This is a genomic window from Acinetobacter lactucae (assembly GCF_001605885.1).
Lineage (GTDB): Bacteria > Pseudomonadota > Gammaproteobacteria > Pseudomonadales > Moraxellaceae > Acinetobacter > Acinetobacter lactucae.
Genome location: NZ_LRPE01000003.1, coordinates 1 through 50,437, shown reverse-complemented (window position 1 = coordinate 50,437; position 50,437 = coordinate 1). Strand labels below are relative to the sequence as shown.

General features: G+C 38.9%; 44 protein-coding genes and 1 pseudogene. 27 read left to right on the top strand and 18 right to left on the bottom strand.

Going from position 1 to position 50,437, the window contains the following annotated elements; translation table 11 throughout:
* Positions 1 to 91: 91 nt before the first annotated feature.
* From AWW73_RS01175 to AWW73_RS01165, 3 genes are all read left to right on the top strand, one after another.
* A complete protein-coding gene (locus AWW73_RS01175; RefSeq protein WP_031947789.1) occupies positions 92 to 319 on the top strand; it encodes a hypothetical protein in 228 nt (75 codons plus the stop codon).
* A gap of 321 nt (positions 320 to 640) precedes the next feature.
* Complete coding sequence (locus AWW73_RS01170) at positions 641 to 1,960, top strand: NCS2 family permease (protein WP_057106222.1); 1,320 nt, start codon at positions 641 to 643, stop codon at positions 1,958 to 1,960.
* 116 nt (positions 1,961 to 2,076) lie between these two features.
* Positions 2,077 to 3,075, top strand: a complete 999-nt coding sequence (locus tag AWW73_RS01165; RefSeq protein WP_062848509.1) for an adenosine deaminase — start codon at positions 2,077 to 2,079, stop codon at positions 3,073 to 3,075.
* A gap of 44 nt (positions 3,076 to 3,119) precedes the next feature.
* Here the strand turns inward: AWW73_RS01165 and AWW73_RS01160 are convergent, their stop codons facing one another.
* Positions 3,120 to 3,677, bottom strand: coding sequence for a cytochrome b (locus AWW73_RS01160; protein WP_057106218.1), 558 nt, complete (start codon positions 3,675 to 3,677; stop codon positions 3,120 to 3,122).
* A gap of 238 nt (positions 3,678 to 3,915) precedes the next feature.
* Between AWW73_RS01160 and AWW73_RS01155 the strand changes: the two genes are divergently transcribed.
* Together AWW73_RS01155 and rnhB are read left to right on the top strand one after the other, a co-directional pair.
* A complete protein-coding gene (locus tag AWW73_RS01155; protein WP_016143289.1) occupies positions 3,916 to 4,302 on the top strand; it encodes a hypothetical protein in 387 nt (128 codons plus the stop codon).
* Between the two features lie 71 nt (positions 4,303 to 4,373).
* On the top strand, positions 4,374 to 4,940 hold the full coding sequence (rnhB, locus tag AWW73_RS01150) for a ribonuclease HII (RefSeq protein WP_002163155.1): 567 nt from the start codon (positions 4,374 to 4,376) through the stop codon (positions 4,938 to 4,940).
* 67 nt (positions 4,941 to 5,007) lie between these two features.
* On the opposite strand, the gene csrA is transcribed toward rnhB, so the two are convergent.
* The 3 genes from csrA to alaS all read right to left on the bottom strand — a co-directional run bounded on the left by csrA (position 5,008) and on the right by alaS (position 9,490).
* The gene (gene csrA / locus AWW73_RS01145) at positions 5,008 to 5,262 is read right to left on the bottom strand and encodes a carbon storage regulator CsrA (RefSeq protein WP_000906487.1); all 255 of its coding nucleotides are present in this window, start codon (positions 5,260 to 5,262) and stop codon (positions 5,008 to 5,010) included.
* A 245-nt stretch (positions 5,263 to 5,507) separates the two neighbouring features.
* A complete protein-coding gene (locus AWW73_RS01140) occupies positions 5,508 to 6,788 on the bottom strand; it encodes an aspartate kinase (protein ID WP_002115333.1) in 1,281 nt (426 codons plus the stop codon).
* Between the two features lie 65 nt (positions 6,789 to 6,853).
* Positions 6,854 to 9,490: an alanine--tRNA ligase gene (gene alaS, locus AWW73_RS01135; protein ID WP_016143291.1), complete on the bottom strand. Its 2,637-nt coding sequence runs from the start codon at positions 9,488 to 9,490 to the stop codon at positions 6,854 to 6,856.
* 270 nt (positions 9,491 to 9,760) lie between these two features.
* Between alaS and gap the strand changes: the two genes are divergently transcribed.
* The 6 genes from gap to AWW73_RS01105 all read left to right on the top strand — a co-directional run bounded on the left by gap (position 9,761) and on the right by AWW73_RS01105 (position 16,095).
* Positions 9,761 to 10,780, top strand: coding sequence for a type I glyceraldehyde-3-phosphate dehydrogenase (gap, locus tag AWW73_RS01130; protein ID WP_062848508.1), 1,020 nt, complete (start codon positions 9,761 to 9,763; stop codon positions 10,778 to 10,780).
* A gap of 160 nt (positions 10,781 to 10,940) precedes the next feature.
* The gene (locus AWW73_RS01125) at positions 10,941 to 12,029 is read left to right on the top strand and encodes a hypothetical protein (protein WP_062848507.1); all 1,089 of its coding nucleotides are present in this window, start codon (positions 10,941 to 10,943) and stop codon (positions 12,027 to 12,029) included.
* Between the two features lie 183 nt (positions 12,030 to 12,212).
* Positions 12,213 to 13,379, top strand: a complete 1,167-nt coding sequence (locus AWW73_RS01120) for an ATP phosphoribosyltransferase regulatory subunit (protein WP_016143294.1) — start codon at positions 12,213 to 12,215, stop codon at positions 13,377 to 13,379.
* Between the two features lie 62 nt (positions 13,380 to 13,441).
* Positions 13,442 to 14,761, top strand: coding sequence for an adenylosuccinate synthase (locus AWW73_RS01115; RefSeq protein WP_002121613.1), 1,320 nt, complete (start codon positions 13,442 to 13,444; stop codon positions 14,759 to 14,761).
* Between the two features lie 121 nt (positions 14,762 to 14,882).
* Entirely contained in the window at positions 14,883 to 15,200 is a 318-nt protein-coding gene (locus AWW73_RS01110) for a hypothetical protein (protein WP_031947796.1), read from the top strand.
* Between the two features lie 115 nt (positions 15,201 to 15,315).
* The gene (locus AWW73_RS01105; protein WP_016143296.1) at positions 15,316 to 16,095 is read left to right on the top strand and encodes a M48 family metallopeptidase; all 780 of its coding nucleotides are present in this window, start codon (positions 15,316 to 15,318) and stop codon (positions 16,093 to 16,095) included.
* A 55-nt stretch (positions 16,096 to 16,150) separates the two neighbouring features.
* Here AWW73_RS01105 and AWW73_RS01100 read toward each other — a convergent pair whose 3' ends face one another.
* Both AWW73_RS01100 and crp read right to left on the bottom strand, forming a co-directional pair.
* Entirely contained in the window at positions 16,151 to 17,200 is a 1,050-nt protein-coding gene (locus AWW73_RS01100) for an NADP(H)-dependent aldo-keto reductase (protein ID WP_062848506.1), read from the bottom strand.
* 159 nt (positions 17,201 to 17,359) lie between these two features.
* Positions 17,360 to 18,067: a cAMP-activated global transcriptional regulator CRP gene (gene crp / locus AWW73_RS01095; protein ID WP_016141682.1), complete on the bottom strand. Its 708-nt coding sequence runs from the start codon at positions 18,065 to 18,067 to the stop codon at positions 17,360 to 17,362.
* Between the two features lie 240 nt (positions 18,068 to 18,307).
* Between crp and AWW73_RS18300 the strand changes: the two genes are divergently transcribed.
* The 3 genes and pseudogenes from AWW73_RS18300 to AWW73_RS18295 all read left to right on the top strand — a co-directional run bounded on the left by AWW73_RS18300 (position 18,308) and on the right by AWW73_RS18295 (position 19,228).
* Entirely contained in the window at positions 18,308 to 18,427 is a 120-nt protein-coding gene (locus AWW73_RS18300; protein ID WP_078224862.1) for a hypothetical protein, read from the top strand.
* A 78-nt stretch (positions 18,428 to 18,505) separates the two neighbouring features.
* A complete protein-coding gene (locus AWW73_RS01090; RefSeq protein ID WP_016143298.1) occupies positions 18,506 to 18,928 on the top strand; it encodes an OsmC family protein in 423 nt (140 codons plus the stop codon).
* A 94-nt stretch (positions 18,929 to 19,022) separates the two neighbouring features.
* Positions 19,023 to 19,228, top strand: a pseudogene (locus tag AWW73_RS18295) (hypothetical protein).
* Here AWW73_RS18295 and AWW73_RS01085 read toward each other — a convergent pair.
* Positions 19,225 to 20,034, bottom strand: a complete 810-nt coding sequence (locus AWW73_RS01085; protein ID WP_062848505.1) for a peptidoglycan DD-metalloendopeptidase family protein — start codon at positions 20,032 to 20,034, stop codon at positions 19,225 to 19,227. The pseudogene AWW73_RS18295 and the gene AWW73_RS01085 overlap by 4 nt on opposite strands.
* Before the next feature lie 299 nt (positions 20,035 to 20,333).
* On the opposite strand from AWW73_RS01085, the gene clpB reads away from it, so the two are divergent.
* Complete coding sequence (gene clpB / locus AWW73_RS01080; RefSeq protein ID WP_005070314.1) at positions 20,334 to 22,913, top strand: ATP-dependent chaperone ClpB; 2,580 nt, start codon at positions 20,334 to 20,336, stop codon at positions 22,911 to 22,913.
* A 50-nt stretch (positions 22,914 to 22,963) separates the two neighbouring features.
* Here the strand turns inward: clpB and AWW73_RS01075 are convergent, their stop codons facing one another.
* A complete protein-coding gene (locus tag AWW73_RS01075; RefSeq protein ID WP_062848504.1) occupies positions 22,964 to 23,458 on the bottom strand; it encodes a CinA family protein in 495 nt (164 codons plus the stop codon).
* A 268-nt stretch (positions 23,459 to 23,726) separates the two neighbouring features.
* On the opposite strand from AWW73_RS01075, the gene AWW73_RS01070 reads away from it, so the two are divergent.
* Positions 23,727 to 24,140 carry a hypothetical protein gene (locus AWW73_RS01070; protein WP_062848503.1) on the top strand — a complete coding sequence of 138 codons (414 nt, stop codon included), beginning with the start codon at positions 23,727 to 23,729 and terminating at the stop codon, positions 24,138 to 24,140.
* Between the two features lie 18 nt (positions 24,141 to 24,158).
* Here AWW73_RS01070 and rlmKL read toward each other — a convergent pair whose 3' ends face one another.
* The gene (gene rlmKL / locus AWW73_RS01065) at positions 24,159 to 26,369 is read right to left on the bottom strand and encodes a bifunctional 23S rRNA (guanine(2069)-N(7))-methyltransferase RlmK/23S rRNA (guanine(2445)-N(2))-methyltransferase RlmL (RefSeq protein ID WP_062848502.1); all 2,211 of its coding nucleotides are present in this window, start codon (positions 26,367 to 26,369) and stop codon (positions 24,159 to 24,161) included.
* 239 nt (positions 26,370 to 26,608) lie between these two features.
* On the opposite strand from rlmKL, the gene AWW73_RS01060 reads away from it, so the two are divergent.
* The 5 genes from AWW73_RS01060 to AWW73_RS01040 all read left to right on the top strand — a co-directional run bounded on the left by AWW73_RS01060 (position 26,609) and on the right by AWW73_RS01040 (position 31,856).
* Positions 26,609 to 26,953, top strand: a complete 345-nt coding sequence (locus AWW73_RS01060) for a hypothetical protein (protein WP_062848501.1) — start codon at positions 26,609 to 26,611, stop codon at positions 26,951 to 26,953.
* Positions 26,954 to 27,077: 124 nt separating this feature from the next.
* A complete protein-coding gene (locus tag AWW73_RS01055; RefSeq protein ID WP_002121555.1) occupies positions 27,078 to 28,094 on the top strand; it encodes an aspartate carbamoyltransferase catalytic subunit in 1,017 nt (338 codons plus the stop codon).
* 12 nt (positions 28,095 to 28,106) lie between these two features.
* Positions 28,107 to 29,342, top strand: a complete 1,236-nt coding sequence (locus AWW73_RS01050) for a dihydroorotase (RefSeq protein WP_062848500.1) — start codon at positions 28,107 to 28,109, stop codon at positions 29,340 to 29,342.
* A gap of 213 nt (positions 29,343 to 29,555) precedes the next feature.
* The gene (locus tag AWW73_RS01045) at positions 29,556 to 30,983 is read left to right on the top strand and encodes an OmpA family protein (RefSeq protein WP_062848499.1); all 1,428 of its coding nucleotides are present in this window, start codon (positions 29,556 to 29,558) and stop codon (positions 30,981 to 30,983) included.
* A 93-nt stretch (positions 30,984 to 31,076) separates the two neighbouring features.
* Entirely contained in the window at positions 31,077 to 31,856 is a 780-nt protein-coding gene (locus AWW73_RS01040; RefSeq protein WP_062848498.1) for a Rossmann-like and DUF2520 domain-containing protein, read from the top strand.
* Positions 31,857 to 31,869: 13 nt separating this feature from the next.
* Here AWW73_RS01040 and AWW73_RS01035 read toward each other — a convergent pair whose 3' ends face one another.
* From AWW73_RS01035 to trmB, 3 genes are all read right to left on the bottom strand, one after another.
* Entirely contained in the window at positions 31,870 to 32,496 is a 627-nt protein-coding gene (locus AWW73_RS01035) for a glutathione S-transferase family protein (RefSeq protein ID WP_062848497.1), read from the bottom strand.
* 301 nt (positions 32,497 to 32,797) lie between these two features.
* Positions 32,798 to 33,172, bottom strand: coding sequence for a hypothetical protein (locus AWW73_RS01030; RefSeq protein ID WP_057106197.1), 375 nt, complete (start codon positions 33,170 to 33,172; stop codon positions 32,798 to 32,800).
* A 171-nt stretch (positions 33,173 to 33,343) separates the two neighbouring features.
* Complete coding sequence (trmB, locus tag AWW73_RS01025; protein ID WP_016141670.1) at positions 33,344 to 34,060, bottom strand: tRNA (guanosine(46)-N7)-methyltransferase TrmB; 717 nt, start codon at positions 34,058 to 34,060, stop codon at positions 33,344 to 33,346.
* 145 nt (positions 34,061 to 34,205) lie between these two features.
* On the opposite strand from trmB, the gene AWW73_RS01020 reads away from it, so the two are divergent.
* Complete coding sequence (locus AWW73_RS01020) at positions 34,206 to 36,644, top strand: ExeM/NucH family extracellular endonuclease (RefSeq protein WP_062848496.1); 2,439 nt, start codon at positions 34,206 to 34,208, stop codon at positions 36,642 to 36,644.
* 207 nt (positions 36,645 to 36,851) lie between these two features.
* Positions 36,852 to 37,463, top strand: a complete 612-nt coding sequence (locus AWW73_RS01015) for a glutathione binding-like protein (RefSeq protein ID WP_016141668.1) — start codon at positions 36,852 to 36,854, stop codon at positions 37,461 to 37,463.
* Between the two features lie 62 nt (positions 37,464 to 37,525).
* Here the strand turns inward: AWW73_RS01015 and AWW73_RS01010 are convergent, their stop codons facing one another.
* Together AWW73_RS01010 and ahpF are read right to left on the bottom strand one after the other, a co-directional pair.
* Positions 37,526 to 37,870: a hypothetical protein gene (locus AWW73_RS01010; RefSeq protein ID WP_016144711.1), complete on the bottom strand. Its 345-nt coding sequence runs from the start codon at positions 37,868 to 37,870 to the stop codon at positions 37,526 to 37,528.
* A gap of 174 nt (positions 37,871 to 38,044) precedes the next feature.
* Positions 38,045 to 39,610, bottom strand: a complete 1,566-nt coding sequence (gene ahpF / locus AWW73_RS01005; RefSeq protein ID WP_062848510.1) for an alkyl hydroperoxide reductase subunit F — start codon at positions 39,608 to 39,610, stop codon at positions 38,045 to 38,047.
* Positions 39,611 to 39,867: 257 nt separating this feature from the next.
* Here ahpF and AWW73_RS01000 point away from each other — a divergent pair, with 257 nt between their 5' ends.
* Together AWW73_RS01000 and AWW73_RS00995 are read left to right on the top strand one after the other, a co-directional pair.
* Complete coding sequence (locus AWW73_RS01000; RefSeq protein ID WP_004702746.1) at positions 39,868 to 40,086, top strand: DUF1653 domain-containing protein; 219 nt, start codon at positions 39,868 to 39,870, stop codon at positions 40,084 to 40,086.
* A gap of 45 nt (positions 40,087 to 40,131) precedes the next feature.
* Positions 40,132 to 40,719 (top strand): O-methyltransferase, encoded by a 588-nt coding sequence (locus AWW73_RS00995; RefSeq protein ID WP_046812983.1) that lies wholly within the window; start codon positions 40,132 to 40,134, stop codon positions 40,717 to 40,719.
* 65 nt (positions 40,720 to 40,784) lie between these two features.
* On the opposite strand, the gene AWW73_RS00990 is transcribed toward AWW73_RS00995, so the two are convergent.
* Both AWW73_RS00990 and ahpC read right to left on the bottom strand, forming a co-directional pair.
* Positions 40,785 to 41,000: a KTSC domain-containing protein gene (locus AWW73_RS00990; protein ID WP_005070287.1), complete on the bottom strand. Its 216-nt coding sequence runs from the start codon at positions 40,998 to 41,000 to the stop codon at positions 40,785 to 40,787.
* A 194-nt stretch (positions 41,001 to 41,194) separates the two neighbouring features.
* A complete protein-coding gene (ahpC, locus tag AWW73_RS00985; RefSeq protein ID WP_003652649.1) occupies positions 41,195 to 41,758 on the bottom strand; it encodes an alkyl hydroperoxide reductase subunit C in 564 nt (187 codons plus the stop codon).
* 352 nt (positions 41,759 to 42,110) lie between these two features.
* On the opposite strand from ahpC, the gene hrpA reads away from it, so the two are divergent.
* Together hrpA and AWW73_RS00975 are read left to right on the top strand one after the other, a co-directional pair.
* Entirely contained in the window at positions 42,111 to 45,968 is a 3,858-nt protein-coding gene (gene hrpA, locus AWW73_RS00980; protein WP_062848495.1) for an ATP-dependent RNA helicase HrpA, read from the top strand.
* A gap of 95 nt (positions 45,969 to 46,063) precedes the next feature.
* Positions 46,064 to 47,170, top strand: a complete 1,107-nt coding sequence (locus AWW73_RS00975) for a beta-ketoacyl-ACP synthase III (protein ID WP_062848494.1) — start codon at positions 46,064 to 46,066, stop codon at positions 47,168 to 47,170.
* Between the two features lie 103 nt (positions 47,171 to 47,273).
* Here the strand turns inward: AWW73_RS00975 and AWW73_RS00970 are convergent, their stop codons facing one another.
* Both AWW73_RS00970 and AWW73_RS00965 read right to left on the bottom strand, forming a co-directional pair.
* On the bottom strand, positions 47,274 to 48,536 hold the full coding sequence (locus tag AWW73_RS00970; protein WP_062848493.1) for an OprD family outer membrane porin: 1,263 nt from the start codon (positions 48,534 to 48,536) through the stop codon (positions 47,274 to 47,276).
* A 44-nt stretch (positions 48,537 to 48,580) separates the two neighbouring features.
* Complete coding sequence (locus AWW73_RS00965) at positions 48,581 to 49,939, bottom strand: aromatic acid/H+ symport family MFS transporter (RefSeq protein ID WP_062848492.1); 1,359 nt, start codon at positions 49,937 to 49,939, stop codon at positions 48,581 to 48,583.
* Between the last annotated feature and the right edge of the window lie 498 nt (positions 49,940 to 50,437).

Here is a 50,437-nt window from a genome sequence, read left to right as displayed (position 1 = left end):
GATTGTATTATTGTAAGTAAATGTGAAAATATTCACAAAGCTATAATTTTTTGTTAAGATCATTAACATTAAAAACATAGAGATAATAATAATGATCAATAAAGTATTAATAGTGTTGTGTGTAAGTATTGTCTTTGTATTAGGGTATTGGGCCTATTTAGATACTCAAAATAAAAGACATCAAGAGCTCATGCGGATCATACAAGAAGCTGAAAGAAACCTGCAAAGTATAGAACGTAACCCAAACCATGCTCATCACAGCAATTTAGCTTCTTATAATATGCAAGAATATATCGGTGAGAAAAAAATTATTTTCTAACAATAACGAGCTATAAATTTCTAACTTTTACAGTGTCATTGGTCATATCTTTTCATAATTTTTGATCATGTTTCTGTTGAATCTGTTAAACTTATTGAACGTATAGTAAAAAAGCTGCATAGGGGTTATGCAGCTTTTTTGTGTTTCAAGAGGGGCTGTGGTTATTTGCTATGTATGAAAACAGACATCAAATGAGTGGCATATTTGTTGCTTCTAAAATTTGAGATTCTTGTGTATAGGACTGAACAGAAAAACAATATTGTTCAGCGACCTACATAGACGTAAATATTCCACAGTTCAGATTTTGCATAGAGGCTACTTATGGCGGCGCCCAATTCTTCGGCAGGCTGGTTAGAGCGTTTATTTAAGTTAAGCGACAATAAAACCACTTTCCGAACTGAAGTTCTTGCTGGTGTAACTACATTCCTAACGATGTGTTACATCATTATTGTCAATCCACTCATTTTATCTGAAACCGGCATGGATCATGGTGCCGTATTCGTTGCGACCTGTTTGGCAGCAGCAATCGGATGTTTAGTAATGGGGATCATTGCAAATTATCCAATCGCACTGGCCCCTGGTATGGGTTTAAACGCTTACTTTACCTACTCGGTTTGTATGGGGATGGGCGTGCCATGGCAAACAGCTTTAGCGGCTGTTTTTGTTTCAGGCCTTGTTTTTCTTGCAATTAGCTTTTTTAAAATTCGTGAAGCGATTGTCAATGCGATTCCGATGTCACTTAAGTTTGCAATTGGTGGGGGTATTGGTTTATTCCTAGCACTAATTGCACTAAAAAATGCTGGAATCATTGTAGATAACCAAGCGACATTAGTCGGTTTGGGTGATATCAAACAACCTACAGTATTGTTAGCGCTATTTGGATTTTTAATGATTGTAGTTTTACACCAATTAAAAATTCGCGGCGCAATCATTATTAGTATTTTAGTTGTTACGGCCATTGCTACTGCTTTAGGTTTAAATGAATTTAAGGGTGTAGTGGGTCAAATTCCTTCAATTGCACCAACATTCATGCAAATGGACTTTGAAGGTCTATTTACAGCAAGTATGGTCGGCGTCATTTTCGTATTCTTTATTGTCGACTTGTTTGACAGTACGGGTACTTTGGTTGGTGTATCACACCGTGCAGGCCTTTTACAAGACGGTAAATTACCTCGTTTGAAAAAAGCATTATTCGCAGACTCTACTGCAATCGTTGCAGGTGCCGCATTAGGTACATCTTCAACTACACCATATATTGAATCAGCTTCAGGTGTAGCAGCAGGTGGACGTACTGGTTTAACCGCTGTTGTCGTTGCAGTCTTATTTATCTGCTGTCTATTTTTAGCACCTCTTGCTCAATCTGTACCAGGTTTTGCAACAGCGCCAGCTTTATTGTTTATTGGTGTGTTGATGATCCAAGGCATCACTCACATTGATTGGGATGATATTACTGAAGCTGTTCCAGCATTTTTAACCATTGTATTTATGCCATTCACCTATTCAATTGCTGATGGTATTGCAATGGGCTTTATTAGCTATGCATTAGTTAAATTATTCACGGGTAAGGCAAAAACTGTACCGTACATGGTATGGATTATTGCTGCGCTTTGGGTATTTAAATTTATCGCGTTTGGCGGTTAATATGATTTTTTATAATTTTCTTCTTGAGCTATCTTAGATATAGTTATCGATAAGAAGAAAATTATAAAAGGGTGTGATTTTGACCACACCCTTTTTTCTTTAGACGTGGAGTTAATATGAATCAAGTCGAGCTGATTCGCGCCTTACCAAAAGCCGAATTGCATGTACATATTGAAGGGACTTTTGAACCTGAATTAATGTTTGCAATTGCCCAGCGCAATCAGATTCAGATTCCTTACAAATCTGTTGAAGAAGTAAAGCAAGCTTATAACTTTCATAATCTTCAATCATTCTTAGATATTTACTATGCTGGTGCAAATGTTCTTGTGCATGAACAAGACTTTTATGATTTAGCATGGGCTTATTTTGAAAAATGTGCCGAAGATCGTGTTGTTCACACGGAAATGTTCTTTGATCCGCAAACCCATACTGACCGTGGTATTGCATTCTCAACAGTGATTAGCGGTTTAAAGCGCGCTTGTGCAGATGCCAAAGCTAAGTTGGGTATCAGCTCTCAACTGATTATGTGTTTCTTACGTCATTTAAGTGAAGAAGCTGCATTTGAAACACTTAAGCAAGCATTGCCATTTAAGCAAGACATTATTGCTGTAGGGCTTGATTCAAGTGAAGTAGGGCATCCGCCAGCTAAATTTGAACGTGTTTTTGCTAAGGCGCGTGAAGAAGGCTTCTTAATCGTGGCTCATGCTGGTGAAGAAGGTCCTCCTGAATATGTATGGGAAGCTTTAGATCTACTTAAAGTGAATCGTATTGATCATGGTGTGCGTTCTGAAGAAGACGAACAATTAATGGCGCGTTTAATTAATGAAAAAATGCCATTAACGGTTTGTCCTTTAAGTAATTTAAAGCTATGTGTTGTTAAGGATATGAAAGATCATAATATCCGCCGTCTTTTACAAAAGGGCGTACACGTGACGGTTAACTCAGATGATCCTTCATATTTCGGTGGATATATGAATGACAATTTCTTTGCCATTCAGCAAGCTTTAGACTTAAATAATGATGAGTTGAAACAACTCGCAATTAATTCTTTTGAAGCTTCTTTCATTTCAGATGAAGAGAAACAAAAGTGGATTGCAGAAATCCAAAAAATCTAAATAAAAAAACCGCCTATCTCGGGCGGTTTTTTTATACATCAGGTTTATTTAGGTTGTTTGGTCATGCTATTTAAAATATTGTCTTTATCAATAAAGTGATGTTTCAAAGCTGCAAGTACATGCCCAACAATAAGAAAACCTGCAAACCAAGAAATATAAATATGTAATGGTTTAACAATAGCTAAAAGCTCTGGGTTATCTTGCACCAAACGCGGAATTTCAAATAAATATAAAACAGGGGCAGGGTGACCAGCACTCCAACTAAACAAGCAACCAGTGACAGGTAAAGCCACTAAAATTACATAAAGGAATAGATGACCCACGTGTGCCAGAGTTTTCATCATCGGTGACATGGTGTCAGGTAGTTTTGGAGCTGGATGTGTATAGCGCCAAAAAATCCGAATAATCACTAAAAAGATAATGGTGGTTGCAATATTTTTGTGCAAGGTAATCACATCACCTTTAAAGCTGCCATCAACGTCGTAACTTAAAAAATTTCCACTATAGAAGCCAATCACCCATGCGACGATGAAAATAATTGCCATCACCCAATGCAGGATTTGTGCGGTACGGGTGTAATACTGAGAGGAAGCAGCAGGCATAAAAGACCCTTTTTTTGTCGTTTTGATTTGTGATTTTAGGGGAAAGTGCAGATTTTGAGAAATGTTTTAAATGTGACAGAGCGTGCTAAAAACAGAACGTTTTACTCCAAAAAAGGATTTGATGAGCTGAATTTCACTCGGCAAAATAGATTGCATAAATGCATCAAATTATTTGTTTCTTCTAAAGTTGAGTTTAGGCACAATACGCGCTGCCAAGGTTCAATCAAAGGAAAAAATGATGAAAAAATTGATGCTTGCTCTAGCACCAGTTGTTTTAGCTTTAACAGCATGTGCAACAACTACAGGCACTGACACAGGCGCTTCTGCACAAACGACAACTCAACAATTAGGCGTTGCTGCGTTAAAGGTTGCTGTAAATGCGAAATGTATTACAGAGATTAATAATGTTGCGGCTTGGAAAACAGCAACAAAATATATGACTGCTGAGCAACGTGATAGCATCCAAACGAATGTGTGTGGTTGTGTGAGCGAAAAGGCTCCAAACAGTGTGACAGCAGTAGAATTGGCAGCAGCTGCACTTGATGTAAACACACGTGCTACAATCGTCAACCAAGTGGTTTCTAAAACTGTAAACGCTTGTGTGGCAGAAGCTTTACAAAAGTAATTAATAATTTTGTGTTAAAGAAGGCTGATTACTATTGATCAGCCTCTTTTGTTTTTAAAGGTAGTGAGTCGATGTTTATTGCTGGTGTAGATGAGGCGGGACGGGGGCCTTTAGTAGGTTCGGTTGTGGCAGCGGCCGTTATTTTAGATCCGAATAATCCAATTCTAGGATTAAATGATTCTAAAAAATTAACTGAAAAGAAACGTGAAAAGTTGTTTATTGAAATCCAAGAAAAAGCCTTAGCTTGGTCCATTGCTGAAGCAACACATGCTGAAATTGACGAGTTAAATATTTTACAGGCGACTTTTTTGGCTATGCAGCGCGCTGTTGATGGTTTGAAAACTCAACCACAAAAAGTAATTGTAGATGGCAACCAAATTCCTAAAGGAATTATTATTCCATGTGAAGCCATTGTTGGCGGAGACGCAAGCCATGCTGAAATTAGTGCAGCAAGTATCTTGGCAAAAGTGACACGAGATCGACAAATGGCGGAATTAGATCAGCAATATCCACTATTTGGTTTTGCCAAACATAAAGGATATCCAACCAAAGCACACTTTGAAGCAATTGCTGTGCATGGCGTGATTGATCAGCATCGTCGTAGTTATGCACCTGTTAAACGTGCTTTAGGTCTATAAATACAAGCACTTAAAAAATTTAAAGCGACTATAAAGTCGCTTTAATTAGGGAGAGAACAACTTCATACTAACGATTGAAGTTTTTCTGTGCATAATTATCATCTTCATAAGAAACTTGATAATCTTGATCAAGGTGTTGAAGGTGTTCATGCATTGCACGTTCATGTTGAATACGTTGATAAATTTCTTCGCGATGAACAGAAACCTCTTTTGGTGCATTTACACCAATACGAACTTGGTTTCCTTTGACGCCAAGCACAGTAACACTGACTTGATCCCCAATCATTAATGTTTCCCCGACACGGCGGGTCAGAATCAGCATGTTTATCTCCTTGCTAAACGCTTAAAACTGCAATATTGGTACCCAAATAAAAGCTCAACCTCAGTTTTCAGTCAGATTCTAACAGAAATATGAGAACAAAGTCATATTTTGATAATCTCTGCCAAAAAACTTTCCGTTTAATATAACAGAGCCGCTATAAAAAAAACTATAGCGGCTCTGTGTTTTCTTTAATTATTGTCGGACAAGTAAACATTTTTTAATGAATTCTTGACCGATTGGTAAAATTAAGCGCGGGCGCTGCTTTCACCATGTTCACGATCTAAACCAAAAGCGGTATGTAAGCAGCGAACAGCAAGTTCAAGGTATTTTTCATCAATAATGACAGAAACTTTAATTTCAGAAGTTGAAATCATAAGGATGTTGATACCTTCGTCAGCAAGGGCAGTGAACATTTTGCTCGCTACACCTGCGTGTGAACGCATACCGACACCAACGATAGACACTTTAACGATGTCATCACGTGTTGAAACTTCACGTGCGCCAATATTTTTAGCAGTTTCGTTTAAGATTTTTTCAGCTTTCGCTAAATCAACACGGTTTACAGTGAAAGTGAAATCTGTTGTGCCATCTTCTTCAACATTTTGCACTATCATATCGACTTCGATATTGGCATCACTTACTGGTGATAAGATTTTAGAAGCAATGCCTGGTTCATCAGGTACACCTAAAATCGTTAATTTTGCTTCGTCACGGTTAAAAGCAATACCTGCAATAATTGGCTGTTCCATAGTATCTTCTGCCTCAGTAGTAATGAGTGTACCAACATTTTCTTTAAATTCGTCGTCAAAAACGCCGTCGTCGTCATTATCAAAGCTTGATAACACACGTAAAGGAACTTGATATTTCCCGGCAAACTCTACTGAGCGAATTTGTAAAACTTTAGAACCTAATGATGCCATTTCTAGCATTTCTTCAAAAGAAATACGGTCGATTTTTTTGGCTTTAGGAGCAACGCGAGGGTCAGTGGTGTAAACACCATCTACATCAGTATAAATCTGGCATTCGTCAGCTTTTAAAGCAGCAGCAAGAGCAACACCAGAAGTATCTGAACCACCTCGACCTAGTGTTGTGGTATTTCCATTAGCATCAAAGCCTTGGAAACCAGCAACCACAATAACACGGCCTGCATCTAGGTCATTGGTCATGACATCTGTATCAATAGACTCGATACGCGCCTTGGTAAATGCACTGTCAGTTTTAATACCGACTTGACGTCCGGTATAGGATTTAGCTTCCACACCAATCGAATTAAGTGCCATAGCTAACATGGAAATCGTCACCTGTTCACCGGTTGAAACCATTTGGTCTAACTCACGTGGGTCAGGTGTTTCGGTAATGGCTTTAGCGAGAGCAAGTAAGCGGTTTGTTTCACCACTCATTGCAGATACGACCACAACAACCTTGTGACCGTGATCATGCCAACGCTTCACACGACGAGCAACATTTAAAATGCGCTCGGGGGTACCCATAGAAGTACCGCCATATTTTTGAACGATTAATGCCATAGTTGTTCCATATAAGCCATGACCCTGAGAGGCTTTTCAGGGTCAGTTACACAAAAAGTGAAGTCTTATTTTTGTTCAAGCCATGCAGGCAATGCTGCGATCACTTGTCCAAACTTCTCGTTAAGTGGCGCGCCACCTTGTGCTAAGTCAGGTTTACCACCACCTTTACCACCTAACTCGGTTGCTAGATGTTTGATGATGTCACCTGCTTTTAGAGTTGCAGTGTATTGTGATGCAACTGAAGCAAGTAGGCTAACTTTGTCACCCTCTACACCAGCTAACACAATAACTGCATTCTCTAATTTCGATTTAACACTGTCGTGTAAGTTGCGAAGTGATTTTGCATCTACACCTTGAACAGTGGTAATAAGCGTTTGACGATCAGCAATAGTCTGTACCTGATCAATCAATTCTGACGCTTGGAAGTTTGCCAATTTCTGATTGAGCTGTTCAATCTGCTTTTGTAATGCAGAAACCAATTCAACATTGGCTTGTACACGCTCAACAGTTTGGTCTTTCTGTGCTTTTAATAAGCTATTAATGTGCTGGATATCAGCATCAGTTTTTTGTACTACATCTAGCGCTTTAGTACCTGTAACAGCTTCAATACGACGTACACCAGCAGCTACACCACCTTCAGAAGTGATTTTGAATAAACCAATATCACCTGTACGTTTAACGTGGATACCACCACAAAGTTCAATTGAGAAGTTTTTCTCATCAATAATTGAACCCATAGAAAGTACACGTACTTCATCACCGTATTTTTCACCGAACAACATCATGGCACCTTTAGCTTTTGCAGCTTCAATGTCAAGAAGTTCGGTTGTTACAGCACTATTTGCAATAATTTCTGCATTCACTAAGCGCTCAACTTGTTGTAACTGTTCAAAAGTTACAGGTTGGTCATTAGCAAAGTCAAAACGTAAAATATCACTTGCAACTAAAGAGCCTTTTTGCTGTACATGTGAACCTAAGATTTGACGAAGGGCAGCATGTAATAGGTGAGTTGCAGAGTGGTTACGTGCAGTTGCCTCACGAATGTCTGCTTTAACAATCGCTTCAACGTTTTGATCTGCTTTAAGACTACCAACGGTCACAATACCTTGATGAACAAAGGCACCGCCTGACTTTTTAGTATCTTGAACTTCAAAAATACCTGTTTCATTTTTGAAGATACCAGTGTCGCCAATCTGACCACCACTTTCAGCATAGAAAGGAGTTTGGTTTAAAACGATAAGCGCTTCATCACCTTCAGAAACTTCATCAACTTGTACACCATCTTTATAGATCGCTACAATTTGACCCTGGCTAGTGGTGTTGATATAACCGTCAAACTGAGTTTCGCCTTCAACTTTTACAATGTTGTTGTAGTCAACTGCGAATTTACCAGCATCACGAGCACGTTGACGCTGTGCAGCCATTTCTACTTCAAAGCCAGCCTCATCAATAATAAAGTCACGTTCACGTGCAATATCAGCAGTTAAGTCTGTCGGGAAGCCGTAAGTGTCGTAAAGTTTAAATACAGTCGCACCAGGAATGGTCTTATCTTTTAATTGAGCAAGCTCGCCTTCAAGTAGTTTTAAGCCTTGCTCAAGTGTTTTAGCAAACTGTTCTTCTTCACGAATTAAAGTTGCTTCAATTACATCTTTACGAGCTGCAAGTTCCGGATATGCATCACCCATAACTTCAATTAAAGGTTGCAACATTTTGTAGAAGAACGTACCAGTTGCACCAAGTTTATTACCATGACGCACAGCGCGGCGGATAATACGGCGAAGTACGTAACCGCGACCTTCATTGCTTGGGTTTACACCATCAGCAATAAGGAAACAGCATGAACGCGCATGGTCGGCAACAACACGTAAAGAAGGCTGACCTTCGTCTTCAATACCAATAATGTTTGCAGCAGCTTTTAATAGGTGTTGGAACAGGTCAATATCGTAGTTCGAGTTAACATGTTGCAATACAGCAGAGATACGCTCCAAGCCCATACCAGTATCAACAGATGGAGCAGGGAGAGGGTGAAGCACGCCATCCGCAGTACGGTTAAACTGCATGAAAACGTTGTTCCAGATTTCAATGAAACGATCACCGTCTTCTTCAGGTGAGCCTGGTAAACCACCCCAAATGTGGTCACCATGGTCAAAGAAGATTTCGGAACATGGACCACATGGGCCTGTATCACCCATTGCCCAGAAGTTATCAGATGCGTATTTTTCGCCTTTATTATCACCAATACGGATAATACGTTCTGGTGCTAAACCGATTTCTTTGTTCCAGATGTCGTAAGCTTCGTCATCGGTATGGTAAACAGTGGCATAAAGTTTATCTTTTGGTAAACCAAGCCATTGTTCGCTGGTTAAAAATTCCCATGCGAATTTAAGTGCATCACGTTTGAAATAATCACCGAATGAGAAATTACCTAACATTTCAAAGAATGTATGGTGACGTGCAGTATAACCAACATTGTCTAAGTCATTATGTTTACCGCCAGCGCGTACACATTTCTGTGATGTGGTCGCACGTACATAGTCACGTTTCTCAAGACCTAAAAAGCAGTCTTTAAACTGGTTCATCCCAGCATTTGTAAATAATAAAGTTGGGTCGTTGGCAGGAACAAGAGAACTCGACGCGACACGTGTATGCCCTTGCGTTTCAAAGTAGCGCAAAAATGCTTCACGAATTTCAGCAGATGTCATTAAACGAGTACTCACAACCAAGTCACTCCATATTTTCGAATTTGGCTAAAAGTATCAATGCCTGTTTGTTTTATGCCAAACCTTAGCATGTGATACGGGGCTTATTTTTTAAAAACGCTAAATTGTAGCGGAAAAACCCCACCGAACCAACGATTTTAAAAGGAATATCTTACAAAACTGTGATTTGGCTAAAAATCTATATTCAATTGGTCGTGACGTGCTTTACTATATGCCTTCTTTAGCTTGTAGTTTTGTTGATAAGGATAGGTCATGCAACGTATTGCCATTAATGGGTTTGGTCGGATTGGACGCAATGTTTTACGCGCCTGGTTCGAAAGCCCAAAACAATTTCACTTTGAAATCGTGGCGATTAACGATATAGCAGATGTCCAGACATTAGTGCACTTATTTAAATATGATTCTACACATGGCCGCTTTAATGGAAATGTGGAAATATTGATTGAAAATGAAAAAGTTTTTTTGAATATTCAGTCAAATCACCAAACGTTAAAGGTTGAGGTTCTAAAGCAGAAACAACCGGAACTTTTACCATGGTCTAGTTTAGATATTGATGTGGTACTTGAGTGTACCGGACTGTTTCGCTCTCATGCGGATGCAACACGTCACCTAGAAGCAGGGGCAAAGCGGGTCATTATTGGAGCAGCACCTTTTGACCATGTTGATGCAGCCATTGTTTATGGTGTGAACCACAATGAAGTCAAAGCGACTGATCAAATTATTTCGAGTGTGTCATGTACTACTCAAGCTTTAGTTCCACTGGTCAAGATCATTGATGATGCGTTTGGAATTGAAACTGCACTTATGACCGAGATTCATGCAGTAACGGCTGACCAATCTGTACTTGATCATGCACATCGCGATTTACGTCGTGCTAGAGCTTCAGGGCAAAATATTATTCCCACTACGTCTAGTGCACTCGGAGCATTAAAACGTGTTATGCCTAAAATGGAAGACCGTATCGATGGTTATTCAATTCGAGTACCTACTATTAATGTGGCTGCAATTGACTTAACTTTTATCGCGCAATCTCCAATTACTGTGCATCACATTAATGAGTTACTCATTAAAGCTTCTCAAACAGACTATGCAGAAATTATGGCTGTAACAGATGAACCGTTAGTTTCGAGTGATTTCAATCATTCACCTTATTCACTCATTGTTGATTTAACCCAAACTATGGTGGTTGGGCATCAAGCTAAAGTATTTGCTTGGTATGATAATGAATGGGGTTATGCAAATCGATTATTGGATCTGTGTGACTCTTTCTAAATGAAAGGCAAATTTAAATAAAAAGGGTGTTTAATTAACATCCTTTTTTATAGTTATTATTTTTTGGTATGGATTATTAAAATTCTAAATATTAGTGTTGTCTGAAATTAAATCTATTTGTATGATTCGCAAACATTAAAATTTTAATTATAGAGTTCATATGAAATTTAATTCAAAAAGAATAAGTGGGTTTTTAACTATTACATCTACTCTTGTTTTAACAGCTTGTGGTGGAAGCTCAGATCAAAATACGTCTGAACAAGCTGAAAATAATTTAGAAAAGGAAGACAAAATTTACCAAGTTTATTATCAACCTTCCGATATTTCTTCAGGTATCTATAGTGATTCTTTTGAAATTGCTCAATATCCAATTAAGAATAATGAAATCTTTTTTGCAAAGTCACATAACCAGCCGTTAGAAACTGAGGTTTTAACTGAAAAGAAAATTTTAAATAAAGGGACGTTACAAACCAATATTGTGAAAAGGCTATCACCTGATAGTTGGACTTATGAATTAACACCTGATTTGAAAAAGAATTTAAAGTTTGAAATTGTGAAGTTGGATGGTGAAAATATCTTTGACCGTGTATTGCCAGGCTATAAAGAAAATAAAAATCTAGAAACAGGTCTTCATAATCAACTTGATAAAAATTTAATTGGATTTTATCAAAACTATAAGAATGTTAGGTTTCCAAAAAATAGTTATTGTTATCGTTTAAAAGAGACTCAATGGAATCAATCTTATACTTCAGATATATCTGGTTTTGAGTCAAATCCGTCGTTTAGTGAGAAAAAGCAGTCAATTATCGAAAGATATAATAACCTAGGTTCAGATAAAAAGTATTTTAGGCTTCTAAATTCGCAGTGGTACGGCTATAACCTAACTGTTTTAGAAAACTTGGAAACTGGTGATATTCAAAGTGCCTTGGGAAATAATAATAACCAGTCTGCTTTTTTTATTAATTTTATATCAAGTAGTCGGTGGGATGCTGATAGAAATTTAGCTTATGAGAAGTCTCATCTGTATTCTATAGAAGATAACCCGCTTAATGAGGTGCACTCATTAATTGCTTTCAGACAAAAGCTAAAAATCGCAAATCTTGAAAAAGGTTGTTTTGCTTTTAATACTCAAGCAGCTCAAGCTATTCAAAGATTAAATTTAGTTAACTGGCAACCAGGTGATAGTTCAGATATTGGCCCATTCTTTGGTCGAAGAACTTTTGCCTATAATATGAGTAAAGCACAGTAAATTATTGAATATTCTTATTAATTCAAAAAATCTTCTTTTTGACTTTAGAGTTTATTAAGAAAGATTTATGCAAATTGTCAGGTGCATGGCAGAAAGTATCATGCTACACTAAGAGAAATCGGGTGTGTTCCCGATTTTTTTATGTGGGGTCGTTCCACGTTGATCAGATTTTAGGCTTGAAATATGACCATTTCAGAGACATGGTTGCTGCCTGACGGGGTAGCAGATGTATTGCCGGAACAGGCACAAGTCATTGAAAAACTTCGCCGTGAAGCTTTAGATTTCCTCGCGGTACGAGGTTATCAATTGGTATATACACCATTTATTGAATACATCGAATCGTTGTCTTCATTATCAGAATCAAATCAAGACTTGGATTTAGTAACTTTTAAGGTCATTGATCAGCTCTCAGGCCGTTTACTCGGTGTTCGTGCTGATATGACGCCACAAGTTGCACGTATCGATGCACATGTAAGACCAGTTGAAGGCGTTGCACGTTACTGTTATTCAGGGACTGTATTACATACTAAACCACAAAATTTTAATGCCACACGTGCACCTCTACAATTAGGTGCAGAGTTATACGGGCATGACAGTATCGAAGCCGATGTCGAAATGGTCGATGTTATGCTAGGGCTGATCGAGAACATCTATACTTTACAAGGCGCGCATCTAGATTTAGGCCATGTAGGGTTGTTCCGCAGTTTAGTAAAGCATGCTGGACTGTCAAAAAATGAAGAGCATGAGCTTTCAGATCTTTATCAAAGAAAAGCGTTACCAGAGTTAGCTGAATTTACTCAAAATCTCAATATGGGTTCTGATTTCTATGCGCTTGGCCGCTACTCTAGTGATCTAGAAGCTTTGCAGGCGAATTTAAGTGCAAACATCTTACAAGATGCTGAATTTAAGTCAGCATTAGATGCACTGAAAACAACGTTTGCGCAAATTAAAGGCCGTTGGCCAAATCTCAATATCGGTATCGATGTTGTAGAGCTACGTAGTTATCACTATCACACTGGCTTAATGTATGCAGTCTATGCACCAAACCGTGCTGCACCTTTAGCACAGGGTGGCCGTTACGATGGTATTGGTGAGCACTTTGGCCGCGCACGTCCTGCTACTGGCTTCAGTTGTGATTTATATGCCTTAGGTGCAAATCAGTTCGCCGAAATCGAAACTGTTGTTGCTCCAAAAGGCTCAGAACAAGATTTACTCTCAGCAATTTCGAATGCACGTGCTCAAGGTCTACGTGTCGTTCAATTGTTAGGTAATGATGATTTAAGTTCTATTCCATATGCGACTCATCAACTCGTGTCGCAAAATGGACAATGGAATATTGAAAAGATTTAATCGCCAACAGTAAATTTTACTGGTGGTTTCCAATTTTAACAGCATGATGTAATGAGGCTATTATGGGCAAAAATGTTGTGGTACTTGGTACCCAATGGGGCGACGAAGGTAAAGGTAAAATCGTCGACCTGCTCACAGATCAGGCGGCTGCGGTAGTACGTTATCAAGGCGGACATAACGCAGGTCATACTCTTGTCGTAGGTGGTAAAAAGACTGTATTGCACCTCATTCCATCAGGCATTTTACGTGAAAACGTATTGTGCTTAATTGGTAATGGTGTAGTACTTTCACCAGCCGCGTTAATTGAAGAAATGGGAATTTTGGAAGCGGAAGGTGTTCCTGTTAAAGAACGTCTACGTATTTCTCCAAACTGTCCACTCATTTTGCCTAACCATATTGCACTTGATCAGGCACGTGAAAAGAAACGTGGTAACGCTAAAATCGGTACTACAGGTCGTGGTATTGGTCCTGCATACGAAGATAAAGTAGCTCGCCGCGCAGTGCGTGTTGCTGACCTTGTTCGTGGTGGTGCAGCATTAGAAGAAAAACTCCAAGAAATGCTTGAGTTACATAACTTCCAATTAACTCAGTTCTACGGTGTAGAAGCAGTTAAATTTGAAGATGTATTGGCTCTTTGCAACCAATGGCGTGAAGTGCTTGCTCCATTAGTGATTGATGTGACTAAAGTATTGCATGACTATCGCAAAGAAGGTAAGGCTGTAATGTTTGAAGGTGCTCAAGGCTCACTTTTAGACATCGACCACGGTACTTATCCGTATGTTACAAGTTCAAATACAACTGCTGGTGGCGTAAGCTCTGGTTCAGGTATGGGACCTTTACATCTTGATTATGTATTAGGTATTACTAAAGCTTATACAACACGTGTAGGTGCTGGTCCATTCCCAACTGAATTGGTTTATGATGCAGCGGCTGATTCTGGTGACCCAATTGGTAAACACCTAGGTACAGTTGGTCATGAATTTGGCGCTTCTACTGGTCGTCAACGTCGTTGTGGTTGGTTTGATGCTGAGATTCTTCGTCGTTCTGTAGATGTAAACTCACTTTCAGGTATTTGCTTAACTAAACTTGACGTTTTAGATGGTTTAGAAGAAGTGAAAATCTGTGTAGGTTATGAAAATACAGATTCAGGTTGTGTAGGTTCTTCAGATGCGGTTTCTTTTGAATGCTTGAAGCCAATCTATGAAACTATGCCAGGTTGGAGCGAGTCGACTGTTGGTTTAACTAGCATCGACCAATTACCAGCAAATGCTTTGGCTTATGTTAAGCGTATTGAACAATTAATCGAATGTCCGATTGATATCGTTTCAACTGGTCCAGACCGTGCAGAAACAATTGTTTTACGTCATCCATTCTCTGCCTAATTAGCAAAGATTAAAAAGGCCTCCTGAAAGGGGGCTTTTTTATACCCGACTAAAGTGCAGTTTTCGTTTTATCAGATTCAGATTAAAACGTTGTATATAGATAAGGAATGATGGGCTCAGGATGAAGCTGCAACCAACTATTTCAAAAACAATTTTTTATTCTTTTTTATTTGCTATTGGTGGTTCACCCACGCTGGCGATGTTGGTTATTTATGGACAGGAATATCATGAAGATTTCTTTATGACTGCTTTTATGAGCTTATCGGTTTTGTTCGCATGTGTGTTAATTCCTGTGGTACTCATACAAAATAGTTATTTACTCTGGAAAAGGGAAAGTTCTAATCTTGAAGAGAAAGTTAAAACCTTAAGTCATGTTTATCTGGGTTTAAATGTAATCTGTTTAATTTTCTGGATTTATTTGATGACATTATCGGCTTGATCGTTACATAAATACTATGATCATGAAGAAATGAGAGATTCAAAGCATGAGTGGTATTTCTTATAATAAGTGCAAAAGAATAAACAGCTTTTTAATGATTTAGGTGATCAATGTTATGAATAAAAAACTCTTTTTAAGCTTGTGTGCTGCAAGTGTGATGACCATTTCTGGCTGTGCAACAGTAGCGGACATGGCTGGTGCAGATACTGCAACCTTAAATGCTCAATCTGCTCAAGGTTTTAATAAGATGGTGCAGGAAGCACGTGGTAAGGGTGCTCTCGATACAAGTTCTAGTACATATAACCGTATTAATGCTGTATTCAACCGTTTAAAACCATATGCCAACCAGATGAATCAGACTGGCCAGCCATTTACATGGCAGTTAGCGGTGTTGAAGTCAGATACAATTAACGCTTACGTTGCACCTGGTGGCAAGGTGGTGTTTTATACAGGTATTGTGAATAAGCTGAACCTGACAGATGCTGAAATTGCAGCTGTTATGGGGCATGAAATGACACATGCTTTAGAAGAGCATGCAAAAAGTAAAATCGGTGCACAGGCTTTAACTGATTTAGCTCTAGGCATTGGTTTAAGCTATGCGGGTAATAACGTAGGCCAGCTTGGTACTGCTGCTGCTCAGCTAGGTACACAAGTGGGTGTGGGCTTGCCATATTCTCGTAGCTTGGAAAGTCGTGCGGACCAAGGCGGTTTAATGCTGATGGCGCGTGCAGGCTATAATCCAAATGCGGCGATTACACTTTGGGAAAAAATGAATAAGCTTGAAGGTGGCGGTGGTTCATCATTCTTGTCTACTCACCCATCTAACTCTCAGCGTATTGGTGATATGCGTAAAAACTTACCTGCGGCAATGGCAGTTTATAATAGCCGTAAATAAGATATAAAATCCTTTATAGATAAAGAAAACGGATGCTTAAGCATCCGTTTTTTGTTTAAGGAGCAGGGTTGGGTTGTTGAGTATGGATGGCCTCAATACCTTTTAGAACTTCACTTGGTAACTCAATCTCAAATGCCTGAATATTTTCTTTGAGTTGGTCTAAATTCGTAGCACCAATAATTGTGCTGGTCACAAAGAACTGTTGTTTAATAAAAGCTAAAGCCATCTGAGTTAAGCTTAGCCCATGTTTTTCTGCTAGCTGTGCATATTGTTCAGTTGCCCATTCGCTTTGAGGGTTACTGTAGCGACTAAAGCGAGGAAATAGTGTTACACGGGCATTAGCAGGGCGAGCGCCATTTCTAAACTTACCCGTTAAGTAACCAAAAGCCAGAGGAGAGTAAGCGAGCAAGCCGACATCTTCATATTTAGCAATCTCTGACATCCCTATCTCATAAGTACGGTTAAGCAAGCTATATGGGTTTTGAACACTTACAAATTTACTGACACCCAGCTTTTCAGCCAAATGTAAAAATTTCATAGTGCCCCACGGGGTTTCATTTGATAAACCAATATAGCGAATACGCCCGCGATTAATTTCTTCTTGTAGAGCAAGTAATGTTTCTTCTAGAGGTGTTGTGTCGTAATCATTTTCAGCTTGCTGATTGCCATAAGCGAGCGTACCAAAAAAGTTGGTATGACGTTCAGGCCAATGCAGTTGATAAAGATCGATATAGTCCGTTTGGAGACGTTTAAGTGATCCATCTAGAGCTTTGGCAATATGGTCGCTGTTAAAGCGAGTATGGCCTTCTCGGATGTGTGTCCCTCCAAAGCCCGGACCTGCAATTTTAGATGCAAGAAAGACTTTGTCACGTTGTCCGTGCTGAGCAAACCAATTACCAATAATCGTTTCAGTTGCGCCATAAGTTTCAGGTTTTGGTGGAACAGAATACATCTCTGCTGTATCCCAAAAATATAAACCATGTGCCAAGGCATAATTAAGTTGTTCAAAAGCTTCTTGTTGGGAGTTTTGCTCGCCAAATGTCATGGTGCCTAAACAAATTTCTGGAAGTTTAAGGCCTGTGCGACTAAGTGGGTTAAATTGCATACAGCGAAATCCTTGGAAATTTTGAGTTAGCCTAACGGAGAATATGTATTCAACTTAAATCATAAAATTAGAATAGTTTGTAAGTTTTGTGTATTAACTCATTGTTGCATATAAAAAAAGCAAACCGAAGTTTGCTTTTTATTAAAAATTTAAAGAATATTATTCTTCATCGTCGTAGTCATCATCAGAAACAGGGTTTTCTTCTAATGAAGCATCAAAAATAAGAATGGCTTTACCATCAGTTTGGATCATACCTTGATCTTCTAAGGTTTTGAGTACACGGCCAACCATCTCACGTGAGCATCCAACAATACGGCCAATTTCTTGACGAGTAATACGAATTTGACGACCATTCGGCAAAATCATTGCTTCTGGCTGAGAAGATAGATCGATTAAACAACGTGCAATACGACCAGACACATCAATGAAAGCAAGATCTGTCATTTTACGTGTCGTATTTTTTAGACGGCGAACTAATTGTGCAAAAACAGCATAGCTTAGGTCTGGATATTGTTTGCTAAGTTCGTGGAAGTTGTCATAAGAGATCTCTGCAATTTCACAGACATCACGAGTACGAACTTCGGCTGTACGTTGAGGGTTCGGTTCGAAAAGCCCCATTTCCCCAAAGAAATCGCCCGGATTTAAATACGCAACAACAATTTCACGTTCATCATCTTCACGTAAAATAATTGAAACTGAGCCTTTTAAAATTAAATATAAAGATTTTGACTCTGTTCCGGCATCAACAATTGTGGTTCGTTTTGGATATCTGTTGATGTGAGCACGTTTTAACAATGCTTTAACGGATTCAGGTAGTTGCCCCGGGGATAAAGCATCTGTGCTGAGTTGTGAAAAATTTGAAGTCATGCTTAATATGTTCCGAATAGGGTAAACAATTCACACAAGCTCGAGATGAGCTATTACACAGAAGAGATGAAATTCCTTATCAACTCATTTTATGTTAGTGTACAAAACAAGGGCCTGTTGACATTTCACAGATGGTTGCAACATAAGACAATTTTTTTAGACGTACCAAATAAGAACTATGAAATTTAGCCATTCTAAATAAATAGATCTTAACAACGGAACGTACAAAATAACTTGGTCTTGCGCTATGCCTGCGCTGCTTTAATTGCAACTCAGATTATGGCTGAAATTTCACAAATTTTATTACAAAACTGGACAAAGGATTGCCATTGTCTGGGTTTTGCGTCTTATTTGGATTAATTTTTAGCTATAACGCAATCCATAGATGAAATGTCAACAGACCCTGCTTAAATTTATAATTTTTTTTGGGTAGTTGCAATGCAAACAAGTGTACATTGGCTAGAGAATGTTGCTTTTGAAGCGAAATCAGATAGTGGGCATAGTGTCATCATGGACGGCTCACCTGAGTATGGTGGTGAAAACCGTGGTCCACGTCCTATGGAGTTGCTATTAATGGGACTTGGTGGGTGTGCTTCGTTTGATATTGTGACCATTTTAAAAAAATCTCGCCAAGATGTGACGAATGTTGTATGTAACTTAAAAGCTGAGCGCGCTGACGCAATTCCGGCGGTGTTTACTAAAATCCACTTACATTTTGTGGTAACTGGTAAATCTGTGAAAGAAAAGCAGGTTGCAAAAGCAGTTGAATTGTCTGCCGAGAAATATTGTTCAGCAAGTAAAATGCTTTCCGATGGTGGTGTAGAAATTACTCATGACTTCGAAATTATTGAAGCGGAATAAGGCATTTTTTGATAGCTAGAAATTAAAAAAAGCTGACATTAGAGTTGGCTTTTTTATTGTCAAAAATAACTAAAAAATAAGAGGAGGAATGAAAGTGAATATTCGTTCTGCTAAATGGGACAATACTCAAACGATATGTATTCTACTTAAACAGATGGGATACCTACAGCCTCTTGCTCTTATTCAAGAAAAATTTGAATTATTAAAACGCATCTAACTCACAGACCTTTGGCACATCAATTTTATCTAAGAGAAGGTTATATCGAAGCACCAAAGTATTTTCGTAAAGCTTTAAGTTAACGAGCTGTATTTAGAAAAAGCTGCGGATCTACCCGAGCATTATTAAGGCTCATGCCCCAATGCAGATGAGGGCCTGTCACACGTCCAGTTTTGCCTACTAAGCCTAGTGTTTCTCCTTGGCGGATATGCTGGCCTTTCTCTACTTTAATTGCGCTTAAATGGCAGAACATGCTGACTAGACCTTGGCCATGGTCAATCAACACGGTTTGTCCATTAAAAAAATAAGATCCAGTTTGTATAACGACACCATCTGCGGGTGCAACAACTTTTTGTCCTACTGGCGCTGGAATATCTAAACCAGAGTGAGGCGCGCGTTCTTCACCATTAAAAAAGCGTTTTCTTCCAAAAGAGTTGCTAAATTTCCCTGAAGTCGGGCGTATAAATGTTGGTAAGGTTTGCCATGAACTTTGTGTAAATGAGTTATACACATCATTTTGTTCTTTCGCTTCTTTAGCGTAACGGTCTAATTGACTTTGATTGGGGTTCACATAATCTTGGTTAGTGACTTTAATTCGTTGCTCAGCGTAAGGATAAGACTTAACTTCTACTTGAATCGGAGCTTTATTCGTGTCGAGCTGAATACTGCCGATTGGAGTAGACAATGGAATACCAAGCACGGCATAACGCTGCTGACCTTCTTGGCTAATTAAAACAGGCTTTTGTTGAAAAGTGATCTGAGTAATATCAGAAGTTAGAGGAACAACTGCAATTCCACCGGGTCTTCTGGAATCTTGTGGAAGCTGAGCGATTGCCAGTGCCGAAGTAAAAAGACAAGTTGTTGTTAATATAATATGTTTAAAGTGCATTTTCATTTCAAAACGAGTAGGAAACTAGCAAGATAAACTAAAGCTTAATTATTAAATTCTCAATAAAGACTTTGTGAAAAGTGTAGTATTGATAAGCATGAATTTAAATAATCAGGCATTTTAATAAAATGTAGCTGAACTGTACTTGAAATATATACAAAACAATCCCATATTATAATGGAGTTTTATTCGTTATTATTTAAATAACATTATGAAAAATATATAAAAATTTATTTGAAATCCGAAGAAGTGTTCCCATCTATTAGACAAGTACAAATTTGTTGTGAGGAATAACAAGAATGCGTTTTGAAAAATTTACAAACCGCTTGCAGCAAGCCCTCTCAGATGCTCAATCTTTAGCGATGGGTAAAGACCATACTGCTATCGCAGGTATTCATATTTTGTCTACCTTGTTAGAAGAGCCATCAAATATTAGTTTGTTGCAACAAGCAGGTGCACGGTTACCTGAACTTAAACAAAAACTTGAGCAAGCTATAAAAGACGCGCCGACTATTGCCAATCCAACAGGTGATGTCAACTTAAACCCAGAGGCCGTTAAAGCACTTAATTTGGCAGACAGATATGCGCAGAAAGCAGGTGATGAATTTTTATCAACTGACTGGGTTTTATTAGGTTTGGCAGAAACAGGCGAAACTAAAAATATTTTAAGTGCGGTAGGTGTAACTCCCGACAGCTTACGCAAAGTAATTGAACATATTCGAGGTAATGACAAAGTCATGAGTAATAATCACGAAGACCAACGTGACTCACTTAATAAATATACGATTGATTTAACAGAGCGTGCTTTATCTGGAAAACTTGATCCTGTTATTGGGCGTGATGATGAAATTCGCCGTACCATTCAGGTTTTATCGCGTCGTACAAAAAACAACCCTGTTCTTATTGGTGAGCCGGGTGTTGGTAAAACCGCTATTGTTGAAGGTTTGGCACAGCGTATTGTGAATGGTGAAGTGCCAGAGGGATTAAAAAATAAACGTGTTTTATCCCTCGACTTAGGTTCATTACTGGCCGGTGCTAAATATCGTGGTGAGTTTGAAGAACGTTTAAAAGCTGTTTTAAAAGACTTGGCTAAACACGAAGGCGAAATCATCCTGTTTATTGATGAGTTACATACACTCGTAGGTGCAGGTAAAGGCGATGGCGCTATGGATGCAGGTAATATGTTAAAACCTGCGTTGGCTCGTGGTGAATTGCGGTGTGTGGGTGCAACAACCTTAGACGAATATCGCCAATACATTGAAAAAGATGCAGCTTTAGAGCGTCGTTTCCAAAAAGTACTGGTTGATGAACCAAGTGTTGAAGATACGATTGCGATTTTACGTGGACTCAAAGAAAAATATGCCACTCATCATGGTGTGCAAATTTTAGACTCTGCGATTATTGCTGCGGCGAAAATGTCTCATCGTTACATCACCGATCGTCAATTACCAGACAAGGCAATTGATTTGATTGATGAGGCAGCTTCTCGTATTAAAATGGAGATTGACTCTAAACCTGAAGCACTTGATAAGCTTGATCGCCGTTTAATCCAGTTGAAAATGCAATTGGAAGCTGTGAAAAAAGATGAAGATGTCGGCAGTAAAGCTGAAGTCACTCATCTTGAAAAACAGATTGCTGAAGTCGAGAAAGAATACAACGATCTTGAAGAAATCTGGAAGTCTGAAAAAACTTTGGTAGAAGGTACTAAACAGGCTCAGGTGGAACTTGATAAAGCGCGTATTGCTTTTGAAAAAGCTCAGCGTGAAGGTGATTTGGCTGAGGCAGCACGTTTACAGTATGGCGTAATTCCAGAGCTTCAAAAACAACTGGAGCAAGATGAAGTTGCAGAAGAGAACGAAGAGCCAAAACTCATTCGTACTAAAGTGACTGAAAATGAAATTGCCGAAGTTGTAAGTGCTGCAACAGGTATTCCGGTTGCTAAAATGATGCAAGGCGAGCGTGAAAAACTTCTGAATATGGAAGAGTTTTTACATGACCGTGTTGTTGGGCAAGATGAAGCTGTTGTAGCTGTATCGAATGCAGTTCGTCGTTCACGTGCCGGTTTATCTGACCCGAATCGACCTAGCGGATCATTCTTGTTCTTAGGTCCAACAGGTGTTGGTAAAACAGAATTAACCAAAGCACTGGCTAATTTCTTGTTTGACAGTGATGATGCCATGATTCGTATCGACATGAGTGAATTCATGGAGAAACATTCTGTTAGTCGATTGGTTGGTGCACCTCCAGGTTATGTGGGTTATGAAGAAGGTGGTGTTTTAACCGAAGCTGTTCGCCGTAAACCATATAGTGTGGTGTTGTTTGATGAGGTGGAAAAAGCGCATCCAGATGTCTTCAATATCTTGCTCCAAGTATTGGACGATGGTCGCTTAACCGACTCACAAGGTCGAGTAGTAGACTTTAAAAATACGGTCATTGTGATGACCTCGAACTTAGGTTCACAAGATGTACGTGAACTAGGTGAGGGTGCAACAGACGATGAAGTGCGTACTATTGTAATGAATGCGGTAAGTCAGCATTTTCGTCCGGAATTTATTAACCGGATTGATGAGCTTGTGATTTTCCATTCACTCAAAAAAGCACAAATTCGTGGCATTGCCGATATTCAGTTGGATCGATTACGTTCACGTCTTGTTGATCGTGACATGAGTTTAACTGTAGATGATACTGCTTTTGATTTATTGATTGACGCTGGTTTCGATCCTGTCTATGGTGCGCGTCCATTAAAACGTGCGATTCAACAACAGATTGAAAACACATTAGCCCAAAAAATCTTGTCGGGTGATTTTGTCGCAGGTGATACTATTCTAGTTAAAGGCGAAAATGGACATTTAGTCTTCGATAAAATGAAACTCAGCTAAGCTTTGTCTGCTAAAACCGAAAAGAGAATATGGAAACATATTCTCTTTTTTTATGGTGAATCAGTTCTTATGGTTGATGTGAGTAAAGCAATTATGGCATCTGAAACTTTCTGAGTTAATGTCTTTAACTTTTGTTCTGAGTGACCAGATAAAAAATAACGATAATGATAAATATGATGTTGGTAAGAAATGCAAATAAAAAAGGTGCCCACAGGTTTTTCTGGGGTTTCACTTCCACCAGATTTTAATAGCCCAGTACAACTGACAATAATATTAGCTTGTTGAAATAACCTTTGACCCAGCCTACACATTTCCTCTGTGACTTGCGGTGACTCTGCTGTGTAAGTATCTATTATCTTTTGATCGATATTTAAAATGCTAATTTTAATGCTCGGGTCGTAGCTAACTAAGCCACCAAGTAAAATATCTGCACCACTATTTTTATGAATAGAAAACTGACTTGTTAAATAACCGGAACTCGCACTTTCAATAAAAGCGATTTTGAGCTGGCGATCTTCTAATAGTTGGCAGCACTGCTGAAGCATTATTTCACCTCGAATGGTGTTTATTTATAAATAAAATCGATTTACAGATAAATTATAAAATTACAGTAAGTGATTTAGCCGGGTCGTACAAGTCTGAGATAAAAATCTATAAAACAACTTGAATATTCTCAAAATGCTTGTGAAATATTTCCGGTTTTAAAATGATCAATGTTAATTGTCGGGAAGTCTACTTATAACATTGCGGCATGTTTAAAAAATTGTTAATTTTGTTCGATATAACGAACAATAACAACTTAGGATAAATGCAATGAACAATAAACAAGGATCTGCGCTGTGTGTTTTGGGCTTTATGTTACTACCCATCAATGTATGGGCTGCGCAGCCTCTAAGTGAAGGGGCTTTAGCGACACAAACAGGAGCGGTGAATGCAGCTTTACCTGTGATTATTGCGAAAGCTCAAGACGATGCTAAGAAACCAATGATAGAACAACAACAAGCACGTCAGGTGTTAGGGGATAATTATTTACAACAAGTTCGATGGGATGCACTTAGAACAAGCGTACTTTCTCCGTATCAAGAACAAAAACAAAATCATGTTATCGATAGTAAAGAAAAGAAGAAATTGGAAATGATTGCGTTACCGGAAAGAGCAGATCGATTTACCAAATATGATTTTGAATCAAAAAATGTTCATGGTGAGGTTATTATTACCGTGAAGTAATAATAACCTCTAGTCTTATTAATATTGATCTAGGCCAGGATGCTGGATTTTCCATGCACGGTGGATTTTTTGATTACGTTTAAAATCAGGGCCAATGGTTTCAGAAGTGATTTCTTCAACATGAAAAATAGCTTCAATCTCTTCGTCCATTTCAAAACCACGATAGTTGTTTGAGAAATAGAGCGTTCCTTCACTGTTTAAACGGTTCATTGCACGCTTAATCAGTGAAACATGGTCACGTTGGACGTCGAAAGTACCGTAGAACTTTTTAGAGTTTGAGAATGTCGGTGGATCGATAAAAATAAGGTCGTATTGTTCGTGACCTTCTTTTAACCACTCAAAACAGTCGCTCGCAAAGAACATATGCTGTTCATCTGCATGATCTACCGTTAAACCATTTAAAACGAAGTTTTCTTTTGACCAGCTTAGGTAGGTGTTAGATAAGTCTACACTTGTCGTGCTTGCAGCACCGCCTAAAGCGGCATGTAAGCTTGCTGTAGACGTGTAACTATATAAATTCAAGAAGTGCTTACCACGAGCTTCTTGAGCGATACGTAAACGCATTTGACGGTGGTCAAGGAATAAACCTGTATCTAGGTAATCTGTCAGGTTCACTAAAATTTTAGCTTTACCTTCCTGAACGATAAAACGTTTTGAAGCTGTGCTTTGTTTCGTATATTGATTTGTACCTGTTTGGCGCGCACGTGTCTTAATAAAGATGGCATCGCGGTTTAAACCGGTAACAGCACGAATTGCAGCGAGTGCTAAATTAAAACGTTTTTTTGCTTTTTCAGGATCGATTGTTTTTGGTGGTGCATATTCCTGAACGTGTAAGCGATCACCATATAAATCTACAGCGACATTAAAGTCAGGTAAGTCTGCATCATATAAACGTAAACAATAAACATTTTCTTTGGTTGCCCATTTTTTCAAGGCAGTCATATTTTTTTGCAAACGGTTAGCAAAATCTTGAGCTTCTTCCATTTCAATAGGTTGAGCTTGCCAAGTTGCTAAAAATGGCTGAGTTACTTTTTCAGGCTTAATTGAACCAAAACGAATGTAAATTGGTAACTTACCATTCATTAAACGTAAGGTTTCAGGTGCTTCAAATGCTAAAACATCTGCTTGTTCAATTTGAGCTGCAATAATGGCTGCATATTGATTTGGGAAATGTTTTTGTAGAAGTGCAGATAAACCTAAGTAAAGAGAACGGTTAGAGGCTTTATCACCTAAACGTTCACCATATGGAGGGTTTGTCACAATAAATGCAGTTTTGCCTTCTGCTGAAAAATCAGGCCAGTCAGCTAAAGTACGTTCTTCAATTTGAATTTGATCTAATACTTTTTCAAAACCCGCCGCAATAATATTTTCACGAGTCGCTTTTACCGCTTCCCAGTCTGCATCGTAGGCATAAAATTTAGGTAAAGGTAATTCTAGCGCTTTTTCATGACGTTCTGCTGCTTCAGCTTTAAGTGAAAGCCAAAGTTCGCGGTCATGACCATGCCAACCATTAAAACCAAAACGGCGAACAAGGCCTGGTGCACGGTCAGTTAAAATCATTAATGCTTCAATAATAAATGTACCTGAACCACACATCGGGTCGAGTACAATCTCTGGCTTACGTTGCTGAAGCTGAGCTTTTTGTAAAATTGCCGCAGCAAGGTTTTCTTTAATTGGCGCATCCGTCATATAACGACGGTAACCACGCTTATGTAATGAATCACCAGATAAATCTAAGCAGTAAGTATGCTCAGTTTTACCTGCTAAAACATATAACGTAATTTCTGGTTGTTTGGTGTCAATGCTTGGGCGACGACCTACCGCTTCCATAAAAGAATCGACAACACCGTCTTTTGCTCTAAGCGTTGCAAATTGAGTGTTAACCTTAATTTCACGTTCTGCATGTAAACGAATAGCGAAGGTACTTTGTGGTGCAAAAATAAGTGACCAGTCAAAGCTAATTGCACCTTCATAAAGCTCTTCAGCTACATCACGTGCATCGTGTGTATGTTCGAGTTCATAAGTATGAATAGGCAGTAAAACACGAGAAGCAAGACGTGACCACATGCAGATGCGGTAAGCATGTTCAAGCGTTCCTTCAATGATTAAACGTCCTGCTTTACGTTCTGTCACTTTGGTGCCAAGCTGTTCTATTTCTTCTTGTAAGAGGGCTTCTAAACCATCAGCACAAGTAATCCAATAGTGGTTTAAACGTAAAGAGGTATTCATAAACTCGATTGACCAAAACATATAAATATTAACGATGCAAAGTTTAACTTATTTTGATGTGTAAAGGTCTTTAAATTATTGCAACCTATCACAATCCAACCAATAAACTGATTTTTATAGATTAATACAGTAAAAGTGGTATGTATTTTGCTAACTCTATCCTATCAATAGTTATTTATTTAACAAACGAAGCTATTTTTTAACCATTTTATTATTTTAAAGTGATGGGGTAATAATAAATGAAAGACATGATGGGGAATGGTTTTATTGCCAATGCAGATGCCTTCTCGGTAGCTACACAAATTTATGTACGCATGCGTAGGGTGACGGGGCGGGTAATAGATGCAATGTACATGGTTCAAAATAAAGATTATGCAAAATATGTCATTACGCTTGCCCTAGAATCGGAGGATGATGAACTAAAACGATGTGTTGAGCGATTGAAATCGTTGGTTGACACAATACCTGAGCCTTCTCAAAAAGAAAAAATTGCTGCTGTTAAAGTCGATGAAGAGTCGGAAATTACTGCCGAGGATATTTATCGGGCACAAGTTCCGCACCATTACATTGGTGCATTAAGGTAATTGCCAATAAGGTTCTAAATTTTCTGGTCAATTTAGGGCCTTATTCTGTAAAGTTCTTCTGCGAAAAGAGCGGAATTCAGCTACACTATGCACGTTTTCGCGATTCGACCCATAGGAATCCATTATGCATATTGCAGCGTTGCATCAACCGAGCCAGGTTCAGCTCAATCAAGACGGAAATTTAAAACATTTTTTAACGATTGAGGGACTTTCAAAAGAAAACCTCACCAAGATTTTAGATACCGCACAAAGCTTTTTAGATGATAATAATAATTTAATTAACCGTCCGCTCTTAGAGGGATTGACGGTTATGAATCTCTTCTTTGAAAACTCCACCCGTACCCGTACTACTTTTGAAGCAGCAGCTAAACGTTTGTCTGCTAATGTACTGAACATTGATATTGCACGTTCAAGTACTTCAAAAGGTGAAACGCTGCGCGATACGCTCTGGAACCTTGAAGCAATGGCAGCGGATATTTTTGTTGTTCGCCATTCATCTTCGGGTGCTGCACATTTCATTGCTAAAGATGTATGTCCAAAGGTCGCGATTATTAATGCAGGGGATGGGCGTCACGCTCATCCAACGCAAGCGATGCTTGATATGCTGACTATTCGCCGTGAAACTAAAAAACCATTTGAAGATTTAAGCGTTGCCATTATTGGTGACATTAAACACTCTCGCGTGGCACGTTCTGATGTGGCTGCACTGCAAACATTGGGCTGTAAAGACATTCGCGTGATTGCACCGAATACACTATTGCCAGTGGGCTTTTCGGAATATGGCGAGCACGTTCGCTTATTTAACAAGATGGATGAAGGCATTACTGACTGTGATGTGATTATTGCCTTACGTATTCAAAACGAACGTATTGACTCTCCAGCATTATCTTCACAGTCTGAATTTTACAGAATGTATGGTTTAAACAAAGAACGTCTTGGTTTAGCTAAACCAGACTGTATTGTGATGCATCCGGGACCAATGAACCGTGGTGTAGAAATTGACTCAAGTGTTGCAGATGGAGACCAGTCGGTTATTTTGAAACAAGTAACCAATGGTATTGCAGTTCGTATGGCAGTATTGGCGTTATCAATGCAAGGCCAACTCCAAGAGCAAGGTTTAATTGAAGCGATTACGTTGTAAGGAATGGATCACATGAGTATTGTAAAAATTGAAAATGTACGTGTGTTAGACCCAATCCAAAAAACAGACAGCGTACAAACTGTATATATTGAAAATGGCAAGTTGGTTGCGCACGTTGAGCACGTTGAGCAAACCATTGATGGCCAAGGCAAATGGTTAATGCCAACCATGGTTGATTTGTGCGCACGTTTGCGTGAACCGGGTCAACAGCAACATGGGACATTGAAATCGGAAGGCAAGGCAGCACGTGGTAATGGTATTTTGCATGTCATTACTCCGCCTGACTCAAAGCCGATTGTACAAGACAATGGTGCTCTCATTCATGGCCTGATTGAAAAAGCATGGTATGATGGTGGTATTCACATGCATATCATTGGTGCTCAAACCCAAGGCTTAAATGGTAAACAACCAGCGAATATGGCGGGTCTGAAAAAGGGTGGCTGTACTGCTGTTTCTAATGCAAATGCTGCTTTTGAAAATGACGATGTGGTTATTCGTACCTTGGAATATGCAGCAGGTCTTGGTTTAACAGTCGTATTTTATGCTGAAGAGCCACAGATTGCTAAAGACGGATGTGCACACGAAGGCTTTATCGCTTCTCGTCAAGGTTTGCCGATGATTCCGGCAATTGCTGAAACTGTAGCGATTGCAAAATATTTGCTTATGATTGAAGCAACTGGCGTAAAAGCTCACTTTGGTTTGTTGTCTTGTGGTGCATCGGTTGAATTAATTCGTGCGGCAAAAGCAAAAGGTTTACCTGTAACTGCCGATGTCGCAATGCATCAGTTGCATTTAACTGAACATTTAACGGATGGTTTCAATTCGCTTGCGCATGTTCGTCCACCATTGCGTTCTGAGCAAGATAAAGAACTTTTACGTCAAGGCTTAAAAGAAGGCGTTATTGATGCAATTTGTACGCATCATGAGCCTTTAAGCAGTTCGGCAAAAATGGCACCATTTGCTGAAACTCAACCGGGCATTACTGCTTTTGATACCTATGTATCTTTAGGCATTCAACTCATCAACGAAGGTTTATTTGAACCTTTGGAGTGGGTTGAAAAAGTGACTAGCGTACCTGCGCAGGTTGCCAATATGACTACGCGTTGGAAAGATGAAGCAGGATGGGTATTAGTCGATCCTGAATTAAGCTGGACAGTAAGCAAAGACACGATTTTATCACAAGGGAAAAATACTCCATTGTTGGGTCAAAATCTGACAGGTAAAGTACTTCAAACTTTTGCTAACTGATAAAATGCTTATTTAAAGTAAATTTAAAATATAAACAGGTAGATCAATAAGATCTGCCTGTTTTGTAAATACTAGATGGAAATTTGTATATAAATTATTTAAAAGACAACAAAAGATTGAACGCACATTAGAATAAAAAACTATCAGCAAAGAGAAGTATTTGAATAATCAAAAGTTGCTGGTTACGACGTATAAAATTCGGGAGAATAACCAATGTCGATAAACCCTATAGAACTGCTTAAAGAAAAAGTATCTTCAACATTATTAGATAATCAGGATGGATACCTAGGCGAAAAATCGAATGCTTTATCTAAGTTTTATCCAATTTTACTTTCACTATTAGCTGCTAAACCTGATCTTATTGGACAATTAAAAAATAGTCTGGCTCCCTCGTTATCAGACCTTTTTTCTCATAATGACCAAATCAAGAATACTGTACTGACTCATTTAAGTGGTACAGCACCAAATAATGAAATCGAAAGCACACTCAACAGTGCAATTAAACCCAGCCTTAATGCAATTTCAGACGTTGCCGGAAATGATCAACAGAGTATTGTGAATTATTTACGTCAGCATGCAGAAACAATTCGTTCGCATTTACCAGGATGGGCAGTAGGTCTATTAGCGCCTTTAGGACTTGGTGCAGGTTTATCTTCAGTTACACATGCAACTTCAAAAGCTCCGCCATTAGCTGCGGCCAGCGAAAAAACGGGAAAATCTCGTGGGTTCCTCCCTATTATTGCCTTAATTATTTTGGGCCTTATCATTGCTTGGTTATGGCGTTCTTGCCAGCATAAAGAAGCTGTACCAGCACCAGAACCGACAGCTGCAAGTGGTGTTGAAGCTACTACCGCGGCTGCACCTGCGAGTTTAACTTTAACTACAGATGATAAAGGTGCTGTAAGCCAGTGTCAGGCAGGTATTGGCGATCAAGGATTCTTAGCAACATTACAAACTCAAGTTAAGCAGGTTTTCTCATCAACTCAAGATTGTAATGTGGATACTAGTCAAACGTATGAGGCTGGATTTACAGACAAAGATGCACTTGCTGGTGTACTCGCTGCCTTAAAAGGTGTGCCAAATGCATCTTTAGAATGGGTGGGCGACAAAATTACTTTGAAAGCAGGGGATGCAGCTGCGTTAGCAGCATTAACTGCAAAAGTAAAAGCTCTTGTTCCTCACACTGAAGTTGTTTCTAATGCACCAGAAACAGCTGAGCAATCTGTTAGTAATAGCTTAACTGCTTCGCAAACTGCTCTAGGCTCAATTGATCCGAATAATGTCGATGTTAATGCAATAGTAAAAGCGCTTAACTTGCAAATCATTAACTTTGCGAGTGGCTCAAGCGATATTCCAGCAGATAACAAAGCCATTCTTGATCAAGCTGCAACACTTTTGAATAAAGTGACTAATGTAAAATTAAATGTGGGTGGTCATACAGACTCGACTGGTAATGCTGCGGCAAATAAAGCTTTATCACAACGTCGTGCTCAAGCTGTGGTCGACTATTTAACATCTAAAGGTGTAGATGGGTCTAAATTAGTTGCACAAGGTCATGGCTCTGATCAACCAGTTGCAGAGAACACGACAGAAGAAGGGCGTTTTAAAAACCGTCGTATCGAGTTTTCAGTAGCTCAATAATGCTCTGATGAATTAAAAATTAGTTATTTTAATTTGAAAAAAGCTTCTCATTTTGAGAAGCTTTTTTGTTGAAACAAATAGTGTTGGATTGATATGAAAATCAGTTTGGTGGGAAGTGGGCGAGTTGCCTTTCATTTGGCAAAGGCTTTATTGGGCCAAGGTCATCACATCGTACAAGTGTATGCACGTGATTTTGAGAAAACCCAAAAGTTTGCAGAGCAATTTCAGGCAAAAGCATGTCAGTCTCTTCGCGAATTTCAACCGACCGATCTTATCATTTTAGCGGTTTCAGATAGTGCGATTGCAGAGCTTGCAAAGCAGATTCATGAATTGTTTCCTGAAACACTCATGGTTCATACCTCTGGTAGCACAGATATTGAAGTCATCAGTCATGTGCACAAAAAAGCAGGGGTATTTTATCCATTACAAACATTTAGCCTTGAGCGAGAAGTTGATTGGCACGCAACACCATTATTTGTCGAAGCGGTAACAGATACTGATCAAGAACTACTTTTAGACTTAGCAAATAGCCTAAGTAAGCGAGTGTATCAATATACCTCAAAACAGCGTTTAACTTTACATTTAGCAGCTGTGTTTGCTTGTAACTTTAGTAACTATTGTTTTGATATGGCAAAGCAGGTTGTAGATAAAGAGCAAGTCGACTTTAGCTTGCTCTATCCTTTAATTGTGGAAACAGCAAAAAAAGCCACTGAAAATGATCCAAAGCAAATGCAAACAGGGCCTGCAATGCGTGGTGATCAAAATATTTTGGCAATGCATCAAGGCTTATTGGCTCAAGCAGAGCGGGATGATTTAAAACAGGTTTATCAACTTTTGAGTGATGGCATCGTGAAGCGCCATCACTCGGACTAAGGCTTATTCAAAATTAAGGTTCGCCGTTATTTCCCCATTTTAAGAAACCCGCACGTTGATTTAAAAGTTCAAAATATTGGTCGACATGCTTAAGCGTTGGATGGTCAAAAGGAGTGGCCTTCCAGCGTTGTACAGACAGACCAATTGGAATATCGGCTAGAGTAAACTCAGTACCTGCAACATAGGCGTGAGTTTTTTCAAGTTGTTGATCGAGAATCTGCATATGATGATTCCAGTCATCAATACCTTGTTGTAATAAGTTTGGATCTTGATGATCTGGAGAATGTCTCAATAGAGACATAATTGTATAAGTCCAGCTGTTATTCAGCTCGATGGCTTGCCAATCAATCCACTGGTCAACAAAGAATCTTTCTTTCGCTTGAGTAGGGTAAAGCTGATGTTCTTTATCGTAAGCATTTGCCAAATAACGGATAATACTGTTGGACTGCCAAAGGACTAAATCGCCATCTAAAACAACAGGAATTTGACCATTTGGATTTAATCGTAAATATTCAGGTGATTGAGCAGAGCGAAAGCCTCGTCCCCAATCTTCTCTTTCATATTCAAGATTGAGTTCTTCACACAGCCATAAGACTTTGCGTACATTAATGGAGTTATCGCGTCCTAAAATTTTTAACATAGTGTTTTCTGACTTTTCGTGAGTTTAAGTAATTAGTTAGTGAAGTGTTCATTTTTATATTTTTAACATGATTTATGAATATTAATAAGTCTAGAGAATAGCTAAAGTGATATTTAAAGAAAATTATATTGCTTGAGAGCTTCTTATTTTAGGGGGGAAATAAAGGAAGATAAAATATACCTCAAAAGGGGGTATTGGTACTTGAAAACAAAATGGGTATCCTCTTGTTAAGTTGTCTGGATCCGCTTTTAGCACGTAATAAAAAACCGCACTTCATTTCGGCGGTTCTTTGAATTTTGGTTTATTTACATTGGTTCTCTGGCTTATCTAATTGCTCACGCAGCCATTCAGAATCCTCTTGTAGATTTTCTTTAGTATATCCCATTGTTCGAACTTCTTCTGAGGCTGATTCATATTCTTTAAATCTACTTAAAATAAAGTCAAAAAGTTCAATATTTTCTTTCCATCCTTTGCAATCTAGAGCTTTGAGTTTATTAGACCTAACTAGATCTTCTTGCTCAGTTTTTGCCTCTGTGGAAATGACTTGATTTCTATCCGATTGTGTTTGAACATATCGCTCCATTAACTTGTAATATTTAAGTTCAAAGCCATCTTGAGTTGAGGCAAAGCAGCCACTTGATACAATTACACTAATTAGAAATGCGGGAAGCTTCATTGTTATTTTCTATCTAGTTAAAATGGGGGTTATTATTATATTTATATAATTAATAATTCAAAGGTTATTTTAATTTAAATCTTTAGGCCTTGCTAATTTTTAATTTCGCTTATTTACCGTATTATTTTTAAAATAAAAAGGCCTAGTTTATTACTAAGCCTTTTTTATTATTTACTTAATCTTTTTAAAGATAAAGTCATTAATTTTATGACCTGATTCAATACCACGGCGTTCGAACTTAGTCACTGGACGCCAGTCTGGACGTGGATAGCTGTTGCCTTTACCTGCCAAGTTTTCAAGATCTGGACGATTATCTAAAATATCAAGCATCCATTCAGCATACGGTTCCCAGTCTGTTGCTGCGTGGAATGTACCACCAAGCTCAAGTTTCTGTTCAACCAGTTGCATACGCTCATGAATAACAAAACGGCGTTTGAAATGACGTTTCTTTTGCCAAGGGTCGGGGAAGTAAAGTTGTACGCAGTTAATGCTGTTGTCTGGCATTTCACGTAAAACCTGAATTGCGTCTGCATCAAGTACACGCAAGTTTTTAAGTTCCGCCATACCTGCTTCATAAAGACACTGAGCAATACCAGGTACGTGAACTTCAATACCCACATAGTTGCGTTCAGGGTTGGCTTTTGCCATAAGCACTAAAGAACGACCCATACCAAAACCGATTTCAACTGTTAAAGGACGTTCTGGATGTTCGAAGTGCTGGCGTAAGTCACCAACAGGATATTCCAAAATTAAATCGCGATGTTGTTCTAATGCCGTGCGTTGAGACGTATTAAGTGGTGCTGAACGACGCATAAACGTCACAATTTCACGGTGTTCAGGCAAATTGTCTAAGTCTGCAATTTGCGTTTCTAACTGATCGATCGACATAACCTTGGCAATATTGAAATTCAAATGCGGTATTTTAAGTCTTCATGTGGTCAAGTCAAATGTTTCGGTGTTTTTCTTCATGTAGATGTCATGTTGAATATTTAATCTAAGAATCTATATAAATTTCAAATGAACATATTTACTCATGAAAACTTTTCAATTACGCACACTTTCTGTGCTATTAGGGGCACTTGGTGCTTTTACATATAGTCCTTGGGCACAAGCACAGCTCATGTTTAGTCAATATGTTGACGGCAGTAGTAACCGCAAAGGTTTGGAAATTTATAATCCAGATGGGACTACAGTTAATTTAGCCGACTATGAAATTCAACAATTTAATAATGGCGGTACAGCAAAAACAGCGACTTTCCGTTTACAAGGAACGTTAACCAGTAAGCAGAAGTTTTTAGTAGGTCGTTCTGAGTTGCAGGCTGAACTTGGTAGTAAAGTAAATCAGGTCGCTGCATTATCTTTTAATGGTGATGATGCCGTTGTGCTGGTGTACAAAGGCACACCTGTAGACCGTTTTGGGCGTATTGGTGAACGCCCAGCAGCGGGATGGGGAACAGCCGTTTCAAGCTTGGGGAATAGTTTTAAGCGTATTGAAACAGAGAACCCAGCTTTAAGTATTGATGCAACTGCAGCATTTGATTTGGACCGTTCATGGTCGGCTTGGACAAACCGAAATGACTTTTCAAATTTATCTGGCTCAACAACACAGCCTCCTGTTGAAACAGTAAGTTGTTCAAGCTCCGATACACCAATTGCTGATTTATCAACCGCAGCACAAAACCAGAGCTATACCGTGCGTGGGGTGATTACTGCTGACTATCGTTATGCCAATGGTTTCTCAGGTTTTTATGTTCAGACACCTGACACCAAAGCACGTGCAAATGTCAGTAATGCTATTTTTGTATATATTCCAAATAGTAGTGTGGTAAAAGGTGGGCAAGTTGGCGATGAAGTTATTTTGCGTGGTCGTTTAACGTCTTATCAAAACCAGTTGCAATTAGATCAATTACAACAAGATATTCAAACCTGTAATAGCAATATGGCAAATCAGGTTCAGCCGATTAGCCTTGAACTTCCGTTTGCTAGTTTAAAGGGTGGTTCAATTAATTCTCCGCAGCGTTATCAAGGTATGTTGGTCAAATTACCTCAGACTTTAACGGTGAGCGAGAACTACAATTACGGCCGTTATGGTGAACTATCTCTAAGCTTAGGCCGCTTATATATTCCAACCAATTTATATCCAGCGTTATCTCCTGAAGCTAAAGCTTTAGCTCAGAAAAACTTACTGTCGAAAATTGTTTTTGACGACGGCTATAACAATCAAAACCGTACACCTTGGTTACCAAGTAATTTTAGTGCTACCAATACGCTACGTTCGGGTTATCAACTTAAAAATGCTGAAGGTATTTTAGAGTATCGTTTTAATAGTTGGCGTGTGCAACCAGTGCTTGGACGTAATCAGCCTGAAGTAATTACTCAAACAAACCCGCGTCAAAGTGTGCTTACCAAAAATGCCAATCACATCCGTGTAGCTTCATTTAACGTTTTGAACTATGACAATGGTGCAACTGGTTTTCCAACAGAACGTGGTGCAACAACACAAGCTGAGTTTGATAAACAGCACCGTAAAATCGTGAGTGCGCTCAAAGCAATTGATGCTGATGTCTACGGTTTAATGGAAATTGCGAACAATGGTTATGGCCCGAATAGTGCAATTGCCCATTTGACCAAAGCTTTAGGTAGTGATTGGAAATACGTTGTTCCTGAAAATCTAGACCGTTTAGGTGGCGATGCAATCGCAGTTGCTATTATTTATAACAGCAAGCGTGTTAGACCTTTGAATAAACCTGTTGTGCTTGATTTGGGCGACAAGAACCGAACAACATTGGCGCAAAGTTTCCAAGCAGTTCGTGGGAATAAAACGTTTACCGTCATTCCAAACCATTTGAAATCGAAAAGCTGTAGTGGGGTGGATGCTAGCTCTACTGATGCAGACCAAAACGATGGTCAAGGCTGCTGGAACCCGACTCGTGTGAAAGCAGTTGATCAAATTGTGCAGTGGTTAGCGAAAAATCCGACTCAAGTGCCTAAACAAAATGCTTTACTTGTCGGGGATATGAACAGCTACGCAAAAGAAGAACCAATTTTGTCATTTGAAAAAGCGAACTACAAAGTTTTGCTGAATGACGCTAAGGTAGGACAGGGTACTCAGGCATATAGCTATGTGTTTGGTGTTGCGAGTGATTCCAATGGAAATGGTGGAGCAGGTAACCTAGACCATGCAATTGCGGATGCGTCTTTATATCCAAAAGTAGTAAGAACCTTTGCATGGCATATCAATGCTGATGAGCCAACGGCGTTAGACTACAATGAAGAATATAAAACTGATGAGCAAAAGGCTTTGTTCTATGGTGAAGATGCTTATCGTTCTTCAGATCATGACCCTGTAATTGTCGATCTAGATTTAAATGGAAAAGACTCAAGTCATCCTGATGATGATAAGAAAAACGGTATTTTTGATTTCTTAACTGAATTAATGAATTGGCTTAGCCAGCTTTTTAAGCGTAATTAACGGAAAAGTTGCGTGACGCAAATGTGTTTTATCATATTTTAAACAATCGTCACGCAAGACAACTTGCAAGGAATAACTTTTTCAAGAATATTAGATGGTGTAAGTATTTTATAAGTTTACGCTTTTTTACAATTAAGAAATTGGGCAAACCTTGCAGGTTTTCTAGAAGCAATTTAAAACGTTAATATGAGATAACAAGGATCAGATATGAAATTATATTATTCGCCAGGCGCATGTTCTTTAGCTGCACATATTATTTTAAATGAAATTAATGTTGATTTTGACTTAGAACGAGTAGATTTAAAAACACATAAAACAGAAAAAGGCGCCGATTATTACGAAATCAATCCAAAGGGATATGTACCAGCTTTAGAAATTAACCCTGGTTTAATGTTAACTGAGAACGTTGCGATTTTACCTTTCCTTGCTCAGCACGATCCTAAGCAGGACTTAATTCCACCATCGGGTATGGGCCGTGCGAAAGTGTTGGAGTGGTTGGGGTATTTGAACTCTGAATTACATGATGCTTATGCAGTATTCTTTGGGGCGCCGTTAACAACTGATGAAAAAACCAAAGCTTATGCTGAAATTGATCGTCTTTTAAAATATATCGATAACTATTTGTCTGAATCTGACTACGATTATTTGGTAAATGATAATTTTGGTCCAGCAGATGCTTATCTATTTGTTTTAACAAATTGGTCAAACTCAATTGAGCACGATTTAACACCTTATAAGCACATTATTGCATTACGTAATAAAGTTGCCGAGCGTCAATCTGTACAAATTGCGATGCGTGATGAAGGCTTAATTTCATAATAGATTTTAATAGCCAAAAAAAAGCCCCTAATCAATAGGGGCTTTTTTTATACTAAAGACGATTAGTGTTGAGCGTCTTTTTTCACTTCAGCAGCGGTATTTTCAACTGCTTGAGCTGTATCAGCAGTTGCTTTACGAGCTGTCGCTTCAGTTTGCGCAGCAGCATCAGCGGTTGCATCAGCAGCGTTGTCAGCAGCAGCATCAATCTTCTCGGCAGCATTATCAGTTGCAGTAGCGATATCGTCAGCAGCTTTATCACCAGCAGATTTGATATCAGCACTTGCTTGTTGTGCTGCGTTTTCTAAATGTTCACCTGTAGTCGCCCCAGTTTCTGGAGCTTTATCTTTATTACAACCAACAAGGGCAACAGTCGCAGCAAGACCTAAAGCAACAAGTAATTTATTCATTGTGTTTTTCCTTCTAATTCATGGCATCCAAAATTATGGATGTCTAAAATATAAACATAAAGTAAATGATTAATAAAGATCGAAAATTGTTAAAAAGTTGTAACTCTATTATTAAAAAAGCCTAGCATTTTGTAATGCTAGGCTTGAAATAAATAATAATGATTTTGACCGATTTTACTGCCCAGAACGGATAATGTAATCAAACGCAGAGAGCGATGCTTTAGCGCCTTCACCTGTAGCAATAATGATTTGCTTGTAAGGTACAGTCGTACAGTCACCCGCAGCAAATACACCTTGCACATTGGTTTCGTTGCGGTCATTCACAATAATCTCGCCACGGTTGGTTAACTCAACTTCACTGTCTTTCAAGAAGTCAGTGTTTGGCAGTAAACCAATCTGTACAAAGATCCCTGCAAGCTCGACCACATGCTCTTCATCAGTCGCACGGTCTTTATATTTAAGACCAGTCACTTGTGAACCATCGCCTAACACTTCTGTACTTAAGGCATTCATAATCACCGTTGTGTTTGGCAAGCTATGCAATTTGTTTTGCAACACTTGGTCTGCACGAAGCTTGGTATCGAATTCAACCAGAGTTACATGCTCAACAATCCCTGCAAGGTCAATTGCTGCTTCAACACCTGAGTTACCGCCACCAATCACGGCAACACGTTTGCCTTTGAATAATGGGCCATCACAGTGTGGGCAGTACGCAACACCACGGGTACGGTATTCTTGCTCACCCGGTACATTCATTTCTCTCCAACGTGCACCTGTTGAAAGGATCACAGTTTTCGATTCAAGTTTTGCACCGTTTTCAAGTTCAACTTCAACCAAGCCATTTGCAGTCTGGTTGGCACCCGTGATTTTGCTGACACGTTGCAGGTTCATAATATCGACATCATATTCACGAACATGGGCTTCCATCTCGGCAGCAAACTTAGGACCTTGTGTCTTTTGCACAGAAGTGAAGTTTTCAATGTCCATGGTGTCCATGACCTGACCACCAAAGCGTTCAGCCACGATACCCGTGTTAATACCTTTACGTGCAGCATAGATTGCAGCTGTTGCACCCGCAGGACCACCACCAATCACCAATACATCAAAAGCATCTTTAGCATTGAGTGCTGCTGCATCTTTTTCAGCAGAGTTCGTGTCAAGTTTTGCCACAATCTCTTCAAGGGTCATACGACCTTGGCCAATGTGTTCGTTGTCTTGGAATACCATCGGTACGGCCATGATTTTGCGTTGCTCAACTTCGTCTTGGAAGAATGAACCGTCAATCATGGTTGCCGTGGTGTTCGGGTTATAAATCGCAATCAGGTTAAGCGCCTGTACCACGTCCGGACAGTTATGACAGCTAAGTGATACAAATACATCAAAGTTTGCTTTGAGGTTTAAACCTTTAATCTGGTTGAGTACTTCATTTGACACTTTAGGTGCATAACCAGACACCTGCAACAGTGCCAAGATCAAAGATGTAAACTCATGGCCCATTGGTAAGCCTGCGAAGAACACACGAGGCTGTTCACCTGCTTTAGCCACACCAAAGCTTGGACGACGTGTATTGTTGCCATCAAAACGGGCAGTGACTTGGCCAGAAAGCTCAGCGATTTCACTCACCAGCTCTTTAATTTGAGCAGCTTTATCTGATTCATCTAAAGCAGCAACTAATTCGATTGGACTTTCTAAACGTTCTAAGTAAGCTTTTAATTGAGTTTTAATGTTTTGATCTAACATCTGTTTTTTACTCCAATGCATCCAAATTCTTTCAATAGATGCATAGTACGTGAAAACATAAAATAGGTGAAACAGTATGTTTTTATGTATTTAATCGGTTTTTTGAATTATTGAGGCTATTAATAAGTAAGATCAATAATTTATCTCTAAAATGTTCTTTTTTATGTTTTGTAGTGTTTTAAAGTGAAAGTATTTAAAAATTTATATATGTTATATGGCTGTAAAGTTTTTATGTCATAACATTAAAAGGTACTTTCATGTCATTGCAACGCGGCATTTATCAGCATTATAAAGGTAATCTCTATCAAGTTTTTTCTGTGGCAAAACACAGCGAGACTGAAGAAGAGTTAGTCGTTTATCAGTGTCTTTATGGTGACTATTCAACTTGGGTACGTCCTTTAGATATGTTTACTGAAACGGTTCAAATGGCTGATGGAAGTATTGTGCCGCGATTCAAGTTAATTCAAAGCACTTAACGCAAACGACTTTTATATAAAATAACGATTTTAAAGGGTGAATATATGCCAAATACTTTTTTCTTACAAAGAGTTGCCGATTTATATGACACCTTTAAAAGACATGATGCGCAGCAGACAGATCGTTTGCTACGGTATCGTAATATTGAGGCGGAGTCTGCAAAATTACTATCGCAATTTATTCGGATGCAGCAAGCCAAATCAATTTTAGAAATTGGGACTTCAACAGGTTACTCTACTTTATGGCTTGCTGAGGCTGCTCAAGCTACTCATGGAAAAGTAACCACGCTTGAAATTGATGCCAATCGTAGTAATGAAGCGAAACGCCATGCGACTGAACTGGCATTAGATGAATTGGTTGATTTTTGGGTGGGAGATGCAGCCGATTACCTAAAAGAAACTCAGGAAACTTTCGATTTTATTTTGTTAGATGCTGAGCGTCCTGCTTATGAGAATTATTGGCCAGATTTAAAACGTTTAATGAAGCCAAAAGGTGGTGTACTCATTATTGATAATGTTATTTCACATGCGGCTGAAGTCAGTTCATTCTTAGCTTTAATTAAAAAAGATGAAAATTTTATGAGTAGTATTTTGCCCGTAGGCGCTGGTTTATGTATTGTGGTGGCAAGATAAGCCATTTAAAAATCTGATTTATTCATTCATAAAGGCCTGTTCAACGCAGGCCTTATTTCATTATGTTATGAAGCATTCACTAAAGATAGGCGAGTAAAGTGTAAGTCGAATTCTAAATATTTATGTACAAAAGCAGCTTTGTCTGTTGATCGTAATAAGTTGTCATAAATAAATTCTGGTACAGGATGATAAAGTTCGCCTGAACCATCGCTATAAAATATTTTTAGATGACGTGAAGTCGCATTGTATTTCCATGAAGTGACTGCCACAGTATTCGCCATAAATTTTTCCCCTTTTATTTCATATGATTTAAGCTCAAAAAACATCGGTTATTTATTCGACATTACTCAAACTTCATGTAATGGGGAAGGGCATAATTGTAAAAGTATCAGTAGAAAATGTGATGTGCTTATTCAAAACAAAAGAACCATCCGATGAGGGATGGTTCTTTGAGTTTTTAAAATCTAATAAGAGATTAGATTTTACCAACTAGGTCGATAGATGGAGCAAGAGTAGCTTCGCCTTCTTTCCATTTAGCTGGGCAAACTTCACCTGGGTGAGCGTGTACGTATTGAGCAGCTTTTACTTTACGAAGAAGTTCAGATGCGTCACGGCCAATACCACCAGCGTTGAGTTCAACGATTTGGATTTTACCTTCTGGATCGATAACGAAAGTACCACGGTCAGCTAAACCTTCAGATTCAATAAGAACGTCGAAGTTTTTAGAAAGAGTCCAAGTTGGGTCACCAACTAATGGATATTGGATTTTTTTGATTTCTTCAGAAGTGTCGTGCCAAGCTTTGTGAGTGAAGTGTGTATCAGTAGATACAGCATAAATTTCAACACCAAGTTTTTGGAATTCAGCGTAGTTGTCAGCTAAGTCACCAAGTTCAGTTGGACAAACGAAAGTGAAGTCAGCTGGATAGAAGAATACAACAGACCATTTACCTTTAAGGTTAGTTTCGTTAACTTCAACAAATTGGCCGTTGTGGTAAGCAGTTGCTTGGAATGGTTTAACTTCAGTATTAATCAAGCTCATCATTGTCTCCATGATTGAGGTTTATATTTAAACTTGTTTACGAGATGTAGAATAAATAAAAATTCTTTATTGGGGAAATAGTATTTTTACATGACTAAAATCGGAAAATCGAATAAGTGATAAATTTACGATTTTTAAGTCCCCAAACACTGTATTCGATTTGACTGCAAAAACATGTAAATCAAATGACAGTTATCGTAAAAGAAACTTGCCTAACAACATGAAGTCTACTTAGCCAAAATTCAAGGGTAAAATTTTAAAAAATTAAAAATATATAAAAAACCAACTGTTTTACCTTATGGTCATTAGAGCGTAAAATAGAGGATTGTTGTATTTTCAGGAAAATTTGTCTGTGCAGAATGATTTAAATATTGATCAGTGGGTGATGGCAAGAGATCGTTACCGTTTAAATCGTTTGCGTAAAGATAAAAAAGCCAATACAGCAGAGATTGAAAAATTATTTGAACAATCTAATGCCAAAGTAAGGCAGCGATTTGAACGTCTCCCTAAAATTAAACTGAATCAGGATTTACCAGTTTCTCAATATGCTGACCGTTTAATTGATGCGATTCAAAAGAATCAGGTCATTATTGTGGCAGGTGAGACAGGTTCAGGTAAAACCACTCAGCTTCCTCAAATTGCAATGCTAGCAGGTCGCGGCTTAACAGGTATGATCGGTCATACCCAGCCACGTCGTTTAGCTGCACGTAGTGTTTCTCAGCGTATTGCAGAAGAAGTCGGCGAAAAGCTCGGCGAATCTATCGGTTTTAAAATCCGTTTTAATGAACAAGGTTCGCAGGACTCTATCGTACGGTTAATGACCGACGGTATTTTGCTTGCCGAGTTAGGCAATGACCGCTTCTTGTCTAAATATGACACGATCATTATTGATGAAGCGCATGAACGCTCACTCAATATCGATTTTATTATGGGCTATCTAAAGCAGTTGCTGCCAAAACGTCCAGATCTAAAAGTTATCGTGACTTCGGCAACTTTAGATGTAAATCGCTTTAGTAATTACTTTAATGACGCACCTATTTTTGAAGTAGAAGGGCGTAGTTATCCGGTCGAAGTGCTTTATCGCCCAATTTCAGAAATGAATATTGGTGGTAGTGATGACGACGAGTTTGATGATTTTGAAGAAAACCTTCCTCGTGCAGTTGTACAAGCGGTAGAAGAATGCTTTGCAGATGCAGAAGCAAAAGGTCATCCAGAACATGCCGATATTCTGATTTTCTCAAGCACAGAGCAAGAGATTCGTGAGTTGCAGGAAACGTTGCAAAAGTATGGGCCTAGACATACCGAAATTTTACCTTTGTATGCACGTTTAGCAGTTTCTGAACAACAAAAGATTTTTAGTCCGGGTGGAAAAGGCCGTCGTATTATTATTGCGACCAACGTAGCCGAAACTGCACTTACGGTCCCAAATATTCGTTATGTGATTGATAGTGGTTTTGCACGTATATCGCGTTATAACTATCGTTCACGTGTACAACGCTTACCAATTGAAGCAATTTCTCAAGCCGCAGCCAATCAGCGTAAAGGGCGTTGTGGTCGTATTGCTCCGGGTGTGTGTATTCGTTTATATAGCGAAGAAGATTTTTTAAGTCGCCCTGAGTTTACCGAACCAGAAATTAAACGAACCAACTTAGCGTCTGTTATTTTGCAAATGCAGAGCTTAGGGTTAGGTGAGCTAGAAAACTTCGACTTTATTGAGCCACCAGATTTCCGCCTAGTCAATGATGGCCGTAAACTGTTGATTGAGTTAGGAGCCCTTAACGAGAAGAAAAATGAGCTGACCAAAGTCGGGCAAATGATGGCACGTATGCCAATTGACCCACGACTCGCTCGTATGATTATTGGTGGTGCTCATTTTGGCGTGCTCAAAGAAATCTTAATTGTAGTAAGTGCTTTAGCAGTTCAGGACCCGCGTGAGCGTCCGGCAGATAAACAGATGCAAGCTGACCAAAAGCATGCGTTGTTCAAAGAGGCAGATTCAGATTTTCTGTTTTATTTAAAACTTTGGGAGACTTTAAATCCTAAAGGCGAAGCAGGGATGTCTGAAAATAAACGTCGTCAATTTGCTAAGCAGCATTTCTTAAGCTGGTTGCGTTTACGTGAATGGAAACAGACACACCAACAATTGGTTGAGTTAGCCGAAGGCTTAAAACTTAGCTTTAATGAAAAAGCTGCAAATTATGAAAACTTGCATCGCGCATTGCTGACAGGTTTATTATCGTTCATTGCCAATAAAACAGATGAACGAAATACCTTTATGGCCGTGCGTCAGCAAAAGGCTAAAGTTTTCCCTGCGAGTACTTTGCACAAAACTAACACCTCTTGGGTGATGGCTTTTGAGATGGTCGAAACCTCACAAGTGTATTTACGTACTTTAGCCAAAATTGACCCTGAATGGATTTTGCTTGCTGCACGTGACTTATTGAAATATCACTATTTTGAGCCGCACTGGTCTAAGAAAGCGGGGATCGTCAATGCATATGCACAAATTTCCCTATTTGGTTTAATTATTGAGCCGAAACGGTTAATTAATTTTGAGAAAGTTGACCAACCTGCTGCTCATGAGATTTTCTTACGCGATGCATTAACCACGGGTAACTTGGGTACGATTCCGTCATTTTTAAAACACAACTTACTTAAGCTTGAAGAAGTAGAGCGAGTTGAAGATAAATTGCGTCGTCGTGATTTAGTGGTGGATGAAGAAACGATTTATCAGTTTTATGCATCTAAAATTCCGGAAGAAATTGCGAGCCGTCGCAGCTTTGAAGACTGGCGCGCCACAGTAGAAGCAAATAATCCACGTTATTTATTTATTGACGATGATGCGCTTTGGCTCAATGACCGACCAACAACGCAGCAATTTCCAGATCATTTACACAATGGTCAGCTACGTTTAGCAACCACATATCATTTTGACCCGAGCCATGACGAAGATGGGGCAACTGTTCAAATTCCTGTACAGGCATTGCCTCAAGTTGATGAAAATATCTGGTCATGGGGAATTCCGGGTTGGCGCCAAGATTTAATTGAGGCTTTACTTAAAGCTTTACCTAAAGATAAGCGTCGTAATGTAGTGCCTATTCCAGATACTGCTCGTAAGCTCATGCAAGGTATTGATGCAGTACATTTACGTGAACATATTTTCAGTTATTTAGCTTTTGCCTTGCGTGGTGAGCAAATTACCGAAAAAGATTTCTCGTTTGAGCGTATTGATCCATATTTGGTGCCTTTCATTAAAGTGATTGATGAAAAAGGCAAGCTCATTGCTAAAGGTCGTGATTTACCTGAGTTAAAAGCGCGTTGCCGCGTGGAAACACATCGTCCAGTTCAACAGCAAAAAGGTGAGTTTAAAGACTTTCCTGAAAACTTTACTTTCGAGGCTTCTCATAAAGTTACGGGCGTTGTAGTCAAACAATATCAGGCTTTAGTACCGACCAAGGCTTTTGCTGAGCTCGAAGCTAAAGATGAGTCAGGTATTGTTATTCAAACGTTTAACGATCAAGCTGAGGCGATTAAACAGCATCGCGAAGGGATTATTCGTCTAGTCCATATGCAGCTTGGTGACTTGGTTCGCCAGTTGAAAAAGCAGATTTCAAAACCGCTCGCGTTGGCTTATTCACCTTTAGGAGATAAGGCTAAGCTTGAGCAGATGTTGGTCTATGCAACCTTGCAGATGGCAATTACGACTTTACCTATTAACGCTGATGAATTTAATAAGCTGCTAGAGCAAGTTAAAAAGCAATTTTTGAGTTATGGTCAGCAAGCACTTGAGCAATTAAGTGATATTTATATTCAGTGGCAACAAATCCGTCGTCAGCTTTTAGTGCTTGATCCAGACGTGTTTGGACGCAGTATTGATGATATTGAAGATCAGTTAGATCTCATGTTACTTGGCAATTTTGTTTACTGCCAACCAGTCGATCTTTGGCAGGAATACCCGCGTTATTTAAAAGCATTGCTATTGCGTTTAGATCGATTGCCAAATAATCTACAGCGAGATCATGCTGCTATTGATGATGTCGATCCATGGATGGACAAGGTGTTTAAATTCAAAAACAATCCCAAAATCAAAGAATTGTATTTGATGTTGGAAGAATTCCGCATTTCTTTATTTTCTCAACCGATGAAAACCAAGATGCCTATTTCGCCAACTCGACTGCAAAAGTTATGGGATCGTTTGGGAATCAGTTAAGATAGATCGGGGTCTGTTTATGTTGTTGTTTAGCCTACAACGCAATTTATAAATGAAAGATTAACAGATCCTATTCATTTTTTTAGGAGTTTTACATGGGCATTCGTATCACAGGTACTGGGTTATTTCACCCAACAGAAATCATTTCTAATGAAGAACTGGCCGACAGTTTAAATGCTTATGTGGAACAATATAACCAAGAGAATGCAGAGAAAATTGCAGCAGGTGAGCTAGAAGAGTTACGTGGTTCTAGTGCTGAATTTATTGAAAAAGCGTCTGGTATTAAGCGCCGTTACGTCATTGAGAAATCAGGTATCCTCGATCCGACACGTTTGCGCCCTCGTTTGTCTGAACGTTCAAATGACGAACTTTCACTTCAAGCAGAGTGGGGCGTGATTGCTGCAAAACAGGCAATGGAAAATGCAGGCATAACTGCTGAAGATATCGATGTTGTAATTTTGGCATGTTCAAACATGCAGCGTGCTTATCCGGCAGTAGCGATTGAAATTCAGTCGGCTCTTGGCATTCAAGGTTATGCTTATGACATGAACGTAGCATGTTCAGCTGCAACTTTTGGTTTGAAACAAGCAGCTGATGCAATTCGCTCGGGTGCTCGCCGTGTTTTATTGGTAAATGTCGAGATTACTTCTGGTCACTTAGACTATCGTAACCGTGATTGCCACTTCATTTTTGGTGATGTTGCGACTGCTTCTATTATTGAAGAAACCACAACTAAAACTGGTTTTGAAATTTTAGATATTCATTTATTTACTCAATTTTCAAACAATATTCGCAATAACTTCGGTTTCTTAAACCGTAGTGAAGATGCAGTGGTTGATGACAAGCTGTTCCGTCAAGATGGCCGTAAAGTATTTAAAGATGTTTGTCCGTTAGTGGCAAAAATCATTAATGCGCAGTTGGAAAAAATGCAGTTAACTGCAAACGATATTAAGCGTTTCTGGTTACATCAAGCTAATGCCAACATGAATGAATTAATCTTGAAATATGTGGCTGGTAAAGAGGCAGATCTAAGCCGAGCGCCTATTATTCTAGATGAGTTTGCTAATACCTCATCAGCAGGTGTGATTATTGCTTTACACCGTACAGGCCACGAAGTAGATGATGGCGAATATGGTGTGATTTCATCTTTCGGTGCTGGTTATTCAGTCGGTTCGATCGTTGTACAAAAGCACGTTGCTTAAGTTAAAAGATTAATTAAAAACGCTCGTAAGAGCGTTTTTTTATGAGTGAAATCATATAAAAAAGCGGACTCAAATTGGCCCGCTTAGATTAAATCAAAAGTAATTAAAACTTTTTGGTGTAGTTTACAAACAAACGGTCTTCACCAAAGTCATTGCCATGTTTAACGTTGTAATCAATGCGAATATATTGCAGGGCAACGCCTTTTAAGAATGGCTGCTGCAATGCATAGTTTAAAATCACATTTGACTCGGTTTCATGGTTTTTCTCACCGTTGGCTGCTTTAAAATCATGGCCGTAAACATATTTCACCATCGCATTTAGGCCCGGCACATAATCTTTAAAATCGTAGCCATACATCACATGGTAAGACTTTTCGTCTTCTTTAAAGAAACCCGTTGCATTCCAGTTTATGAAATAGGTTTCTGGCAAGAAACCATCTGGTAATGGGTAAGCTGACTCACCGATAATCTGTTGATAACCTAAACCAAAGGTATGGTTCTTTACTTTAAGTGTTTCTAACACCCCAATGTTTTGCGCATCAATATCAAAGGTATTGCCATCATCTTTTGCATTAAAGTATTTAAACTTAGAAGTAAGCGCAAAATTAGGTTGTTTCCAATTATGCTCAAGTCCGACATAATGCTTGTTATACAGATCTTCCAAATTACCAAAGTAATATTCGCCCTTGAGTGACGGTGTAAATTGATAACGCAGGTCAATATAATTTAAGCCATCAGATTCTTTGGTAATTCCATTTGCCGTAAACGAAAACTTTTTAAAGTCTTCTTCATTTCGTGGCGACACTTTTTCAACCCGACCAATTTCAGCATAAAGTTGATCTGAAAGTTGCGATTTAAGATTGGTTCCCCAATAAGAGGCAAGTAATTGTCGGCTTGCATCCACAGCCGTTACAGGCAGGTCTAACCAAAGTTCACCGACACTTAAAAGGGTTTTGTCATAGCCCAGCTTTAATGTTGCACCATATTTTAAAAAGTCAGATGCTTGAGATTGTGTTTCCTTATTAAAAGGCAAAACTGTGTCCGCAACATGTTTATCTGAACTCAAGCGAACTGCGTATTGAACAGAAGCATCTGCACCAATCGTAATCGGTTTGTCTGCAATTTGCAGCGGAGTATCATGCATTTTTGACTTATAAAATAATGATGCGGCTTGAGACCAACTGCCGGTATCTTTGAGTGCATCATTGTCAAAATTACGGTTGATATAAGCGTTTTTTAAAGTGAACTTCCATTCATCTGCGTTTTGTTGAGCGGTATCAGCTGCCCATAAATTTGAACTAGTCAATAAACCTAATAATGTGGCTATTGCTAAATTACATGGCTTAAAACGGTGTAATAATTCCATAATCCATTTCCAAAAAGATGCGCCAGTCCTAGGCGCATTTATATTTACTGCTGGGTAAGCGTTTTTTGAGGGGTAAAAGTTGAGGGAGTCTGCCCGGCAACAGAGGCTTTTAGATTGACCATAAATATTGCAAGTGCAGCAATCACACCCGGAATTGCAATCGCTAAGAAATTCATTTGGTGAGGAAGTTCAAAGGTGAGCAGAGCTCCAGTTAAAACTGGACCGATAATTGCACCAATACGACCAATTCCAGATGCCCAGCCCATGCCAGTTGAACGAAGTGCTGTCGGATAGAACTGTGCAACGAAAGTATAGAGTAAGATTTGCGAACCAATTGTGGCAGCACCAGCAATCGCAATTAGGCTATATAAAATAAATTGTGGACTGTTAATGCCAAGCAGAATTAAAGCTGCTGATCCCACAATAAACATGATCGTAATAACAGGTTTTAAATGGAATCTGTCTGCTAAAGCACCACCACCAATGGCACCGACCATACCACCAATATTGAGTGCAAACAGGAACAACATGCTAGCACCTAATGAATAACCCGCTTGCAGCATGAGTTTAGGTAACCAGCTTCCTAAGGCATACACCATGAGTAAGCACATAAAGAAAGCAATCCAGAACATAAATGTGCTGAAGGTACGGCCTTGCTGGAAAAGTGCACGGACAGGTGCGTCTGTAGTTGTACTTTCATTTAACACCAGTTGAGTATTGGCGTTTACCTGCGTTTCTGGCGCAATTTTACTCACAATAGTTTTTGCCTGTTCGCTATGGTTAGATTTCACTAAAAAGGCGAGAGACTCTGGCAAAAATTTCCAGATGAGTGGAAGTAATAACAGGGGAATACCCGCGATTAAAAACATGATTTGCCAGCCCATATCTTTTACGAGCCATGCGCCGAGTAGCGCAGATGTCATGCCGCCAATCGCATAGCCACTAAACATGATTGCCACTAAGGTACTGCGGATTTTTTTAGGTGCATATTCGGTCATAAGTGCCACAACGTTTGGCATGACACCACCAATACCAAGACCTGCAATAAAGCGCAAAATTGCAAACTCTGTTGGTCCTTTAGCAAAGGCACCGAGAAAGGTAAATCCGCTAAATAAGGTGACACAAATCAAGATGGTTTTTTTACGGCCTAGTTTGTCTGAAAGCGTGCCGAAAATCATGGCACCAAACATCATACCGAATAGAGCAGCACTGGCGAGTAAACCAGCTTCAACAGCAGTTAATGACCATTGCTGCATTAACAGAGGAAGAGCAACCCCATAAATAACTAAATCATATCCATCAAAAATAATAATAAGTAAGCACCAGATTAAAACTTTCCAATGAAAAGATGTAAAACTGGCTTTATCAATTAACTCATTAATATTAACCTTGCTCATATCCATTTTCTTCACCTCCAATTTGTGAAGCATCGCGTTATTTTTTAATAAACTATTTTGTTATTGGATTAGAGTCAAAAACCTAATTGATATATCTTTATGTCTTTTAGGTATTGTGTTTTTATTGGTTTAATTTATTGAAAAATATAATTTATTTTTAATGGGTGAGCTGTTGTTTTTGTCGTTTTGAAAATAGGGTTGAATATTGTAATGTGAGAATTTTAAGGGTTTTATGGATGTTTTTTTATAGATTTTATTGGTGAGAATCACAGCTAAAAATATAGCTAAATTTATATGTTGAATTGAAATGAAAATATAAACACAAAATACTAAAGTCTATTATTTAATTATTTTAGAGATTCATCTTAAAAATTAAATTTAATCTATATTCAATAAAAAATCACCAAGTCAGAATTAGCAAATTATTTGCCTCCTGATTTGGCGATTGAGGCTTTATTTTAGTGTTGGGCGCTTAGATAAAAAATTAATTTGTGGCTGGAGTTG

Excerpts from the sequence above, each read along its gene's own strand:
- AWW73_RS01010 (WP_016144711.1), bottom strand. The coding sequence starts at position 37,870 with ATGAATAAATTACTTGTTGCTTTAGGTCTTGCTGCGACTGTTGCCCTT.
- AWW73_RS01045 (WP_062848499.1), top strand. The coding sequence starts at position 29,556 with ATGTCGATAAACCCTATAGAACTGCTTAAAGAAAAAGTATCTTCAACA.
- AWW73_RS01110 (WP_031947796.1), top strand. The coding sequence starts at position 14,883 with ATGAAGCTGCAACCAACTATTTCAAAAACAATTTTTTATTCTTTTTTA.
- csrA (WP_000906487.1), bottom strand. The coding sequence starts at position 5,262 with ATGCTGATTCTGACCCGCCGTGTCGGGGAAACATTAATGATTGGGGAT.
- AWW73_RS01165 (WP_062848509.1), top strand. The coding sequence starts at position 2,077 with ATGAATCAAGTCGAGCTGATTCGCGCCTTACCAAAAGCCGAATTGCAT.
- AWW73_RS01015 (WP_016141668.1), top strand. The coding sequence starts at position 36,852 with ATGAAATTATATTATTCGCCAGGCGCATGTTCTTTAGCTGCACATATT.
- AWW73_RS01160 (WP_057106218.1), bottom strand. The coding sequence starts at position 3,677 with ATGCCTGCTGCTTCCTCTCAGTATTACACCCGTACCGCACAAATCCTG.
- rnhB (WP_002163155.1), top strand. The coding sequence starts at position 4,374 with ATGTTTATTGCTGGTGTAGATGAGGCGGGACGGGGGCCTTTAGTAGGT.
- AWW73_RS01120 (WP_016143294.1), top strand. The coding sequence starts at position 12,213 with ATGACCATTTCAGAGACATGGTTGCTGCCTGACGGGGTAGCAGATGTA.
- AWW73_RS00995 (WP_046812983.1), top strand. The coding sequence starts at position 40,132 with ATGCCAAATACTTTTTTCTTACAAAGAGTTGCCGATTTATATGACACC.
- AWW73_RS01070 (WP_062848503.1), top strand. The coding sequence starts at position 23,727 with ATGAACAATAAACAAGGATCTGCGCTGTGTGTTTTGGGCTTTATGTTA.
- AWW73_RS00965 (WP_062848492.1), bottom strand. The coding sequence starts at position 49,939 with ATGGATATGAGCAAGGTTAATATTAATGAGTTAATTGATAAAGCCAGT.
- ahpF (WP_062848510.1), bottom strand. The coding sequence starts at position 39,610 with ATGTTAGATCAAAACATTAAAACTCAATTAAAAGCTTACTTAGAACGT.
- crp (WP_016141682.1), bottom strand. The coding sequence starts at position 18,067 with ATGACTTCAAATTTTTCACAACTCAGCACAGATGCTTTATCCCCGGGG.
- AWW73_RS01090 (WP_016143298.1), top strand. The coding sequence starts at position 18,506 with ATGCAAACAAGTGTACATTGGCTAGAGAATGTTGCTTTTGAAGCGAAA.
- AWW73_RS01040 (WP_062848498.1), top strand. The coding sequence starts at position 31,077 with ATGAAAATCAGTTTGGTGGGAAGTGGGCGAGTTGCCTTTCATTTGGCA.
- AWW73_RS01000 (WP_004702746.1), top strand. The coding sequence starts at position 39,868 with ATGTCATTGCAACGCGGCATTTATCAGCATTATAAAGGTAATCTCTAT.
- ahpC (WP_003652649.1), bottom strand. The coding sequence starts at position 41,758 with ATGAGCTTGATTAATACTGAAGTTAAACCATTCCAAGCAACTGCTTAC.
- AWW73_RS01075 (WP_062848504.1), bottom strand. The coding sequence starts at position 23,458 with ATGCTTCAGCAGTGCTGCCAACTATTAGAAGATCGCCAGCTCAAAATC.
- AWW73_RS01020 (WP_062848496.1), top strand. The coding sequence starts at position 34,206 with ATGAAAACTTTTCAATTACGCACACTTTCTGTGCTATTAGGGGCACTT.
- AWW73_RS01115 (WP_002121613.1), top strand. The coding sequence starts at position 13,442 with ATGGGCAAAAATGTTGTGGTACTTGGTACCCAATGGGGCGACGAAGGT.
- AWW73_RS01085 (WP_062848505.1), bottom strand. The coding sequence starts at position 20,034 with ATGCACTTTAAACATATTATATTAACAACAACTTGTCTTTTTACTTCG.
- AWW73_RS00990 (WP_005070287.1), bottom strand. The coding sequence starts at position 41,000 with ATGGCGAATACTGTGGCAGTCACTTCATGGAAATACAATGCGACTTCA.
- AWW73_RS01060 (WP_062848501.1), top strand. The coding sequence starts at position 26,609 with ATGAAAGACATGATGGGGAATGGTTTTATTGCCAATGCAGATGCCTTC.
- gap (WP_062848508.1), top strand. The coding sequence starts at position 9,761 with ATGCAACGTATTGCCATTAATGGGTTTGGTCGGATTGGACGCAATGTT.
- trmB (WP_016141670.1), bottom strand. The coding sequence starts at position 34,060 with ATGTCGATCGATCAGTTAGAAACGCAAATTGCAGACTTAGACAATTTG.
- rlmKL (WP_062848502.1), bottom strand. The coding sequence starts at position 26,369 with ATGAATACCTCTTTACGTTTAAACCACTATTGGATTACTTGTGCTGAT.
- AWW73_RS01030 (WP_057106197.1), bottom strand. The coding sequence starts at position 33,172 with ATGAAGCTTCCCGCATTTCTAATTAGTGTAATTGTATCAAGTGGCTGC.
- AWW73_RS01050 (WP_062848500.1), top strand. The coding sequence starts at position 28,107 with ATGAGTATTGTAAAAATTGAAAATGTACGTGTGTTAGACCCAATCCAA.
- clpB (WP_005070314.1), top strand. The coding sequence starts at position 20,334 with ATGCGTTTTGAAAAATTTACAAACCGCTTGCAGCAAGCCCTCTCAGAT.
- AWW73_RS01155 (WP_016143289.1), top strand. The coding sequence starts at position 3,916 with ATGAAAAAATTGATGCTTGCTCTAGCACCAGTTGTTTTAGCTTTAACA.
- AWW73_RS01035 (WP_062848497.1), bottom strand. The coding sequence starts at position 32,496 with ATGTTAAAAATTTTAGGACGCGATAACTCCATTAATGTACGCAAAGTC.
- AWW73_RS01170 (WP_057106222.1), top strand. The coding sequence starts at position 641 with ATGGCGGCGCCCAATTCTTCGGCAGGCTGGTTAGAGCGTTTATTTAAG.
- AWW73_RS01125 (WP_062848507.1), top strand. The coding sequence starts at position 10,941 with ATGAAATTTAATTCAAAAAGAATAAGTGGGTTTTTAACTATTACATCT.
- AWW73_RS00975 (WP_062848494.1), top strand. The coding sequence starts at position 46,064 with ATGGGCATTCGTATCACAGGTACTGGGTTATTTCACCCAACAGAAATC.
- AWW73_RS00970 (WP_062848493.1), bottom strand. The coding sequence starts at position 48,536 with ATGGAATTATTACACCGTTTTAAGCCATGTAATTTAGCAATAGCCACA.
- AWW73_RS01140 (WP_002115333.1), bottom strand. The coding sequence starts at position 6,788 with ATGGCATTAATCGTTCAAAAATATGGCGGTACTTCTATGGGTACCCCC.
- alaS (WP_016143291.1), bottom strand. The coding sequence starts at position 9,490 with ATGACATCTGCTGAAATTCGTGAAGCATTTTTGCGCTACTTTGAAACG.
- AWW73_RS01175 (WP_031947789.1), top strand. The coding sequence starts at position 92 with ATGATCAATAAAGTATTAATAGTGTTGTGTGTAAGTATTGTCTTTGTA.
- AWW73_RS01100 (WP_062848506.1), bottom strand. The coding sequence starts at position 17,200 with ATGCAATTTAACCCACTTAGTCGCACAGGCCTTAAACTTCCAGAAATT.
- AWW73_RS01055 (WP_002121555.1), top strand. The coding sequence starts at position 27,078 with ATGCATATTGCAGCGTTGCATCAACCGAGCCAGGTTCAGCTCAATCAA.
- AWW73_RS01105 (WP_016143296.1), top strand. The coding sequence starts at position 15,316 with ATGAATAAAAAACTCTTTTTAAGCTTGTGTGCTGCAAGTGTGATGACC.